Source organism: Methanobacterium spitsbergense, from assembly GCF_019931065.1.
Taxonomy (GTDB): Archaea; Methanobacteriota; Methanobacteria; order Methanobacteriales; family Methanobacteriaceae; genus Methanobacterium_B; species Methanobacterium_B spitsbergense.
The window spans coordinates 1-57,671 of the sequence record NZ_JAIOUQ010000013.1 but is presented as its reverse complement, the minus strand read 5'-3'; the positions used below and the strand labels follow the sequence as shown (position 1 = coordinate 57,671).

General features: G+C 32.1%; 62 protein-coding genes and 1 pseudogene (1 of these 63 running past the window's edge). 28 read left to right on the top strand and 35 right to left on the bottom strand.

The genetic code is table 11. The annotated features are described in order from the left end of the window. Both K8N75_RS10510 and K8N75_RS10505 read right to left on the bottom strand, forming a co-directional pair. Window positions 1-397: the 5' portion of an HXXEE domain-containing protein gene (locus K8N75_RS10510; protein ID WP_223792010.1), read on the bottom strand. The gene continues 182 nt to the left of window position 1, outside the view; only the first 397 of its 579 coding nucleotides appear in the window; the start codon lies at window positions 395-397; its stop codon lies beyond the left edge, outside the window. A 196-nt stretch (window positions 398-593) separates the two neighbouring features. Further along, window positions 594-752 carry a flavodoxin family protein gene (locus K8N75_RS10505; RefSeq protein ID WP_223792009.1) on the bottom strand — a complete coding sequence of 53 codons (159 nt, stop codon included), beginning with the start codon at window positions 750-752 and terminating at the stop codon, window positions 594-596. 438 nt (window positions 753-1,190) lie between these two features. Between K8N75_RS10505 and K8N75_RS10500 the strand changes: the two are divergent. Both K8N75_RS10500 and K8N75_RS10495 read left to right on the top strand, forming a co-directional pair. Further along, window positions 1,191-2,291, top strand: a pseudogene (locus K8N75_RS10500) (NAD(P)/FAD-dependent oxidoreductase); the annotation flags it as partial. Between the two features lie 165 nt (window positions 2,292-2,456). Next, window positions 2,457-3,287, top strand: a complete 831-nt coding sequence (locus K8N75_RS10495) for a methanogenesis marker 8 protein (RefSeq protein ID WP_223792007.1) — start codon at window positions 2,457-2,459, stop codon at window positions 3,285-3,287. A 77-nt stretch (window positions 3,288-3,364) separates the two neighbouring features. Here K8N75_RS10495 and K8N75_RS10490 read toward each other — a convergent pair whose 3' ends face one another. Both K8N75_RS10490 and K8N75_RS10485 read right to left on the bottom strand, forming a co-directional pair. Continuing rightward, on the bottom strand, window positions 3,365-3,937 hold the full coding sequence (locus K8N75_RS10490; RefSeq protein WP_223792157.1) for a PadR family transcriptional regulator: 573 nt from the start codon (window positions 3,935-3,937) through the stop codon (window positions 3,365-3,367). A gap of 348 nt (window positions 3,938-4,285) precedes the next feature. Next, window positions 4,286-6,721 (bottom strand): heavy metal translocating P-type ATPase, encoded by a 2,436-nt coding sequence (locus K8N75_RS10485; protein ID WP_223792006.1) that lies wholly within the window; start codon window positions 6,719-6,721, stop codon window positions 4,286-4,288. A gap of 215 nt (window positions 6,722-6,936) precedes the next feature. On the opposite strand from K8N75_RS10485, the gene K8N75_RS10480 reads away from it, so the two are divergent. Then, window positions 6,937-7,479, top strand: a complete 543-nt coding sequence (locus K8N75_RS10480; RefSeq protein WP_223792005.1) for a methyltransferase family protein — start codon at window positions 6,937-6,939, stop codon at window positions 7,477-7,479. Between the two features lie 312 nt (window positions 7,480-7,791). Then, the gene (cysK, locus tag K8N75_RS10475) at window positions 7,792-8,778 is read left to right on the top strand and encodes a cysteine synthase A (RefSeq protein ID WP_223792004.1); all 987 of its coding nucleotides are present in this window, start codon (window positions 7,792-7,794) and stop codon (window positions 8,776-8,778) included. A 152-nt stretch (window positions 8,779-8,930) separates the two neighbouring features. Here cysK and K8N75_RS10470 read toward each other — a convergent pair whose 3' ends face one another. After that, on the bottom strand, window positions 8,931-9,434 hold the full coding sequence (locus K8N75_RS10470; protein ID WP_223792003.1) for a hypothetical protein: 504 nt from the start codon (window positions 9,432-9,434) through the stop codon (window positions 8,931-8,933). Window positions 9,435-9,957: 523 nt separating this feature from the next. Between K8N75_RS10470 and K8N75_RS10465 the strand changes: the two genes are divergently transcribed. The 10 genes from K8N75_RS10465 (at window position 9,958) to K8N75_RS10420 (ending at window position 16,588) form a co-directional block, all read left to right on the top strand. Further along, window positions 9,958-10,218, top strand: coding sequence for a hypothetical protein (locus tag K8N75_RS10465; protein ID WP_223792002.1), 261 nt, complete (start codon window positions 9,958-9,960; stop codon window positions 10,216-10,218). A 213-nt stretch (window positions 10,219-10,431) separates the two neighbouring features. Beyond that, window positions 10,432-10,722: an ArsR/SmtB family transcription factor gene (locus K8N75_RS10460; protein ID WP_223792001.1), complete on the top strand. Its 291-nt coding sequence runs from the start codon at window positions 10,432-10,434 to the stop codon at window positions 10,720-10,722. Window positions 10,723-10,761: 39 nt separating this feature from the next. Beyond that, a complete protein-coding gene (locus tag K8N75_RS10455) occupies window positions 10,762-11,091 on the top strand; it encodes a DUF8036 family membrane protein (protein WP_223792000.1) in 330 nt (109 codons plus the stop codon). Between the two features lie 325 nt (window positions 11,092-11,416). Beyond that, a complete protein-coding gene (locus K8N75_RS10450; RefSeq protein WP_223791999.1) occupies window positions 11,417-11,995 on the top strand; it encodes an undecaprenyl-diphosphatase in 579 nt (192 codons plus the stop codon). Between the two features lie 19 nt (window positions 11,996-12,014). Next, the gene (locus K8N75_RS10445) at window positions 12,015-12,656 is read left to right on the top strand and encodes a DedA family protein (RefSeq protein WP_223791998.1); all 642 of its coding nucleotides are present in this window, start codon (window positions 12,015-12,017) and stop codon (window positions 12,654-12,656) included. 12 nt (window positions 12,657-12,668) lie between these two features. Continuing rightward, window positions 12,669-13,046, top strand: coding sequence for a hypothetical protein (locus tag K8N75_RS10440; protein ID WP_223791997.1), 378 nt, complete (start codon window positions 12,669-12,671; stop codon window positions 13,044-13,046). Window positions 13,047-13,109: 63 nt separating this feature from the next. After that, window positions 13,110-13,820 carry a DUF4012 domain-containing protein gene (locus tag K8N75_RS10435; RefSeq protein ID WP_223791996.1) on the top strand — a complete coding sequence of 237 codons (711 nt, stop codon included), beginning with the start codon at window positions 13,110-13,112 and terminating at the stop codon, window positions 13,818-13,820. 170 nt (window positions 13,821-13,990) lie between these two features. Next, on the top strand, window positions 13,991-14,773 hold the full coding sequence (locus K8N75_RS10430) for a hypothetical protein (RefSeq protein ID WP_223791995.1): 783 nt from the start codon (window positions 13,991-13,993) through the stop codon (window positions 14,771-14,773). A gap of 273 nt (window positions 14,774-15,046) precedes the next feature. Next, a complete protein-coding gene (locus tag K8N75_RS10425; protein ID WP_223791994.1) occupies window positions 15,047-15,298 on the top strand; it encodes a hypothetical protein in 252 nt (83 codons plus the stop codon). 87 nt (window positions 15,299-15,385) lie between these two features. Next, window positions 15,386-16,588: a cation:proton antiporter gene (locus tag K8N75_RS10420; protein WP_223791993.1), complete on the top strand. Its 1,203-nt coding sequence runs from the start codon at window positions 15,386-15,388 to the stop codon at window positions 16,586-16,588. Window positions 16,589-16,760: 172 nt separating this feature from the next. On the opposite strand, the gene K8N75_RS10415 is transcribed toward K8N75_RS10420, so the two are convergent. The 12 genes from K8N75_RS10415 to K8N75_RS10360 all read right to left on the bottom strand — a co-directional run bounded on the left by K8N75_RS10415 (window position 16,761) and on the right by K8N75_RS10360 (window position 28,494). Continuing rightward, entirely contained in the window at window positions 16,761-16,913 is a 153-nt protein-coding gene (locus K8N75_RS10415; protein ID WP_223791992.1) for a hypothetical protein, read from the bottom strand. A 696-nt stretch (window positions 16,914-17,609) separates the two neighbouring features. Next, complete coding sequence (locus tag K8N75_RS10410) at window positions 17,610-19,583, bottom strand: DUF4118 domain-containing protein (protein ID WP_223791991.1); 1,974 nt, start codon at window positions 19,581-19,583, stop codon at window positions 17,610-17,612. A gap of 77 nt (window positions 19,584-19,660) precedes the next feature. Beyond that, entirely contained in the window at window positions 19,661-20,233 is a 573-nt protein-coding gene (gene kdpC / locus K8N75_RS10405; RefSeq protein WP_223791990.1) for a potassium-transporting ATPase subunit KdpC, read from the bottom strand. Then, complete coding sequence (gene kdpB / locus K8N75_RS10400; protein ID WP_223791989.1) at window positions 20,234-22,282, bottom strand: potassium-transporting ATPase subunit KdpB; 2,049 nt, start codon at window positions 22,280-22,282, stop codon at window positions 20,234-20,236. Window positions 22,283-22,295: 13 nt separating this feature from the next. Further along, a complete protein-coding gene (gene kdpA / locus K8N75_RS10395; protein ID WP_223791988.1) occupies window positions 22,296-23,999 on the bottom strand; it encodes a potassium-transporting ATPase subunit KdpA in 1,704 nt (567 codons plus the stop codon). A 629-nt stretch (window positions 24,000-24,628) separates the two neighbouring features. Next, on the bottom strand, window positions 24,629-25,162 hold the full coding sequence (locus K8N75_RS10390; RefSeq protein ID WP_223791987.1) for a DUF2115 family protein: 534 nt from the start codon (window positions 25,160-25,162) through the stop codon (window positions 24,629-24,631). 66 nt (window positions 25,163-25,228) lie between these two features. Then, complete coding sequence (locus tag K8N75_RS10385) at window positions 25,229-25,840, bottom strand: (Fe-S)-binding protein (RefSeq protein ID WP_223791986.1); 612 nt, start codon at window positions 25,838-25,840, stop codon at window positions 25,229-25,231. Window positions 25,841-25,852: 12 nt separating this feature from the next. Next, window positions 25,853-26,206, bottom strand: a complete 354-nt coding sequence (locus K8N75_RS10380) for a DsrE family protein (RefSeq protein WP_223791985.1) — start codon at window positions 26,204-26,206, stop codon at window positions 25,853-25,855. Window position 26,207: 1 nt separating this feature from the next. Then, the gene (locus K8N75_RS10375) at window positions 26,208-26,555 is read right to left on the bottom strand and encodes a DsrE/DsrF/TusD sulfur relay family protein (protein ID WP_255590948.1); all 348 of its coding nucleotides are present in this window, start codon (window positions 26,553-26,555) and stop codon (window positions 26,208-26,210) included. A gap of 67 nt (window positions 26,556-26,622) precedes the next feature. After that, entirely contained in the window at window positions 26,623-26,943 is a 321-nt protein-coding gene (locus tag K8N75_RS10370) for a DsrH/TusB family sulfur metabolism protein (protein ID WP_223791984.1), read from the bottom strand. Window positions 26,944-27,035: 92 nt separating this feature from the next. Next, window positions 27,036-28,124, bottom strand: a complete 1,089-nt coding sequence (gene arsB / locus K8N75_RS10365) for an ACR3 family arsenite efflux transporter (RefSeq protein ID WP_338038040.1) — start codon at window positions 28,122-28,124, stop codon at window positions 27,036-27,038. Window positions 28,125-28,128: 4 nt separating this feature from the next. After that, on the bottom strand, window positions 28,129-28,494 hold the full coding sequence (locus K8N75_RS10360; protein ID WP_223791982.1) for an ArsR/SmtB family transcription factor: 366 nt from the start codon (window positions 28,492-28,494) through the stop codon (window positions 28,129-28,131). Window positions 28,495-28,784: 290 nt separating this feature from the next. Between K8N75_RS10360 and K8N75_RS10355 the strand changes: the two genes are divergently transcribed. Next, complete coding sequence (locus K8N75_RS10355; protein ID WP_223791981.1) at window positions 28,785-29,024, top strand: thioredoxin family protein; 240 nt, start codon at window positions 28,785-28,787, stop codon at window positions 29,022-29,024. Between the two features lie 302 nt (window positions 29,025-29,326). On the opposite strand, the gene K8N75_RS10350 is transcribed toward K8N75_RS10355, so the two are convergent. The 12 genes from K8N75_RS10350 to K8N75_RS10295 form a co-directional block, all read right to left on the bottom strand. Further along, a complete protein-coding gene (locus tag K8N75_RS10350) occupies window positions 29,327-30,310 on the bottom strand; it encodes a permease (RefSeq protein ID WP_223791980.1) in 984 nt (327 codons plus the stop codon). 79 nt (window positions 30,311-30,389) lie between these two features. Continuing rightward, on the bottom strand, window positions 30,390-30,584 hold the full coding sequence (locus K8N75_RS10345; RefSeq protein ID WP_223791979.1) for a hypothetical protein: 195 nt from the start codon (window positions 30,582-30,584) through the stop codon (window positions 30,390-30,392). Between the two features lie 173 nt (window positions 30,585-30,757). Then, window positions 30,758-31,147 (bottom strand): putative zinc-binding protein, encoded by a 390-nt coding sequence (locus tag K8N75_RS10340; protein WP_223791978.1) that lies wholly within the window; start codon window positions 31,145-31,147, stop codon window positions 30,758-30,760. A 70-nt stretch (window positions 31,148-31,217) separates the two neighbouring features. Continuing rightward, window positions 31,218-32,930, bottom strand: coding sequence for an arsenite methyltransferase (gene arsM, locus K8N75_RS10335; protein ID WP_223791977.1), 1,713 nt, complete (start codon window positions 32,928-32,930; stop codon window positions 31,218-31,220). A gap of 230 nt (window positions 32,931-33,160) precedes the next feature. Further along, complete coding sequence (locus tag K8N75_RS10330) at window positions 33,161-33,664, bottom strand: DUF308 domain-containing protein (protein WP_223791976.1); 504 nt, start codon at window positions 33,662-33,664, stop codon at window positions 33,161-33,163. 91 nt (window positions 33,665-33,755) lie between these two features. Beyond that, complete coding sequence (locus tag K8N75_RS10325) at window positions 33,756-34,175, bottom strand: hypothetical protein (RefSeq protein WP_223791975.1); 420 nt, start codon at window positions 34,173-34,175, stop codon at window positions 33,756-33,758. A gap of 257 nt (window positions 34,176-34,432) precedes the next feature. Next, window positions 34,433-36,337 carry an ATP-dependent protease LonB gene (gene lonB, locus K8N75_RS10320; protein WP_223791974.1) on the bottom strand — a complete coding sequence of 635 codons (1,905 nt, stop codon included), beginning with the start codon at window positions 36,335-36,337 and terminating at the stop codon, window positions 34,433-34,435. Window positions 36,338-36,377: 40 nt separating this feature from the next. Beyond that, entirely contained in the window at window positions 36,378-36,656 is a 279-nt protein-coding gene (locus K8N75_RS10315; RefSeq protein ID WP_223791973.1) for an NADPH-dependent FMN reductase family protein, read from the bottom strand. 88 nt (window positions 36,657-36,744) lie between these two features. Further along, on the bottom strand, window positions 36,745-37,035 hold the full coding sequence (locus K8N75_RS10310; protein WP_048190523.1) for an ArsR/SmtB family transcription factor: 291 nt from the start codon (window positions 37,033-37,035) through the stop codon (window positions 36,745-36,747). Between the two features lie 358 nt (window positions 37,036-37,393). Then, the gene (locus K8N75_RS10305; RefSeq protein WP_223791972.1) at window positions 37,394-37,747 is read right to left on the bottom strand and encodes a hypothetical protein; all 354 of its coding nucleotides are present in this window, start codon (window positions 37,745-37,747) and stop codon (window positions 37,394-37,396) included. Between the two features lie 89 nt (window positions 37,748-37,836). Beyond that, a complete protein-coding gene (locus K8N75_RS10300) occupies window positions 37,837-38,202 on the bottom strand; it encodes a DUF8036 family membrane protein (RefSeq protein WP_223791971.1) in 366 nt (121 codons plus the stop codon). A 31-nt stretch (window positions 38,203-38,233) separates the two neighbouring features. Next, on the bottom strand, window positions 38,234-38,518 hold the full coding sequence (locus K8N75_RS10295) for an ArsR/SmtB family transcription factor (protein ID WP_223791970.1): 285 nt from the start codon (window positions 38,516-38,518) through the stop codon (window positions 38,234-38,236). Window positions 38,519-38,850: 332 nt separating this feature from the next. On the opposite strand from K8N75_RS10295, the gene K8N75_RS10290 reads away from it, so the two are divergent. The 8 genes from K8N75_RS10290 to K8N75_RS10255 all read left to right on the top strand — a co-directional run bounded on the left by K8N75_RS10290 (window position 38,851) and on the right by K8N75_RS10255 (window position 46,769). Further along, entirely contained in the window at window positions 38,851-40,296 is a 1,446-nt protein-coding gene (locus K8N75_RS10290) for a bifunctional metallophosphatase/5'-nucleotidase (RefSeq protein ID WP_223791969.1), read from the top strand. Between the two features lie 233 nt (window positions 40,297-40,529). After that, a complete protein-coding gene (locus tag K8N75_RS10285) occupies window positions 40,530-43,328 on the top strand; it encodes a chitobiase/beta-hexosaminidase C-terminal domain-containing protein (RefSeq protein WP_223791968.1) in 2,799 nt (932 codons plus the stop codon). Between the two features lie 88 nt (window positions 43,329-43,416). After that, complete coding sequence (locus K8N75_RS10280; RefSeq protein ID WP_223791967.1) at window positions 43,417-43,998, top strand: FmdE family protein; 582 nt, start codon at window positions 43,417-43,419, stop codon at window positions 43,996-43,998. Window positions 43,999-44,007: 9 nt separating this feature from the next. Continuing rightward, complete coding sequence (locus K8N75_RS10275) at window positions 44,008-44,751, top strand: Rossmann-like domain-containing protein (RefSeq protein WP_223791966.1); 744 nt, start codon at window positions 44,008-44,010, stop codon at window positions 44,749-44,751. A gap of 5 nt (window positions 44,752-44,756) precedes the next feature. Then, complete coding sequence (locus K8N75_RS10270) at window positions 44,757-45,380, top strand: class I SAM-dependent methyltransferase (RefSeq protein ID WP_223791965.1); 624 nt, start codon at window positions 44,757-44,759, stop codon at window positions 45,378-45,380. 51 nt (window positions 45,381-45,431) lie between these two features. After that, on the top strand, window positions 45,432-46,058 hold the full coding sequence (locus K8N75_RS10265; protein WP_223791964.1) for an FmdE family protein: 627 nt from the start codon (window positions 45,432-45,434) through the stop codon (window positions 46,056-46,058). Next, the gene (locus K8N75_RS10260) at window positions 46,027-46,179 is read left to right on the top strand and encodes a hypothetical protein (RefSeq protein WP_223791963.1); all 153 of its coding nucleotides are present in this window, start codon (window positions 46,027-46,029) and stop codon (window positions 46,177-46,179) included. Before K8N75_RS10265 ends, K8N75_RS10260 begins: the two co-directional genes overlap by 32 nt. 299 nt (window positions 46,180-46,478) lie before the next feature. Beyond that, window positions 46,479-46,769, top strand: coding sequence for a hypothetical protein (locus tag K8N75_RS10255; protein ID WP_223791962.1), 291 nt, complete (start codon window positions 46,479-46,481; stop codon window positions 46,767-46,769). A 186-nt stretch (window positions 46,770-46,955) separates the two neighbouring features. On the opposite strand, the gene larC2 is transcribed toward K8N75_RS10255, so the two are convergent. The 3 genes from larC2 to K8N75_RS10240 are packed head-to-tail and all read right to left on the bottom strand — an operon-like array spanning window position 46,956 to window position 49,259. Further along, entirely contained in the window at window positions 46,956-47,459 is a 504-nt protein-coding gene (gene larC2, locus K8N75_RS10250) for a nickel pincer cofactor biosynthesis protein LarC2 (protein ID WP_223791961.1), read from the bottom strand. Window positions 47,460-47,478: 19 nt separating this feature from the next. Continuing rightward, entirely contained in the window at window positions 47,479-48,654 is a 1,176-nt protein-coding gene (locus tag K8N75_RS10245) for a hypothetical protein (RefSeq protein ID WP_223791960.1), read from the bottom strand. 59 nt (window positions 48,655-48,713) lie between these two features. Continuing rightward, complete coding sequence (locus tag K8N75_RS10240) at window positions 48,714-49,259, bottom strand: hypothetical protein (protein WP_223791959.1); 546 nt, start codon at window positions 49,257-49,259, stop codon at window positions 48,714-48,716. A gap of 485 nt (window positions 49,260-49,744) precedes the next feature. Here K8N75_RS10240 and K8N75_RS10235 point away from each other — a divergent pair, with 485 nt between their 5' ends. Continuing rightward, complete coding sequence (locus K8N75_RS10235; protein ID WP_223791958.1) at window positions 49,745-50,209, top strand: putative immunity protein; 465 nt, start codon at window positions 49,745-49,747, stop codon at window positions 50,207-50,209. A gap of 275 nt (window positions 50,210-50,484) precedes the next feature. Here K8N75_RS10235 and K8N75_RS10230 read toward each other — a convergent pair whose 3' ends face one another. After that, window positions 50,485-52,755, bottom strand: a complete 2,271-nt coding sequence (locus K8N75_RS10230; protein WP_223791957.1) for a phospholipase D-like domain-containing protein — start codon at window positions 52,753-52,755, stop codon at window positions 50,485-50,487. Window positions 52,756-52,836: 81 nt separating this feature from the next. After that, on the bottom strand, window positions 52,837-53,526 hold the full coding sequence (locus K8N75_RS10225) for a TMEM175 family protein (RefSeq protein WP_223791956.1): 690 nt from the start codon (window positions 53,524-53,526) through the stop codon (window positions 52,837-52,839). A 266-nt stretch (window positions 53,527-53,792) separates the two neighbouring features. Here K8N75_RS10225 and K8N75_RS10220 point away from each other — a divergent pair, with 266 nt between their 5' ends. After that, on the top strand, window positions 53,793-54,611 hold the full coding sequence (locus K8N75_RS10220) for a hypothetical protein (RefSeq protein WP_223791955.1): 819 nt from the start codon (window positions 53,793-53,795) through the stop codon (window positions 54,609-54,611). 113 nt (window positions 54,612-54,724) lie between these two features. Here the strand turns inward: K8N75_RS10220 and K8N75_RS10215 are convergent, their stop codons facing one another. Beyond that, window positions 54,725-55,147: a hypothetical protein gene (locus tag K8N75_RS10215; RefSeq protein WP_223791954.1), complete on the bottom strand. Its 423-nt coding sequence runs from the start codon at window positions 55,145-55,147 to the stop codon at window positions 54,725-54,727. Window positions 55,148-55,931: 784 nt separating this feature from the next. Here K8N75_RS10215 and K8N75_RS14135 point away from each other — a divergent pair. The 3 genes from K8N75_RS14135 (at window position 55,932) to K8N75_RS10205 (ending at window position 57,257) form a co-directional block, all read left to right on the top strand. Then, a complete protein-coding gene (locus K8N75_RS14135) occupies window positions 55,932-56,054 on the top strand; it encodes a hypothetical protein (protein ID WP_255590932.1) in 123 nt (40 codons plus the stop codon). Continuing rightward, window positions 56,038-56,241, top strand: a complete 204-nt coding sequence (locus K8N75_RS10210) for a hypothetical protein (protein WP_223791953.1) — start codon at window positions 56,038-56,040, stop codon at window positions 56,239-56,241. Before K8N75_RS14135 ends, K8N75_RS10210 begins: the two co-directional genes overlap by 17 nt. Window positions 56,242-56,630: 389 nt before the next feature. Further along, the gene (locus tag K8N75_RS10205; protein ID WP_223791952.1) at window positions 56,631-57,257 is read left to right on the top strand and encodes a type 1 glutamine amidotransferase family protein; all 627 of its coding nucleotides are present in this window, start codon (window positions 56,631-56,633) and stop codon (window positions 57,255-57,257) included. Window positions 57,258-57,671 lie beyond the last annotated feature (414 nt).

Genomic DNA, 57,671 nt, shown 5'->3' with positions numbered 1-57,671 from the left:
TATATTTACGTTTTACAATCACACCAATTACATGAGTTAAACTATTGAAAACTGCGAAAATAGGAATCCACAAACCAAATAACAGGTTATTAAATGATAATACTGCAAATATTGGCATTAAAATCCAAATAATCGGTACATTTATCCAGAAGATAATGATATCATTTAATGGATATTCTCCATTTTCAACATTAAAAATTTCCTTATTAACAAATCTTTTAAACCCACCGGGCCATGAATGCTCTTCAAATTGGTGTAATAAATAAATTGGAATTTGAATCCATATTAAAAACAAGATAATATTATCGGTTTTAACATATAATAAACTTATAATTGTGACTATTATTGAAAGAATAATACAGAGTTTAGCCCAATTTTTATATAGCCACTTCTTCATCATATTTCTCCTAATAAACCAAATAAATTCATCTTTATCTTATTATATATCCATTAATCTTATAATACTTGTAATACTAATTATACAAATCTATCTATCAATAATATAAATTAAAACAACCAGTTATTGGTTTTAATTCATTTATTTTGCAAATTTCACCCCCATATTGAAGGCTTCTTGCAGTCATGTGGAAATACTAGGAAAAACAACTGGTACAACCTTTAAAGTTAAGATCATAGAGGTTTATTATTTCTGTATCTGCATTTTGAGACAAAGCTCCTTCAGAGGCTTTTTTTAATAGAGTTGAAGTATTCCAAGTCTTTCTAGGACTTCCATTGATTAATAATATCTTCACTTTTTAACCACCTTACTATCTTTTTTTTGAGCTGTATTCGCATATTCCATAAATTAAATCAATATATCTTATAAATTTGCAATATTATTTATTTGATAAATCCTTTTTCAATATTACTAGTTATCAAATTATAATTAATGGGAACAAGTTAAATATTCAAACTCTTAATTTTTAGCAAGCATTATGTTCAGATTATACCATGATCCACTCACTTTTAATTAATTTTATTATGATCCCGATACAAATTAATCTTATTCAATAATATTTTAAGGACTTTTATATTCAAAGGGACCTATGAAAAAACATGTAATAATGTATTATTTATTCAAAAATATTATTCTTATTAAATATTGGAGAAGTTGATATATGAAGTACGATGTAGTTGTTGTAGGTGGAAGGTTAGGTGGCTCAACATAATCACTTTTTGCATCTAAAGGGGGTTTAGATGTGTTAATGATTGAAAAAAGACAGGAAATAGGAACTCCTGTACAGTGTGCCGAGGCAACCACTAATGAAACATTTAATATCCTTGAAATCGAACCATCTCCCAAATATTTATGTACCGATATAAAGGGCGTGGATTTCTATGCACCCAGTGGCAAGCACTTCCGAGTTAAGGGTAATAACATGTATGGGTTTATGGAAGGATATGTATTAGAGCGAAAAATCTTCGACAAACAGCTTGCAATAGAATCAGCTAAAGCTGGTACAGATATAATGGTAAAAACTACTGTTAAAGAACTTATAAGAAAAGATGGTAATGTTTGTGGAGTTGTTGCAAAGCATCTTGGAAAAACTGTTGAAATAAAAGCAGATATTGTAATAGCTGCAGATGGTCTTGAATCAAATATAGCAAGGATGGCTGGTCTTAAAACTGTTAATAAAACAGAAGATATAGCATCATGTGCACAGTATGAAATGGTTGGTATGGATATTGATCCTAATTATCTGCAAATACATCACGGAGCAAAAATAGCACCCGGAGGTTATTTATGGATATTCCCCAAGGGTGATGGAGTTGCAAATATTGGTTTAGGAGTAATAAATTCAAAGGAGACAGCTATCTACCATTTAAATAAGTTTATTAAAAAATTCGATGCAACACCTGTTGAACTCAATATTGGGGGAGTTCCGCTTGCAGGACCAATGGAAAAAACTTATTCATCGGGATTAATGATTGTTGGAGATGCAGCAGGACAAGTTGATCCAATGAATGGGGCAGGAATACAAAATACTGTGAAATGTGGTAGAATAGCCGGAGAAATAGCTGTAGAAGCCATAGAAAATGAAGATACATCCTCAAAATATCTTAAAAAATATGAAGATCAATGGAGAACAGCCATTGGAAAGACCTTGGAAACCTCTCTAAGATACCAGGAAATTTTTCAAAACCTCAAAGACGATGATTTCAATGTGCTAGCAGAATTTTTAGAAGGTAAAAACGTGGAATCCATATCAAAACTTTCGATACTCAAATTTTTAAAGAATTATCCTCATCTTATAACACTACTCTTCAATGTTTTCGTATTAAAACAATAAAATAACTCCCATATTATAAGTTTAAGCTCTAAATAAGATTATTAAGAAGTAAATATATAAAAATCTTGTAGTTATCCTAATTTATAATATCACGAATTAAAAACGATATTAATTTATTCTATGCTGTTCATATAAATATATAGTGAATTTCTAGGTGAATGTAAAATGGACGAACATGTTATTGAGGCCCTTGGAAAAACTAGGGTTAAAGTAAAGGAAGGGAAAGTTGTTGAGGTAGGAGAACCTAAAATTGATTACTGCCCAATATTTGACAAATATAGGGGAATAAAACAGTTTACACCCGAAAATATCAAAGAAAACATAGAGTTTCGTATAAAAGATTTTGGGATGTGCACAGAGGATAGAACCATACGAATGAAGGATTTTTTATCTTTCGGAGTTTCAGAAATACTAACAACTCTTATTGTGGAAAGAGAAATTGACAGTGTTGTAAGTGTGTGTGAAGGATGTGGAACAGTTATATTAACCGAACCCGAAATAGTTCAGGGAACAGGAGGTAGAGTTTCTGGACTTTTAAGTACATCTCCTTTATCTAATGTAATTAAAGAGATTGGAAGTGAAAATGTTCTCGATCCTGAAAATGTTTTAATTGACCAGATAAAAGGCATATTAAAAGCTATAGACATGGGCTACAAAAAAATTGCAGTTACCATTGTTTCTGCTTCTGATGCAACAAAGCTCAGGGAAATTGAAAGTGAAAATAAAGGCATCAAGATCTACATTTTTGCAGCACATTTGAGTCAAATCTCTAAAGAAGATGCAAAAACAATATTTAATAATGCAGATGTCGTAACTGGATGTGCATCCAAGTATATTAGAGAAATTGGAGGAGAAAAAAACTGTTTCAAGGCCGGAGCTTCAATACCAATATATGGTGTAACAGAGGCAGGTAAAAGATTTCTAAAACTGAGGATAGATAAAATTGGTGGTTTAAAGGAAAAAAAGCATGCAAAAATACCTAAACCATTAATTTAATCCTAATTTTTTATTTATATCTAATTTAATCTATGAAAATACTGTTAGTTTCTTTAGTTATTTTTAATTCAAAAAAATCACTGCATAAAATCTATAAATGAAGAATTCCATTGGTCTTCAGCTTTTATTTCGTCTATGAGTTCAGAAGTGATTTTTATTTCTGTCTTTATTCGTTCAATGTTGGATTTCTGCATCATTTTAAAGTTAAAAGGTAGTTTCAAACTGGATTTAGATACTCTTTCTGTAGCTTTAAATTTAATTCCTTCCAAACCCATAATCCTTTTTTCAAGTAATTTTATAGCCTCATCTTTATCCAAGATACAAATATGAAATAATGATGTTCCAAAATGAGTTGCCTGTACATTGAAAGATTCCAAACCTAATTCTAGTGAATCTTTAAGCGCTTTTTCACCTTTTTCAGTTAACGTGTATATGGTTTTTCTATTTCCTTCATCTTGAATTTCACCGGTAATGTAACCTTTTTTATGTAAATTTTTAATGGTTGTATATATAGAAGAAACATTCATAGGGAACCAATCCTGAATTCCCGGGCGTTCCATTAATTTGGTTATCTCATAAGGGTTTAAAGATTTTTTCCATAAGAGTCCGAGTACAAGATTAGAAAGTTTTGAGAGTATTTCAATCACCACCAATAAGTTTTATTTATAAGTTTTTTTCAAATATCATAAATAGTTTCATTATTTATTCCATTAGACCCCATTCGATAAATTACAGGTATTTTATATCATTAAACATATTCTCCATATCAGATTTTCACTGGAAAATGTTTTATAGCCCTTTCTATCTATAAAAACCCATCTCATATTTACTAATATATATTAGTACTTGTAGATATTAGTATTTAAATTTATATTTCTTTTGATATGTATTAGTAAAAATATATGTATAATGAAAATTTAAGCCACAAAAAATATTAAAATATGAATTACAACAAATTCGTGCATATAATTTTCAAAAAAATATTTTATTAATTCAATTTAGTGGTGTTTTGTTTGTTTTGCAGGAGGAACATATCCTTTTAAGAGTAATGAAAGGGTTAATACAGAAACTGAACTTAATGCCATTGCTAATCCTGCAAATTCCGGCCTGAATGTGATACCATAGAATGGATATAGTATTCCTGCTGCAACAGGTATTAGCACAACGTTGTAGGCAAATGCCCAGAATAAATTCTGTTTTATCTTGGACATAACTTTTTTACTCAATTGTATACTTGCAATAGCATCGTTAAGATCATCTTTTATTAGAACGATTTCACCGCTTTCTATAGCCACATCGGTACCGCTTCCTATTGCAATTCCAACATCTGATTGGGCAAGTGCTGGTGCATCGTTAATACCATCACCTACAAATGCAACTATCTCTCCTGCATCTTGAAGTCTTTTAACTTCATCAGATTTATCCTGTGGTAAAACTTCCGCAATTACATCATGAATTCCGGCCTGTTTTGCTATGGCCATGGCTGTTTTTTCATTGTCTCCTGTTATCATAACCACTTTGAGGTTCATTTTTCTAAGGCCTTCAATGGCTTTGCTGGCATTTTCCTTTAAAGTATCTGCTATTGCAATTATACCCGCTAATTCGTTATCAATCCCAATTAAAACTGCTGTTTTGCCGGCAATTCCAAATTCAGATATTATTTCATTATATTCATCAGATATCATGAATCCATTACCTTTTAACATAGCTTTGTTTCCTATAAGTACCCGTTTACCTTCAACTGTTGCTACTACTCCTTTTCCACCAACAGTATCAAAATTCTGACTTTCAACCAAAACTACATTTTCTGCCTGTGCTTTCCTGACCAATGCTTCTCCAAGCGGATGTTGGGAATTTCTTTCAACACTGGCAGCGAATTTTAATAATTCTTTATTATCAAATCCCATTGTAAATACATCAGTAACTTCGGGTTTACCCTTGGTGAGTGTTCCTGTTTTGTCAAATAGTATGGTGGTGAGTTTTTCTGATACTTCTAATGCTTCACCATTTTTAACTAAAATTCCAAAATCAGCCCCTCTACCAATACCAACGGTAACCGCTGTTGGTGATGCCAATCCCAGAGCACATGGACATGCAACAACCAGAATAGAAATCAGAACTGTGAGTGCAAATATAAGGGTTGTTCCAGAAACAAAATACCAGAATAGAAAGGCTGCAACTGCTATTGTCAGTACTGTTGGTATAAAATAACTTACCGCAGTATCTGCTATTCTCTGTACATCCGGTTTTGAACCCTGGGCATCTTCAACCAGTTTAATTATTTGAGAAAGTACTGTATCCTTACCTATTTTCATGGCTTTAAATCTTATTATACCATTTTGATTAATGGTTCCACCAACAACAGATTTACCCGTATCTTTTAAGACTGGAATCGGTTCTCCTGTTATTGCTGATTCATCAACATAACTTTCACCGCTTACCACTTCACCATCGGTGGGGATCTTTTCACCCGGCTTAACAACTACAAGATCATTCATTTGAACATCTTCAATTGGAATTTCTATTTCCTCATTATTTCGGAGAATTGTTGCTGTTTTTGCCTGTAATCCAACCAGTTTTTTTATGGCAGTTGAAGTCCTTCCTTTTGCTCTGGTTTCTAAATATCTTCCTAATGTAAGGAATCCTGTTAGTAAAAGTGCTGTATCATAAAATAAGAATTGTGGATTTAAAACAATACTAAATGTGCCTAAAACACTTGAACCATAGGCAACTCCCACTCCCATAGAGTACATGACATCCATATCCAAATGTCTGTTCTTTAATGATCGGAAACCAGCAGAGAATATTGGATAACTTACATAGATAAAGGGTATGATTGATACTATCAAACTGAATAGTGAGAATGAAATTGGTAGTGGCCATGTAACGAAGGTTAAAATTCCCAGTGGAATTCCAAAACCAAACGATACCAACATTCGCTTTCTTTTAATTTTAAGATCCTTCTCCCTTAATTCTTCTTCAAGATTCTCAGACTCTTTACCTTCAACACCCAGATATTGATAGCCCAGATCCTCAATTTCATTTTTCATATCAGTTATTGAAACCATTTGAGGATTATATGTGACATAGGCTTTTTCAGATGTGAGATTAACAGTCACATTGCTAATTCCATCAAGTTTACCTAGCACATCTTCTATGGCTTTTACACACATAACGCATGTCATTCCACCAATTTTAAGAATAACTTTTTCATTCACTACTCCATATCCTGCTTCTTCTACTGCATTTTCCAATTCAGCAAGTTTCAATTTTTCAGGATCATATTCAACAGTTGCCTTTTCGGTACCAATGTTAACATTAGCTTCATCTACACCCTCAAGACCTTTCAATGATTTTTCAACATTTAATGCACAAGATGCACAACTCATTCCAGAAACTTTGATCTCTGCCTTTTTTTTGGATTTTTCTGCCATTTATTTTCCCCATAATTGTTAACGTAACATGTTATTTGTTTTTCTTGACTAATAATTTTTATCTAATATTAGGGATGTAATAATAATTTTAGTATCAAAGATTAAATGTATAATCTACTCAATTTGAATTTGAATTTTAGGTTTACAGAAAAATAGATTAATAATGGGATTATGAATAATAGTTAAAGAGTTAATTCAATAAACGGTGCTTAAATATGATTGTTATAAGAAGCGATAAAGAAGATGCAAAGGGGAAGGTTGAAAAACGTAAAAGCCGATCATTTATACCGTTTATTAAACTTGTGTTAACATTTTTAGTTTTATTTATATTAATCCCCATAGGAATTACATTGTTACTTCATCTACCATGGTATTTGTCATTTATTTATCCTTATGGAATAATTATTGGAGTAATTTTAATAATAACAGCGGTATGGACCATATATAAAGGTATTAAAGATTTAAAATTAACATATTCTGCATCTGGATATGAAAACGAAGAAGAATTGGTAACTACAGGAATTTATGGATATACACGTAATCCCATGTATTTTGGAGCTACCATTTTGATTTTGGGATGGTTCTTGGTTTTACCATTCACATTCATTTTAATCAGTTCTGTTTTATTCCTGTTTTTATTCTATTTCACAGCAAAATCAGAAGAAAATCAATTATCCCAGAAATTCGGGAAAAAATACCTCTCATACAAGAGAAACGTACCATTATTTATCCCATATAAAAAATCATACAAAAAATAAGCCCAAATTGAAATTTATTGTTACCAAACAGTACTCAAAACTTGTATAGTATATTAATTGAGAATAAAAAAAATTGAAGCTAATATTTTTTTTAATCAAGATTGAATAATTTTTTAAATACCCTTTAGATGTTTTATATAATGTTAATTTTCTTTATTATATTATTAATTACGGATTAAAATTGAAAAGAGATTTCAAGAGTAATAAACTTGTATTAAGGGTTTTTACGGTTTAAAAGGAAATTTTATTAAGTAACAATAGACAATATAAGTATAGTAAAATATATTAATTTTAATATAAGAAGGTGGAAAAATGGTTAAAATACCTACATTAACAAGGGGAATTTTAAATAACATTACAGAAACAATTGGTAACACCCCCATAGTAAGGTTAAATAAATTAACAAAAGACTCAAAAGCTGATGTAGTAGTTAAACTTGAATCATTCAACCCCCTATCAAGTGTTAAGGACAGAATTGGAGTTGCAATGATAGAGGCAGGCGAAGAAGCCGGAGTAATTACTAAAGATAGTATACTCATCGAACCTACAAGTGGAAACACAGGAATTGGTCTTGCATTTGTTGCAGCACAAAGAGGATACAGGCTTATCCTGACCATGCCTGATACAATGTCAATTGAACGTAGAAAACTACTGACTCTGCTCGGAGCAGAGATTGTATTAACACCAGGTGTTGATGGAATGAAAGGAGCCATTGCAAGAGCAGACGAGCTTGTAACTGAAATGCCAAATGCTGTGATGTCGCAGCAATTTAAAAATGATGCCAATCCCAAGATACACAAGGAAACAACTGCACAGGAAATATGGAGAGATACAGAAGGAAAGGTAGATATATTTGTTTCAGGAGTTGGAACAGGCGGTACAATAACGGGAGTGGGCCAGGCACTTAAAGAACTCAATCCTGCAGTTAAAGCCATAGCTGTTGAACCTGCTACATCCCCTGTGCTGTCTGGTGGAAAACCTGGGCCTCATAAAATACAGGGTATAGGACCGGGTTTTGTGCCTGATGTGCTTGATACAAAAGTTATAGATGACATTATACAGGTTTCAGATGACAATGCAGCAAAAACTCTTTTAGCACTTGCAAGAGAAGAAGGAATACTTGCAGGTATATCTTCAGGCGCAGCAACCTATGCAGGACTTCAACTTGCCAAAAAAGAAGAAAACAAAGGAAAACTCATAGTTGTAATCCTACCCGATACAGGAGAGAGGTACCTTAGTATGAACTGGGTTTTTGAAGAAATATTCAAAACAGCAGAATTATTAGATTCCACGGACTAAGATAATAGATTATTGAATTATAATCTATTGGTAAATTAAATATGATAATAACCATTTTTCAAGATTACAATTTAAAATAAAAAAAAGGAAAAATTGGAATCTTTAAATGGCAAAAACAATGATTACAGCAAGATTAATCTAAGTGGAGACGTTTATTTAACCTGGAAACTATTAACTATCATTTGATACGTTTTATAAAATGATGTATCCTTTTGATCATTTATATTAGATTCAAAACTTGGAGATATGTCCATTTGACCTGTCCCAATATCTATAAATGTGGAATAACTAGTTATTGTCTCCCCATTTTTCCCAATACTTTTCGAAACTAAATCATATGCAGTTCTTCCACTAATTATTTTCTTGGTAGCATTCGTGTTGGGATCAAGATATTTAATGTTGTTATCACTGAGAATTGTATAATTTGAGTTAGAAGTATTATAATTTTTTATTAGCATACTAACCTCTATTGTTGACCCATCTTTTACGAAAATACCGTAAATTCCATGATCTTCAATTACCATATTTGAAGGATAATCAAAAGCAATAACACCATTATCAAAATGTTTGGTGGTCTGGGAAACCGAATCAGTACATCCAGATACCATTATTACAACTAATAACAATCCTATAATGCCTAAAAATATTTTTTTCATAAAATCACCATTTCAACATCCTTAACTACTCCAATAACAATTATGAAAAACCTTATTAAAAGAATAGAAGTTAAGAATTTTTTCCCAAAATTACACCCAATCTCATAATGTAATACTAGTTTCGTTTCTTACATAAGTTTTTGGAAATCACTTCCTTGAATTACAATAAATATTCATTACTCAATTTGAAAATGATTCCGCATTTTTAATACTATTCTCAATGAAAGGAACTAGAATAAAAATTGAAACATTGTATAGATATCATAAGATAACTCTGAACGAATTCTTTCCATTTGAACAAAAACTTAATACAAATTAACAATTTTATATATCAATCTCAATATATATCCATGCATGTTTGAGTATGAGTATAACCATTTTTCATTGCAACCAGAGATAATATTTTTGTATGTATTAAAATGATTTAATGCTTTAAAAAGTTAATCTAACCCATGAAATTTATGTTATGTTCAAAGAAAATTATTTAAATTTTGATGACCATATATAATAATGGTGATAAAAAATGGTAGAATTTATTGGACATATTGTTGGACATACGGGACAAGATAAGTCTACTATACTAATTTCAGATGTGACTATACCCTCTGATAAGTTAGATATAATTAAAGAGAAATTTTTAGAACACGAATATGTAACAAATGTTGAAATTCAAAGGAAAAATAGGGAAATTGATTTATCATTGAATCGTTCAATGGAAGAATGTCCTGATTGTCCTAAGATTTTAAAGGAATATTATAACTCCATAGTGGATGATATTAAATAATATTTTATTTTTCTTTTATTCTTAACTTCATAGATTTTTTACTTAATGTTTCAAATCTAATTGTATCAATTAAATAATTTTTTTTATATCTCGGATAAATCTATTATAATAATATATGGAATTTATACATAGGATATTAAGTCAATATTTAATTATAGCAATTACCATAAATCATTAGTTAAAGATTTCTTTAGTAAATTAGGGTTTGAGTCTATGGAACATTTGAAGAAACTACTCTGGTGGTTGATAACTGGTAAACGTGGTGGTATAAATCGTGCCAGGATAATTAAATTGCTTAAAGACAGACCTTATAATCCGAATCAACTTTCAAAGGAACTAGATTTATCTTATAAAACTGTTAGACATCATATTAAAATTTTAGAGGAAAATAATATTGTTAAACCCACTGGAGATGATTACAGTAAATTATATTTTCTTTCCGATGAAGTTGAGAATAACTATGAAATTTTTCAAGAGATCTGGGATAAATTTATAGAAAAATAAATAATTTTGTAAATACAAAATTTAGGCTAAGAGGTAAAAATGACGATAGAATTAGTATTTTTAAATAGGTTGATTATATCCGCAGCAATTTTAATTGGAATTGCTAATGTTGGATTATTATCAGCATTATTTTACTTTTATTGGACCAGTTACAATCAATTAAAATCTAAATTTACCACCGGATTGTTATACTTCGCATTAATTCTATTAATCCAAAACATTCTTGCAATAGTAGGTCTAGCCATATTTTTAGTTCTCGGTATTGAAATGCATGAATTAGGTGGTACAGTAGTTTACGCATTTCTGCTTTCTGTTACCACAGCACAATTAATTGCATTGACTATTCTATTTATAATAACATGGGACTAAATATTTTATAGATTTTTTTTCTATTTTTAAACGGTTCATAGATATAATAAATGATCAAATAACCTGAATATCAAACTTTTTTAATGATATTATTTTTTTTTTTTAGATATTTTAATTGATAGTTGGGTTGTGTATGGGTAATGATTGGGGTGTAACTTCGGCATAAATACTTTAATATAGCTTTTCATATTACAATTCACGAATCAATACCACTACATTATTTTAAATTCGTTTATATTATGGTTTTTATATCCGTAAAATCGAAGATGGATGCTGGAATATTATATAAAATCATAATATCATCTTAATATTTGGAGTTAATTTCATGATCGAACAAATAAATTTTGCAATATACCATTTAATAAACCAGTATGCTGGTTTAAATCCAATAATTGACAATTTGGCAATAATTACAGCTAAATATATGCCTGTAATAATCATCTTAGGCCTGGTTTATTTATGGTTTAAAAATGTAAACAGAAGTCGTGACATAGTACTTTTTGGTGTTTATGCAGCAATACTTGGACTTGCAATTAATTATATTATCGGACTAGTTTACTTTCATCCAAGACCGTTCATGATAAATCTTGGAACTCTTCTCTTCCAGTATCCTGCTGAAACATCATTCCCTTCTGATCATGCTACTTTGATGTTTTCATTGGCATTGATGTTGATATATTTCAAAGAAACAAGAGTGGCAGGTTTTATATTTTTAATATTAGGATTCATAGGAGCTTTTGCTAGAATTTTCAGCGGAGTACACTTCCCATTAGACATCTTGGGGTCGTTATTAGTTTCAATAATAAGTATAATTATTATTTTCCAATTTAAAGACAAATTTATTCCATTGAATACGGTAATCAAAGGGATTTATTATAAAATAAGGAGAATAGGAAGAAAATAAGAATTTTGGTGGTATTTTTATGATTAGCGTGGTAGAATTTGTAAGTAATTTTGCAATTAATTTAATTAGTAGCTTGGGTTATTGGGGTGTGTTAATTGGAATGACACTTGAAAGTGCTTGTATACCTATTCCCAGTGAAATTATAATGCCATTTAGTGGATTTGTTGTGTGGCAGGGTAACACCAATATGACATTAATTGGAATTACAATTGTTGGAGCATTTGGTAACCTTATAGGATCTTTAATTGCTTACTTCATAGGATTAAAGGGAGGAAGACCATTACTTACTAAATATGGTAAATATTTACGCATTACAGAGAGCAAACTTCAACTTGCAGATAGATGGTTTTTAAGATATGGTGGAGAGGCTGTTTTAATAAGCAGAGTTCTACCAGTCATACGTACATTCATATCACTACCTGCTGGAATTGCACAAATGGATTTGAAGAAGTTCGCTGTATACACATTCATTGGTTCATTACCATGGAGTTTTGTTTTAGGTTATATTGGAGTTCAACTGGGTCCGAATTGGGAAATTATCAAAGGATATTTCCATATACTCGATATAATAGTTGGAATAGGCGTATTAATAATCGTTGGATATTTGGTTTACAAATACATTGAAAAAAAATCTATCAAAAATAATTCAAAGGAAATATGAGTGTGATCTTTGATGAAAAGTAGATACAGCATATTATTGGCAACAGGAATTGTAATAGGATTTATATTTCTTGTAAATTTAGTTATCTTGAATAATCCTCCTCTTACAACAGATCTATTTTTATTTATTCTAATTGTAGGTGGATATATAGCAACTTACACCTCGAATATTGGAAAATCACGAATAGCACTAATCTCGGGCATGTGTGTGTCTGTAGTCCTAATTATCTATCAATTATTCGTTAACAAAACCTATAGCTCATCATTCGTTGATTTTATCTGTTTTTTAATAATTCCAGGTTTAATCATGGTAATTGGTGGTTTTATTGCAAAAATTACAAAAATACAAATGGATACTCTGTTGAATAATTTAAGTTTTATCAAATCATAATTTTAAGGGTTTAATTGAATAAATAATGAAAATTTAAAAAATAAAAGTTAGGTCGTGGTGGATATGATAAGAAAAAAATTAATTGTGTTAATAGTTATATTGGCACTGATAAGTGTGTCCACTGGTTACGTAATATATCAGTATGAACAGCCAGCTTCAACAAATGTTATGAAAGGAGATCATAATGTTCTTGTATTGTTGGCAGATACAAATGAAAAAAGGCCAGGAATTGGGGCTGTTGATATGGCTTATGCAATACATGTGACAGATGGTGATGTAAAGAATATTACACCAATTTATCCTGGTGGAATGGTTTCCTCCACATTACCAGAACCTGCAGCAGCCGGAGGAGATAAATTAAAACTTAATGATGCATTATGGAATAAAGATACAGCAGCTGATGCTGCAGATGCACAATCAATTGTCCAGGAAAATACAGGAATCAAAACCGATGCCGTTGTAATTTTAACACCCCCAGCTGTTGATGCGGTAGTAGCAACTGTTGGCCCAATTAATATTCCGGGTTATGGTACTATAACCAACAATAGTATCGATGTTATAAGGAATTTAACTGAGAAAAAAAATAGTACACTGACTAGAGGACAAGCAACCGATCTCATAATGAACCCCATATTAGAAGCGGCAAAGAATCCGACCAAAGCACCATCACTTTTCCAAACAGTAACACAACAGTATCTCTCAGGAAACATAGTGATCATACCAAATGACCTTATGACTCAATTCGCAATTTCCAAGGGGCTAAAATTAGTATAAAAAAAAATAATATGAGGCTTTATGGTAATGAATTTAAATTTTAAAGCCCGATTTTTTTTTATTTTAAAATATTTTCAACAACTAATCATTTTAAAGTTGTTTAACCATTAATTTAGATCTGATTCAATTAACATATTTTATTAAGATTGTTGTCAAAAGGTGAATAATTTATGAGTAAAAAGAAATGGTCTTTGATTGCTATAATACTGTTAGCTTTGATATTGGGCTATTCTTACATTAAAGTTTCAACTGGTCCAATAGATCCTATGGGAAGACTTGCATTTGTTAAACTGGCAAATCCAGATATGTATCCCGGCCACCCCCACTCTGAACTCCTTTCTAAAGAAGCTGAAAATAAAGGATCTCAAACTGCAATGGTATTACAGATGTATGGAGGTTCCAACTATCGTAGTTATCAAGAAGGAAATGTATACATTATAGAAGTGGCATTTATAGATACTCAGGGCATGGGTTCTATTAACCTTAGTCAGGTAAATTTCTTTGACTCGCTTAAAGTAGCCATATTTGGTGTTCCAGTTGGCAGATATAAATATATGTCAGATGGAACAGTCTATAACAACTATGATGAAATGATGTCACATGTTAATTCCCTTGCACGAGAACATGGTCAAAAAGGTCCCATTCCAATGGTTTTTAAAGGAACAGTACGGGAAGGAAACCCCATAATAACTCCTGGAGAAGGATTTCCACTTTACTTCCAAATATTAACTAAAACATATGGACTAATACCTGCTTATGTGTACACGCTCTCAGGATTGATATCTCCATATTTAAACAATCCATATAGAAATTTTGAATTAATACATGCATCAGATCTACAATATTATTATAATCATGGCCAATTAAATTTGGATTATAAAAAAGTAAACACAAATGTCAGCAAATATTATACACAGTTATATCAAAACAATACCGCATCATATGGAGGTTGAATTTTACCAATCAAAAACTAGAACGGATATTATATAACATATTTTTTAAATATGAAAAGAAAATTTAGTTCAATTATTCATAAATCCATATTATTTCTGCTAGTTTCAGAATATTCTAGAATTTTGGAAAAAATAAAGATATTATAATAAATTAAATACACAAAATTTTCCTTTTCTAGTTTAATCTGCAAAGATTAATCTTTTCAACTATAGGTTTGTTAAGATTATAAACCTCGAAATATATATTATATATACTGATTAGGAGGTAATTTAATGGTATTTGACGTTACAACTACTTTGAACTTAATTTTATCTTTAATAATTGTTATTTTGGGACTTTGGGTTTTTAAAATTAAAAAATATCTTTTAGCCCTATATATCTCCCTTGCATTCGCACTTTTTGCTTTTTCACACCTGGCAATACTCTTGGGAATTACAAGTACAAATATATTAATAATTACATTCAGATCGTTAGGATATTTGGTTATAATATTTGCCCTACTAATAGAAGCACTTAAAAAATAATATAGATGGAGTTACCAACTCTTTTGCTGATTAAAATAAAGAAATATTTTTATCCGAGAAAGATAATATTTTAACTGTTGAAGAATTATGATTGAACTATTATTCTTTCTAATACTGGTTTTTATTGTTGCTGTAATCTCCAGTAAAATTGATAAACTCCCAATCAGCGCTCAGATGATATTCATTTTTGCAGGAATCTTGGTTGGTTGGCTTGTTACAGGTTATATTGACGTTACAAAACCTCCAATATCTACAATAGTATTGTTGATAGCAGAAATAGCTCTGGTACTGGTACTCTTCACAGATGCATCACGTGTTGATTTGGGCGATATTAAATTAAACAGTTTAACAACGAGGTTACTGAGTATTGGACTCATTTTAACCATAGTTCTCGGAATTACTTCTGCTATTTTAATCTTCACCAATCTAACTTTTTGGGAAGCAGCAATAATAGGTGTTGTTTTAGCACCTACCGATGCTGCTTTAGGACAGATTGTAGTAAATAATAAAGCTATACCCAGTAGAATTCGTGAAACACTAGAAGTTGAGAGCGGATTAAACGATGGATTATCTGTGCCTTTCTTGCTGGTATTTATTGCAATAGGTTTAGCAGAAGAATCTTTTTCTCCAACAGGATATTTCATTCAGACAGCACTCGAACAGATAGGTTTAGGTGCATTGGTGGGTATATCGGTAGGATTGATCGGATCTGGAATCGTTATCAAATCCCGGGACAAAGGATGGATCACTCCAGAGTATCAGAGAATTGCATTTCTTGTTTTAGCCGTTCTTTCCTTTATTATAGCCGATGAGATCGGAGGTAGTGGTTTTATTGCTGCATTTGTTGGTGGTTTAGCAACAGGATATATTACCAGAGATGCAGGGAAAGTTATGATGGATTTTGCTGAAGCTGAAGGTCAATTTTTAAATCTTACAGTTTTCTTCCTATTAGGAATTATACTTGCAGGTTTGATTCCGTTTATTAGTTGGCAGATTATTGTCTATGCAATTTTGAGTTTGACTTTTATACGCATGTTACCTGTGGTCATATCTCTGATTGGTACTCATGTAAGTTGGGATTCTGTTTTATTTATGGGTTGGTTTGGTCCACGAGGACTGGCATCAATAGTTCTAGCCCTTATTGCTTTAGAAAGATTGGGTACTTTCCCCGGGCAAGATACATTTATTTTAGCAGTGTTTGTTACTGTATTTTTCAGTGTGGTTGCACATGGTGCAACTGCTTTACCATTATCCAAACTTTACATAAAAAGGAATAAATCTAAAAATTAAACCTAACATTGTATACAAATACGGTAGTTTTTATGGCCATTCCCTTGATCAACTAGATCTACATATAAATATTTGATTAGATTGACGTCAATGTGAATATAAAAGTTCCTTATTGTAATCGTTTAACATATATACATCGATTTTGAATAAAAAAAGGCATTATTATTATAATTCATCGATATCGGCTGCATTTTAACTCTCCTTTTAATTCTTCTAGTCGTTTTTCAACTATAACCAGATCCGAATTAGTAAGTAATTGATGCTTTTTATAGATTATTTCCAAGTTTCTTATCCTTGATTTAATATCCATTCTTGATTCTATCAATTTATTCACCACCTATTTCTATTTTCAAGTAAAATACTTTAATATAACAAAAACACAATTAAATATTTGTATAAATTACTAAAAATCAATGAAGATTATCAAAGAAAATGAGAGTTATAATGGACTTAGAGTTCATATAGTTCTCTCTGTGAAATTTTTTTATAAATCGGAGGCGAGCAGGGATATATACTTTTTACACAAAAAATAAAGTAATATACATTTTTATAAAACCAAAACAAAGCGAGATTTCCCTGCTCTATTATTGTAATTGTCGTACAACCTATATACAATTTATCATTTTTAATAATGAACTTTTTTCAGTAGATTTTAATTGCCCAAAAGAATCTCCAAAGAAAAAAATAGAAATCAATCTATGGATTAAAGATATAGCACCTAGCAATGACCTTAACAGTTTAATGACTTCTTTATTATCATTCAATTCTTTTAAATATTTTTTTTGAAATTCATTCCATTTAGCTGGATTGTTTTTAAACCAAGAATTAAAAATTATTACAAAATTTAACAAAAAAGTTACACTAATACCATTCAAACGAGGATAAACAGCACAACAGCGCTGTTGTATTGTTAAAATTACTTAATGAACCACCAAAACAAATTAGAACAGGAATTTCAAGAACTCATGGATGCTGAATCAAATATTACATCCATTATATGGAATTAAATTCCTGAATATAATTAACCTATTTTTAAATAATTTGCCAATGCTACTGAAACAATACTAGTATATGCTTCAAGAAGATGCTTCTGTTCATTTGTAATATCTGATTCATATGGTGCAACTCCTAAAACACCTAATTTTAAATCATGAGCATTTAATGGTAGGTAATACCATTTCGAAGATGCTAATGTATTTGTACCATATCCCGCAGATTTTTCATGCTCAAAAACCCAATTAGCCACCCCCAGATCGTCATCATCAAACTTAATGTTATCACCTTTACGTGATTCCACTTTTAGATTATTATTATCATCAGGAATGATCATTACAACATCATAACTGAATAATTCCCATATATAATTGGTAATTCTATTTAAAAAATCGTCTAAATTCTGAGAAACCAACAAATCTCTACTAAAATCATATAATGACGCTATAAACTCCTCTCGCTGCCTTGTATTTTCGACCTGTTTTTTTACGGTATCTCCAAGGAAACTGATTATAACACCCACTATAAATAGCACAGCAAAAGTAGGTATGAAACGTAAATCCGCAACACTAAAAGTTAAATATGGTGGGATAAAGAAAAAGTCAAAGAATGCTACTGCCATCAAAGATGCTAGGATACCTCCCTTTCGTCCAGCAATCAAACCGCTGACAACTATAGGAATTATAAATATCATTGGAATATTAATCGCTTCTAAAAATGGACTTAAAAAAAAGCATATAACAGTTGTGATAATTATGCTTAAAAAACTTACAGTAAAAGGTTTCAAATAACTTTTAAAGTCCAAATAATCTTGTCTATCTATTTTTTGGACATGATATCCATTCTCACGGCCTTCTCCCCCAATGACAAGAACCTGAATTGGACTACCTTTCCTAATAATTTCATTAACAACCGATCCACGTACCCATGCTTCGATACGAGACCTTTCTGAATGGCCTATAATAATTAAGCTGATGTTTTTTGATTTAGCAAATGAAACAATTTCTTCGGCTATGTTAATACCAGTCAATCTAAAAACTTTGCCCCCAAGTTCTTCAGCTAGTTGAAGATTTTTTTCAAGCTGTAAACTTTCCTCATATCCCATTTTAAATTTATAAGAAGGTTCTACATATACTCCGAGCCATTCTGCATTAAAATTGTCGGCATATCTATGAGCCAGGCGTATCATGTTTTCTGATGAAGTTCTGGAATTTATACAGACCATAATTGTGGTACTGGCATCCCAAGGTCCTGAAACGCCTTCTTTCTCAAGACGCTGTTTCATATTATAATCAACCCATCTTGTAGCATATCTAAGCCCTAACTCTCTAAGTGCCTCTAAATTTCTTTCTTTAAAGAATTTTAAGACTGCTTGTTGTACTTTTTCGGGTATGTAAACTTTTCCTTCTTCTAATCTTTGAAGTAGTTCTTCTGTTGGTAGATCTACAATTTCTATTTTATCTGCAATATCAACTACCCTATCTGGAACAGTTTCCCTTACTTCAACCCCTGTTATCTGAAAAATAATATCCTTCAAACTTTCTATATGCTGTACATTTAAGGTTGTGTAAACGTTTATACCGGCATCCAGTATTTCTTCAACGTCATGATATCTTTTGGTATGCATTGAACCTGGTACATTGGTGTGGGCTAGTTCATCTACCATCACAAATTTAGGATTTCTTTCCAATATTCCTCTAACATCAAGTTCCTTAAGTGAAATACCACTGTATTCTATCTTTTTTCGGGGTAAAACCTCCAACCCTTTCAGAAGTTCTTCAGTTTCAATCCTTCCATGTGTTTCAACAAGACCAACAACCATATCTTGCCCATTCTCTTTCAGGAAACGTGCTTCAGAGAGCATTCTGTATGTTTTACCAACCCCTGCAACGTATCCCAAAAATATCTTTAAATAACCTTTTTTACGTTCTTTAACCTTTTCTTCTTCTTTTATTCTCTTTAGAAGCTCATCAGGATCAGGTCTTTTATATTCTTCGGTCATTCTTCACCTACCAATTCTGAAAATATAAATAATTAAATCATTAATTTGTACCCTAAAAAAAAATTAAGGAATCCAATTTAATGGATTCCATCAAGTGCCATATTTAGTTTCAAGACATTTACAACTGGTTGTCCAATCCATGGAAACTGTGTTTCCTCTGTTTTTTGTATCAAATCTTTGATTGTAGATTCGCTTATGTTTCTTGTTTTAGCAATTCTTGGAACCTGGATTAAGGCGTCTTCAACGCTGATATATCTATCGAGCCCGCTTCCTGATGCCATTACCATATCTGAAGGAATTGTAGCATTGGCTGAAAGGCTATCATTTGTCTTGATCTCATTTATTGTTTTGTTTACCCTGTCAATCAATTTTTGGTTGGTTGGCCCATAATTGGAACCTCCTGAAGTGCTTGCATTATAGTCTATTGCTGATGGTCTGCCCTGAAAATACTGTGGAGCTTCAAAGCTTTGACCTATAAGTTCAGAGCCTACAACAGTTCCATTTAACTTTATCATTTGACCATTGGCTTGATAAGAAAAAGCTACTTGTGATATGCCTGTTATTACAAGTGGATATATTATTCCCAGAACCAATGCCAATGTTCCGAATATTATAAGGGCCCTTTTAAGCTCTTTAATCATTTCACCCATTTATGCCACCCCCAGTGCCGATATTAGCATGTCTATCAGTTTTATACCAATAAATGGTAGGGCTAGGCCACCTATACCATATATTAATATGTTCATTCCTAGTAGTTTTGTAACTGATGAAGATGGGCGGTATTTAACTCCTCGAAGTGCTAATGGAATTAGCAGCGGTATTATAATCGCATTGAAAATAACCGCTGCTAAAACCGCACTCATTGGTGTTGATAGATGCATTATGTTTAAGATGTTGAGTTGTGGGTAAGTTACTGCAAATATTGCTGGAATTATTGCGAAATATTTGGCTACATCGGTAGCTATACTGAAGGTGGTTAATGCACCTCTTGTAATTAATATTTCTTTGCCTATTTCTACTATATCCAGTAGTTTTGCTGGTGATGAATCTAAATCAACCATGTTAGCTGCTTCTCTTGCTGCTGCTGTACCAGCACTCATTGCAACTGCAACATCAGCCTGAGCTAGTGCCGGAGCATCATTGGTTCCATCACCTATCATGGCTACTAAACGTTGAGTTTCTCCACTCTGATATTTACGTATTAGTTCCAGTTTAGTTTCAGGCCGGGCTTCCGCTATAAAATCATCCACCCCTGCCTCTACAGCTATAGATGCTGCAGTTAAGGGATTGTCACCTGTTATCATAACAGATTTAATTCCCATTTGTCTAAGCTGTAATAAACGATTTTTAATACCTGTCTTGACAACATCTTTCAACCTAATAACACCGAATACCCCACTGCAATCTGCTACAACTAATGGTGTATCTCCATTTCTAGACACTTCCTCAACTATTTCTCTGACATCAGCTGGTATGTTACATTCATGGTTTTTAGCAAAGTCCTGTACGGAATCTGCTGCTCCTTTACGTACCTTATTAGTTCCGTAGTCTATTCCACTCATACGAGTTTCTGGTGTGAATGGTACAAAATCTGAATTTTCAGGAGCTCTTATATCTCTACCCCTCACTCCTAATTCTTTTTTAGCTAAAATTACAATACTTCTTCCTTCGGGTGTTTCATCAGCAAGGGAGGATAATAATGAAGCTTCGATCAGATCTTTTTTCTGTATACCGTCAACAGGAATGAATTCAGTTGCTTTTCTGCTTCCAAGTGTTATTGTCCCTGTTTTATCTAGTAAAACTGCGCTTACATCTCCTGCTGCTTCAACAGCTCTTCCACTTAATGCGATTACATTGTGCTGTAATAATCTGTCCATACCTGCAATACCAATAGCAGGTAAGAGTGCACCGATGGTTGTTGGCATAAGACAGACCAGAAGAGCTATTAAGATAGGTATGCTTATGGCAACACCCATATAGTTAGAGAATGCCATTAATGTGATGACTACCACTATGAAGAGTGCAGTTAATCCTATTAGAAGGATCTCTAAAGCTTTTTCATTGGGTGTTTTTTCTCTTTTAGCACTTTCAACCATATTAATCATGCTGTCAAGGAAGGTTTCTCCAGGATCTACTGTGATTCTAATCTTAATCTGGCCTGAAAGAAGTTTAGTACCTCCTGTGACACCACTTATATCTCCTCCAGATTCTCTTATTACTGGAGCTGATTCGCCTGTAATTGCGGATTCATCAACTAGACCAGTTCCATTTATTATGTCACCATCACTGGGTATGATTTCCCCATCTTTGACAATTACTATATCTTCCTTTCTTAGGGAGAGTGCTGGTACTTTTTCTGTTTCATTTTCGTTTATAATTTTGTTTGCGAATGCTTCGGTTCTAGTGTTTTTTAGTGATTGTGCACGTGCTTTTCCTCTTGCTTCAGCTAGTGATTCAGCAAAGTTGGAGAATATGACTGTAAACCATAGCCATATACTGATTTGGATGTTGAATAAAAAGTTTCCACCATAGACCAGGTTAATTAATGCTATTAATGTGGTAATAATTGCTCCTATTTCCACTATTAGCATTACTGGGTTTCTTAGGAGGACTATTGGATTAAGTCTTTTAACTGAACCTTTTAGTGCTTCGATAACTGATTTTGGTTCAAAAATGCTGGTTGATTGTTCGTTTGTCATGATTTAACCCCCCCTAAAAAGTTAGTCCTCCTTGTAGGAATAAATGTTCGAGTATTGGTCCGAGTGCGAACACTGGGAAGAATGTTAAAGCTCCCACGATTACTACTACACTCACAAGCATGAGGACGAAGAGTGCGTTGGTGCTTGGAAAGGTTGATGCGTCTGTTGCTACTCTTCCTTTTGCTGCTAAAGATCCGGCAATTGCTAAGGCAGGTATTATAACAACAAACCTGCCTATAAACATTGCAAGTCCTAATGTTAGATTGTAGAATACTGTGTTTGCACTTAAGCCTGCAAATGCTGATCCATTATTTGCAAATGCAGATGCATAAGCATAGAGTATTTCCGAGAGTCCATGTGCTGATGGATTATTAAGACCCACAAGTCCTTGTGGTAAAGATATGGCAATACTTGCAAATACAAGAATCAATCCTGCAGGTACTATAAGGGCTAATGTTGCCATTACCATTTCATAAGGTCCTAATTTCTTACCAAGGAATTCAGGTGTTCTGCCTATCATAAGTCCTGCTATGAACATGGTTAAAATGATATAGAAAATCATTCCAATGAGTCCAACACCTAATCCTCCGAATATAACTTCTCCTATACCTAAATTAAACATGTAAACTAGTCCCGTTAGGGGCATGGTGCTGTCATGCATGGAGTTTACTCCACCATTTGAAACATCTGTTGTTGCAACTCCCCAAAGAACTGATTCAGCAACACCAAATGTCAGTTCCTTACCTTCCATATTCCCGCCAGAAACACCGAATTTCTGAATTATTGGATTTGATTGGCTTTCAGCATAGTATGCTACTCCCATTCCTGCTACAAGGAGTATCATCATGGCTGCGAATATGGCCAGTCCTTGTCTGAAATTTCTTATAATATATCCAAATGCAAAAACTATGGATATTGGTATTAATAGAATTGCGAATGTTTCCAGTATGTTGGTTATACCATTTGGATTTTCAAATGGATGGGCTGAATTTGCACTGAAAAATCCACCTCCATTTGAACCGAGCATCTTAATTGCTTCCTGTGAAGCAACAGGACCGAGTGCAATGGTTTGATTAACCCCTTCCAGTGTATGGGCTGTGACATATGGACCAATAGTCTGAACTACACCCTGTGATGCCAGAATAAGGGCGAAAATAACTGCTAATGGTAAAAGAATATATAAAGCTGTTCTTGTTATGTCGACCCAGAAATTACCAATTGTAGCTGAGTTTTGACGTGTAAACCCTCTAATTAAAGCCAGGAGTGCTGCAATACCAACTGAAGCAGAAAGGAAGTTCTGGACTGTCATTCCTAGCATCTGTGTCAGATAGCTCATAGTTGTTTCACCGGCATATGATTGCCAGTTGGTATTTGTTGAAAAAGAAATTGCAGTATTTAATGCTGTGTCCCATCTTACACTTGGCATTTGTGCAGGATTCAGCGGTAAAAAGTTTTGTATTAATTGTAAAACAAAAATAAACGTTATCCCAATTATGTTGAATATAAGCAATGCATAAACATATCTTTTCCATGTCATCTCTTGATTTTCGTCAATGGAACATATACGGTAAATGAATTTTTCTAATGGTCGTATCACAGGTGTCATGAAGGTTTTTTTACCTGTCAAGATTTTTGACATGTATTTACCTATTGGTATGGCAGTGATAGTTAGTATTAACAGGAATAACATGATTAAAATTACATCTTCTAAAAGCATGTTAATCCCTCTAAATTGTAGTTATATCGATCTAAATCTGATTCTTCTTCAATTTCATCGTTCATCATCATATTAATCCACCTCAATTATATTTTATTAAAATACCTTCAACATTATAAAAATTCAAATTTTTGTATCAAGTACTTTCCTGGGAAGCCGGTTTTTTTTAAATTGGTTCACATGATGATCGAACTTTAGACTTCAAATATGGAAACTTCATATTTTAATCATTTCACTCCTCATTTTTCAATTTTTTACCCTTATATAACATTTTCCCCAATTTAACCCCCATTTATTCAATCATGGAAATCGGAAATTCTAATAAAAACTTCCGAAGGTATTATTTCTACATAAACCCTAAAATCTATATTCTATTTAATATTTAAATATTGTGAAGGAAACAAATCTTCCGACATGACATGTTTTTTAGTGATTAAAATTTTTAACCAAACTGGAGAAGCAAACTACAAAAATACTAAATTGAAAATACTATTGCAACTATACTTTGATTGTAATTAGCAACTTTGATAATTATAGGAGAAAATTAAAACCCAAGAAGAAATAACTTTACTAATCCCTTTTTTATTTTCATGAAAATAATTAATAGCAAATAATTTAACAATTTAATTTCACACTTCTTCATCCTGTACTGCTATACAGAAGGGACATAACGCTAGGGGATTATCATTATTGTTATCCTTAACAGGGCAAGTATATTTATCTCCATCTTTTTTAACAGTGAAACCCCCTGGAAATAGTGTTCCTACTTGATGGATGGGTTCATCTTTGATGAATGTGGTGTATAATGATATGATAGAATATATCCTGATGAAAGTAGTGTTTGTATCTTCCATGTCTTCCATCATTTTTTCCTGTTCTTCAAGAAGGTTAATGGCAGTATTTAGTTCATCCACCTCCAATAGACCATTATAGTTAAAATTATCATCTTTAACCTCTACAATACGTATCATAAATCCGGTTTCAGCTTTTATATACTCCTTCTTGTAACTGGTATGAATACAATTAGCTTCCTGTTGAATTTGAAGACTGCAGCTTATAATATCTTGAAGAGTAAATTTTTTAGCTTCTTCCTTAAGTACTATTAAAAGCTCATTTCTGGATGTCTGATCTTGAATGGTCAAACTCTTTATATTTCTTAGCACACTACAACCTCTATCTTTTAAATTTAATAAATGATTAATAATAAAAAAATGGATTTTAAGAATGACCTAATTTCCTGTCCATCCCAGGGATATCATCACTTGATCTCCTAAAAGTTCCTTTAATGAATCTAATTTTTCATGGTTTTCAGACTTTAATAGTGGTTTGCATTCATTTAGAGTGATATCACCCGAGAGAAGTTTCATTGAAAATGCCATACATGTGGCTATTCCACATTCTTCGCAATTTGTCTGAGGCAAGCAGTTATAAATGTTTAATGGGCCTATTTTGGATAGTTTTTCTGATAGATCATCTATAACTTCTCCATTTTCATGTTCAATGTAAGATTGGTTTATTTTTTCCATAAATTCTGTGATTATTTTTATACCTTCTTCTGGGTTTCTTGTGTTCATCATCATTATTTTTCCAGATGGGAAAAACGTTATAACCCTTTCATGTGTATTTATTGTTAAAATCTTTTTGTGTTTGATATAATTTACTTTTCCTGGTGGGAATTTGCCCGCAAATATTGGCATTACGTGATCTAATGTTGAATCTAGTTGCATTGCTAGTTTAATTCTGCCTTCTTCTGCCATACAGGGCATTATTTTAGTTATTGAAACACTTTTTACCAGCGAACCATCTTCAAAAATATCATATTTTAATTCTTCCATTTCCATTTTTATTACCTCTTAAATTTTAATTATGTGGTTTTTTGATTTTGAAAGATTGTAAAGACTTTTACCATTAATAAGTTCTGAAATTTCAATCAGATCTTCATATTTAATTCCTCTTTCAATTAATGAATCCAAATGAACGTATAAAGTTCCATTGGGGAATATTGAATAAAGTAATTCAGTTAATGATGGATATTGGATTGTTTTTTCTGCTATTTGATTTTTTATGGCCGAATAAACACCATCACCCATTAAAAGGACATCAGATTTTATTCCCTTATCCAAACTTGCAATTGCAATATAAACTCCGCTTAACGCATTTTCATGGCCGTAAGGAGCTTTATCTATAATAATTAATGAAGATAACATGTTAACTACCCAACAATACTACTTTACTATTTTCGTCCATCCATTCTGCAAGATCATAAACACTTGTTATTTCAACCTCTTCTAAGTAATCTGATTCGTCTAAGTATCCTCTTGCTGCTGCACATCTAATGCATGCTTTAATTTCACAACCATTTTTTATAAGTTCTTTAAAATTTTTGGAAATATTTGGTAATGTGCGGGGATCTTGATCTTTTCTAGGTAAATGTACACCATCCATGTACAGGAATATTTTGACTCCATATCCTATCTTTAGTGCAGTTTTTGCCATTTTATATCCAATATCTGCATATTGTGAAATATATGGACCATCTATTAGCACGATAACCATCATCTTTTGATTTGATAAATTTTTATTTATGGTGTCATTCATTTCTTTTGTCAACTCGTTCAAATTTTTAAAAACTTACAATCTGATTAGAATTTTCCATAATATCGATTATCATATCATCATATTGGGAAAACATGATAAATTCTTCATTTATCTCTTCATCTTCAATTCCTCTTGCTTTAAGATCATTCGAAGAAACATAAACCTTTGAATTTTTAAGAAGTACTTCTAAATCAGGATTAAAATAACTTTTTCGAGCACAATAAACTCCGCTTCCTAAAAGATAAATTGAGATTTGATCATTATTGATGTACAATTGAGAATAGTCTATAAAAGTTTTAAATCCCTGCTCTGACGGACTTTTTGTTAATATGAACCCAATATGCATATTATGGCCTCCGTAATTAAATATTAATAATTGTTTTCTTTTATTTTAAGGTCTTTGTGTGATAAATTTATTTAATTTTTGGATAAATTTGGTTATGATTCGTTATAATAGCGTTTTTGGAAATATAATGCTACATTAACTAGACTTATTAATACAGGAACTTCGATTAATGGTCCTATTACAGTTGCAAATGCTACTGCTGATCCTATTCCAAAAACTGCAATTGAAACGGCAATTGCTAATTCGAAGTTGTTACTGGCAGCTGTAAATGAGAGTGCAGAGGTTTTAGAGTAATCTGCACCTAATTTGTATCCCATTAAGAAAGTAGTGAAAAACATTATTACAAAGTATAATAACAGTGGAATGGCTATTATCACTACATCAAATGGTAATTGGACTATAATATTTCCTTTTAAGCTGAACATTACTATTATAGTAAATAATAGTGCTATGAGCGTTATGGGGTTGATTTTAGGTATGAATTTTTCATCATACCATTTAATACCTTTTCGTTTTACCAGGAAGTATCTAGTTAATATTCCTGCAATAAATGGAATTCCAAGATATATGAAAACACTTTCAGCTATTTGTAATATACTTATGTTTACAACACTTCCTTGTATCCCAAATAGTGGAGGTAGTACTGTGATGAATATCCATGCGTAGATGCTGTAGAAAAATACTTGAAAAACACTGTTAAATGCCACTAACCCTGCAGCATATTCACTATTTCCTTTTGCGAGTTGGTTCCAAACAATTACCATTGCAATACAACGAGCTAGTCCTATTAATATTAAACCAACCATGTACTCAGGATAAGCTCTTAAAAATACCACTGCGAGAATGAACATCAGTATAGGTCCTAATATCCAATTCTGGAATAATGATAAACCCAATATTTTAGTGTCCCTAAAAACTTCTCCCAATTTATCATATTTGACCTTGGCCAGAGGAGGGTACATCATTAAAATTAAACCAATAGCTATGGGAATGCTTGTAGTACCTACAGAAAATCTATTAATAAAAGATTCAACTCCTGGAATGAAGTATCCAATTGAAACTCCTAATACCATGGCTAAGAAAATCCAAAGAGTTAAAAATCTGTCTAGAAATCCAAGTTTGGGAGTATCACAAATTTGGTTGGTAATCTGACCACTAATATCATCCTTCAAAGATATCACCAAATTATTGCCGGGTTATTAAAAGTTCATCGATGCTGTCTAAAATTTTCATCTTTGATAGCCTGTAATGTGTCCAAACTCCTTCCTTACGCCATTTAAGTAAACCTGCATTTTTTAAGAGGTTCAGATGATGGGATACTGTTGGTTGAGGTTTGTCTAATGCTGCCATTATTTCACAGACGCATAGCTCATTACTTTTAGATAGAAGATAGACAATTTTTAGCCTGGTTGGGTCGGCTAGTGCTTTGATTATATCTGCATTTTTTTGCATTTCCTCTTCGCTAGGCATTTCAGATAGTATCTTTTCCAGATTCTCTATCTGGGCACAATTAGGTTTACCATCATCATTAATTTCACATGTTTTTTTCATGATAAATTATTACGACAATAATATATTTAAATATATGGATGTTAATAGATATTTTATAGAATATAATTGTAGAATCTAAATAAAATGATTATATCTTAAAAAAAGCATCAAAGGTAGATTCTTCTCAGATGAAAAATGTAAAAAATAATGACAAAGGACATCATTTGATGCTTTGAATAAACTAGGAACACCAAAGAAAAAATAGAAGAAAAATAAAATTCAAAGTAATATTAAATATTATATATTTCAGATAAGTCAAAACTTTAAAAGATTTTAGAAGGAGAAAAATCATGAAAATAATAATATATGGCACTGGTTGTAGCAAATGTAAAGCTGTTGAGAAGGCTGTAAAAGAAGTAGTCGACAAATTGGGGGCAGATGCTGAAATAGTCAAGATTGAAGAATTGGATAAAATACTGGAAGCAGGAATACTCTCAACTCCTGCATTAGCCATTGATAACGAAATAAAAGTAACAGGACGTATTCCCACATCAAGTGAGATAGAAAAATGGATAAAAGCTAAAATGTAAAAAAATAGCTTATAGAGAGATGATTTATAATGGTTGATACCAATGATCAAAATTTAAAATTTTTTATAAATATCACACTAGATCAGATATATAATGAGAAATTATTAAAAAAGATTGTTTCAATTATTTTGATCATAACTGCCATCATTTTCATTTTAGGAATTTTCATTGGATTATACACATCTACATATGGTATAATCCTTGAATTAATTATTATTTTAATATTTTTCTACTTTTTATGTTGGTTTATGGGTATCAGATGCAGATTATCTGGTTGTAAAAAAATAAAAAAATAATTTTTATTAAATTATTGCATTGAATAGATAACCAATTGTTACTATGGACACTGCTAATATTCCTATGAAAATGCCTAATAGTTTAGGTTTTAACACCTTTCTTAGTATGATCATCTCAGGGAAAGATAATGCAGTGACAGCCATCATAAATGCTAAAGCAGTTCCTATAGGAATTCCCTTCTCTATAAATACCGCAACCAATGGAATAATACCTGCAGCATTTGAATATAAAGGTACTCCTATTAAAACCGCTATTGGTACAGCTAATGGATTATTTGGACCTGCATACTTTAGAAGGAAATCAGCAGGCGCATATCCATGAATTATTGCACCAATACCTATAGCTATTACAACATAAGGACCTACTTTCTTCAATAGATCGACTGTATAATCTTTTGATGAAATGGCACGTTCTTTCGGTGTCTGTTTTTCCTCTTCTATTGTAATTCCTGCTTTCTCAGCTTCCTTTATTTTATTGATCATATCATAAACATAGCTCTCCACTTCGCCTTCTAATTTAAGCCTGCCAATAATTATACCTGCTACTATTGCTATTATTAATCCAGAAATAATATACAGTGCTGTAATCTGCCAGCCTAACATACCCCAAAGTAGTATAATAGCGATTTCATTTACCATGGGGGATGCTATTAAAAATGAGAATGTTACTCCAAGTGGCACTCCTGATTCTACAAATCCTATGAAGAGAGGTACAGCAGAACATGAACAAAATGGGGTGACAATTCCAATTAAAGCTGCTACAATATTTCCAAGATATTCATTTCTCTTTGCTAATACTTTCCTCACTTTAGTGGGTGATATATAACTTCTGAAGTAAGATATTAAAAATATTATAACTGTCAAAAGAATTAAAATTTTTATTGTATCATAAATGAAAAAATTAATTGCACTACCTAATGCTGATGCAGGATTTAAACCCATCAGTACAAAAGTAAGATAATTTACTAATTCTTGTAGAATATCCGCCATTATTTTATCCTCAAATCATTATTTTATATGATATTATTGATTCTTTTACTTTATGAATTTATATTAAGAAATAATATTACTATACTTCTTGCTTTTTTTGACAATCAGGACAGATATATATCTTTTTATCGGTTTTAAAAACCTTATCACAAATTTCACAAATAGCATCATTGAGATGACCTTGATTTTGTCCTATAATCCCATTTTTACATGAAATTGAACCTCTACTATGTGTGCTTTTCATAATTATTTTGATATTTCCTTTTTTAGCCATTTAATCATCTTTATAATAAGATCAGTTAAAATATATTATAATAATTTATATTTTTTCTGATCTAATTTTGGATATGCAGAACCACATACTGCTCTAAGATTTTTCTCCTTTCTTTCAACCAGAGCTATTTTACTCTCATTAAAATAATTTGTGCTATCATTAAAAGGTAGAGTTCATATTTCAAACTCTTTTAATTCCTTCTTAATTTTATTTTTCATATATTCAACGCAAATTTCTCCATTATCGTCTAATCTGGACACATCAGTGGGCTTTAAATCTTTTTTATTGAGTTCATCCATAACAATGATATTTTTTAGAGGTTTAACACCTTTTTGTTCCAGGATTTTTTGGGTGCAGTTGCCATCACAACCACTCAAAGCAATAATGGGATACTTTTTAATTAAATTTCGAAATCCATCTTTATCAGCAGAAGTAGCACCCATACAAATTGAGATGGTATTATCTGTTTCAGCAACCGTATCTGATGATGTTGCACGTGAAACTAATCCATAGGGACTCATTCCGCTACAAGCAGCAATAGAGATCTTATTTTTTCCTTTCATTTACAATCAACTCCATGAGAGTCATATTTATTCCTATTTTTTTAAATTCACTTTATTTGTAAAGGATTGATTATTTCTTTGATTTCAATTTAGCATTCATTTTATCAAATCTTTCTTTAATGTGAGTGTATTCTTTTTGATCAAATGGACATCCTTCAATACAGTATGTGCAGCCTTCACTACAACCTATACAAAGTTTTTGTATAAATTCGGTTTCTTTTTCTCCACAACAAACTTCCTTTTCTATTAATGCTTTTTCTGGACATGCTTTGATGCATTTACCACATTTTTCACAGTAATCGGTTATCCACGAATGTTCGTTACCATCTTTTAGTGGTAAGTTGGCTATGCTTACAAATATGGCTGAAATTTTTTGACGTGGACCTAATTCAGGAGTAATAAGAAGTCCACTTTGTCCTATCCATCCTAAACCTGCTTTTTGGCCAAGTTGAGAAAACTTAACAATACCCCCATAAGGGTGAGCAACTTCGGTTGCATAACCATGCTCTCTAAGATAGTCAGATATTTCATAACTCAGATTACCTAATTTTTCATAGGCAGAATCGTTAAGTTTTTGTGCTTCTGGTCCTGGAGTTGCTTCGATAATTTCTTTACCCATTTCCATAGTTAATACAATAGCATTAGGATATTGGATAAATTTATCTTTGATTAAAATTTCTGGAGTAATCTGTGCATATCCTATATCTTTAATACCAATTGAATGAGCATAATTTTCAAGTTCTTTAATAAAATCAGCATCAGCGACAACTTTTGGCTTATCTGGGTTGTTTACTACTGATTCATCAGGATATTCATTATCCAATCCACATCCACATCCACTATCTTCTTTTGGTTCATCAACCGATTTTGATTCACAACATCCTACTTCAACAGATTTATCGTCAGATTCTGATTCACAACATCTATCTTCTTTAGATTCTTTGGATCCATCATTACATGAGTCATTAACAGTTTCTGAAGTTTCTCCACACCCACATTTTTCACTTTCCTTATTCAACCTTCTGTAAGCTTTTATTTGAACACTTATTATTTTTCCAATTAGCCGTTCATCCATATTAGGTTCTGTGAAGATATGTTGGCTTACGATTTCTACATCCTTAAATCCTGCTTTATTAATAGTATCAATGTATTCTTGTTTTTCAAGCGCCCCTGCGATGCACCCGGCCCATGCTTTGAAATTCTTCCGTATTTCTGTAGGTATTTCTCCATCGGTTACAATATCTGAAACTAAAATCCGACCATCTGGTTTTAAAACCCTGTAAGCTTCTCTGTAAGCTTTCAATTTGTCGGGTGTGAGGTTTATGACACAGTTGCTTATTATCAAGTCTATGGAGTTGTCTTCAATAGGTAAATTTTCTATTTCACCCACTTTGAATTCAACATTTTCATAGCTGCCTTCTCTTGCATTTTTAACAGCAGTTTCTACCATTTCTGATGTCATGTCCACACCAATGACCTTCCCCATATCACCCACTTTATTAGCTGCTAGAAAAACATCTATTCCTCCGCCAGATCCAAGGTCCAATACCGTTTCTCCAGAATTAATTTCAGCCAGAGCTGTTGGGTTTCCACATCCCAATCCAAATACTGCATCTGAGGGTATGCTTTTGATCTCTTCTATGGTGTAACCTGCTGCTTGGGCCTGTTTAATGATCGAGTTTTCTTCTCCTCCACAGCAAGAACAACTATTAGAACTTTCTTCATTGGTTGCTATTTTTGAATAACGTTCCTTTACAAATTCCTTCACTTTTTTTTCTTCCATTTGAATCACAACATAAAATTATCCATACATCCAAATATGTGAATATATAGATAGTATGTTGTAATCCTATTTAAATCTATCCAAAAATAAGATATGACACTTGAATCAAGAATAATTAATAATAATTTAATTTTGTAAATTATCTTATTTTTTAGTTTATAAATTTTTTCAAAGAATTTTATCCATAATGGGAGATCCTACTTTTATATCTTCATGTATCTATTAAATTTTTATTTCCAGTCTTTGAGAAAATTAGGGCTGTGGCGTATCCTTATTCCTGTGGTTAAGATCCATAGTCCGACTAATATTCCTATAAGCCATAGGTATGTTACTAAGAATATTCCTACTAATAGGATTAATAAACCTATTATTATATCTTTAACTCCGCAGCGTTTGTCTCCGTTTTTTGATAGAATTCTTATAATACTTGTGATTATTAGGAAAAGAACAATTATCCAAATTATGAAACCAGCTAACTCTGTCATTAGTGGGAAATTGAATATGAACCCAATTCCTAAAATGAGTGAGATTATACCTAAGATTAAAAGGGGGATCCCTAAACTAGCACCGTCAATTTCACTAATTTCATATATTCCGTCCAATATAAGACCAATACCAAACATTGTGAGTAAGAATATAGAAATAAGTGAAACAGGAACTAAACTTAAGAGTGAGATAACTATTACAATTAGACCAAGAACAATCAATATCAATGCAACATCCATTTTTTGCATATCTTTTACCCCTATTCTTTTATCCATTAAACACTTAATTAAGACTTTTTTTAAGATACTGCAAATTTGCCATCTTACTTAATCTTTCGGTTTAATTTCCTGTTAATTTTGGTTTTCCTGTTATCAGAAGGTAAATTTCTACGATAATTGCAATAAAAATACCTATCATGGCAAGAATCAACAAAATACTAAAGGCCCAATTATAGAAAGAATTGTAAAAATTAAATGGGAATACTGTATAGACAAAATACACTGCTATAAATGCAAAAATGTTTAAAATTATTTTCATTACATGTTTAAACCTTTCAGGACTATACAAAAGGAGTATGAAATTTCCTATAATTGCAGCTATTACTGACAGATTTATAATCCATAGGACTTCATTAAAAGTATTTAAAACAAAATAAACATGCCAATTTAATAAATTATTTACAATATACAGAAAAATCAGGTTAAAAATTATTGCAGCTACATACTCTGATTTTTGTTCTCTTTTTCTATTTCTCTCCATATGAAAACACCTAATATGATTTTTCACAGTTTTTTATTAGCTGATTAACACAGAATATATTTGTATTCTATAATTTGTTATTTCATGTAGTTATTATTTTTTATAGAATAATTGAAATTGGAACGTATTTATAAAATATAGTTAGAAATCAATATTAACAGAATAATTTTTGATATTAAAAATAATTGAAAATAACAATGGAAATACTTCAAAAAAAATAAGTAAAAATCTTATATTAATATAAGATTTTAAGTTCATTAATGAATCGTTGGTTTAGTTGGTTTTGGAATAATGCCTTTTGGGACTTTGTCTGTGATTTTTTTCATCTTTGTGACTAATCCTTCTTTGCCACTTCCTAAAAGTGCATTTTCCAGGACATCGCTCATGTTTCGAACTGGAATAATTTCGATCTTATCTTTGTAACGTTCCTCAATAAGAACATCATCCATGTTTGATTCAGGAATAATAACCTTTTTCATACCTGCCTCAGCTGCTGCTTCAATTTTTCCAGTAACACCGCCAACAGGCATAACATCACCTCTAACACTCAATGATCCGGTTAATGCTACTGTCTGATCAACTGGAACGTTTTCAAGGGCAGATATAACTGCAGTTGCAATAGATACACTTGCACTGTCACCTTCAATCCCTTCGTATGATTGTAAGAATTGTATGTGAATGTCGTGATTTGAAATATCGGTACCTGTGTTCTTTTTAATCAATGCACTGACGTTTTGAACTGCTTCTTTAGCAATCTCTCCAAGTTTACCTGTGGCAATTATCTTTCCTTCATCTTTACTTTGAGCAGGAGCTGCTTCTGCAGCTATTGGTAGTAATATACCGCTTCTGTCCCCAATAATAGCTAGGCCATTCACTATTCCAACTTTGCTGCCCTCAGATTTGAAGACACTGTAAGTTTTTCTTTGATCTATGTATCTGTCTGCTATCTGTTGTTCCAGTGTTCTGGCAAGTTTTTTGGCACTTATAACATGTGCCAGTGTTACACTGTCAGCACCTTCACCTGTAGCTATGTCACCTGCAGCCCTTACAAGACCACCAAGATCTCTCAATTTAAGAGTTAATTCATCTTTTTTACCGGACCTTCTCTGTGCTTCATGAATTATTTCTTCAACCGCTTCTCTGCTGAAATGTGGTATTCTACCATCTTTTTTAACTTCTTGGGCTATGAACTGAACCAATTTGTTCCTATTTTCCAAGTTGTCATCCATAGAATCTTTCATGAACACTTCGTAACCATAACCTCTTATCCTTGAACGTAGTGCTATATGCATTCCTTTAAGCACCTGAAGATTTCCAGACGCAACAAGAACAAAATCACATGGCACTTCGTCTGAACGTACCATTGCTCCACTGCTTGATTCGCTTTGTCCGGTTATGGAGTATTTTTTCTCCTGCATAGCTGTTAATAGCTCTTGCTGGGTTTTCATCTGCATGCTACCTATTTCATCAACATACAGTACTCCCTTGTTGGATTTATGTATCATTCCTGCTTCTACACGTTCATGGGCAGGAGTTCCGAGTCCACCTGACTGGTAAGGGTCATGCCTTACATCACCCAGGAGTGCTCCTGCATGGGCACCTGTTGCGTCAACAAATGGTGCTGTGTTTTTGCTATCGTTGTTCACTAAGAGTTTTGGAACCATGACATTATTTTTGGGTTTCATCTGCATTATTACAAGTAGAACTATTCCTGCAGCTATAATAGCTGCCAGGTACTGTTGTAATAAAAATCCAATTACTATGATGGCTCCAATTATGGCCATCATTAAAATATTCTTCCTTTCTCCTTGAGACTTTGCCTTAACCCTGTAAGTCATTACAACTTTCTTACCCTCACCTGCAGGCATAGCACCAATAAGGGGATTATTGTTATCCTCCATGTTAGGATAAACTAGTATATCCTGAAGTTCTTCGGGTGGTAATAATTCTGCCATTCCCTTAGCTAGCATTGATTTACCTATTCCCGGTTCTCCTATTAAAAGAACATTTCGCCTTTGTTTTGCAGCTTTTATTACTGTTTCTACTGCCTCTTCTTGACCTATGATCTGATCTATAATCCTCTCAGGTACTTCTATATCTCCAGAAGATTTATAACTCTTGAAATCAAGTTTTTCTTTAAATGAACTGTTTAAATTTGTCATAATTTTGAAATCTCCAAATATTCTATTGGCTAAAATTTATTTAAGCATCTAATAAGTGTTTCCGATATGAACTTGTTGATAATATAAAAACTTTTTTGTTTCCAACCTTATCTAACTCTTCAATAAATTTACTTAACAACTTATGAGGTTTAAACCAATATAATTGTGAATCTAATCCTATTATATCATATCCCTTCATTTCATAGGGATTAAAATCTTTTAAATCCAACAATTCTGCTTCCAGAGAATTAGCCACTATTACAGCCATTTCTTTAGTGTTTCCCTGATATATTGGCTTGTTAATTACTGCAGTTTCCATTTTTTTTTTACCTGCTTACTTTTTTTCATTATGGTTTACTTTTTTTTACAAATTTTTGAATTATAAATATTATAAATAATTAAGATTTTTATTGTAGCTTTAAAAGTTCATTTACTTCGTTAACTATTTCTTCATTAACTCTGGCAACTAAATATTTACCTTTTCTTTCAGTAAAAATTAATTCAGCGTTGGTTAATTCTTTAAGATGATGAGAAATTGTAGGTGCTCCTATATTAAATGATTCAGCAATTTCACTTATTAAACATTCACAGTTTGTTTTATAACTTGTTTCATGCTTTTTAACTATTTGTAAATATAATTCTAATCTATTAGGGTTTGATAGAGCTTTAAATATTTTGGCCATTTCTTTTGTTTCCATTGACTACTCCATGATTAAAATTCTATAATTCGATAAATATCAAAGTAATAATATAGTGTTGTGGAAATTCTATATAAATGTTTTGTTTAGGACAATCCATGATACATTGAAAATTATTAATTAATATTCGAAATAAAAAAAATATTGATACTAAATTTTAAAAGAATATTAGGTTATTATCAAGGAAAAAACTCCCATAAATATTTTAAATTATCATTTAAACTTCATAACTTCATTTATTAAGAAGATGTTTAATTGATAAGGAGATTATGTTAAAAATAGTTTAAATAGGGATTAATTCCCTATTTAAAGCTTTATTTCGTATATTAGGTGTTTTCACCAGGGTTATATCGGAGGTTCAGTTTTTCTGACCGTTCTGATATTTGTACTGGTTACTAATACTTGGTTTAACTGTATTTTCTAAACCATACTGGTACTTGTGCTGTGTACTGGTATCTGTACCTGTTTTGGCATTATCTTGTCCATTTTGGTACTTGTGCTGGTCTCCGTCACAGGATACACCGTTTGTACATGCTGTGCCATCTTTTTGACATGTCTGATTTTTGTCTTGGGTATGTGCTTTAGTTTGATCACATGTACCTGTCTGATTCTGAACTTGAGCTGTAGTGTTATTTGCTGTTTGATTCAATGCAAATGCAGGCACAATACTGATGATCAACACCATGGCACAAATTAGGGCTGCTTTTTTCACAATTTTCACCTCCATTTTCTTGGGTGACTAAAGATTGTCTTAGAGCATATAAATGAATATTCCGAGTTTTCACCCAGATTTGTACCAGATCATTCCCAAGTAACCCAGATAAGGATTGAAAGTGCAAAAAATTCTATTATATTTAAAAAGAAGATTGGAGTACCCATGCCTGGACCTCTAAAACTTTGATATGTTAGAAGAAATCCAGTAAATAGTAGGTTTTGTAGAAGTAGTAAGAGGGCAAAAGCTAGAAGTCCGAAGGTAAATTTCGATTTGAAATCTCTATAACTTCCAATGTACATGTATAATAAGATGATTAAGAGGCATATGTTTCCAATTCCTATGATAATATCAATTGTGATAATTTGGGAGTTTGCTAGTTGCATTCCTAGACCTTTTCCTAATCCCTCTCCCGTTCCATTTCCTCCCTGATATCCTTGTCCTCCTACTTGCATTTCAATCACCTCAACCATCGAATATATTTTTTTATTTTTTCATTTTACTTTGAATTTCAAGGAATATGGGGTAATTTTCTTCCATACGATTCGTTAAAAATATCATTTCCCCATATTTTTTCTCGCCACTAGAATTAACAAGAATATTGTGGTCTTTCAAGATCTTGATATGATGTTGAATAGTTTTATAATCCAGATCAAGTTCTAAAGAAAGTTGATTAACATTGTAAGGCCTATCATGAAGAGCTTCAATTATTCTAGCCCTATTAGTCCCACCTCTACTTCCAGCTATCAAATACCACAGAATCCGCTTCATGAAAATCATTAATTATTATGTTCTAAGTTAGATATGAGTTTATCCAAATCAAACCATCTCAAAATCTATTATAAATGTCATTTTTTTTAGATTAAAAACTTAAAGGTATATTTCCTATTATCTGAGGGTTCTATTTAAATATTATTCGTTTTTATCCAATTAAAATAAAAATTTCATTAATATAAAATTATAATTATATAAAATAGGCAGTATTAAATGAAAAAATTATACATCATAAATAATGTTATCTTTATGGAGTTATCGATATTTTCTAACTTAATTTGTAGAAAAAATAATTAGAGATGAGTGAGATAGTATTATGGGGAATGTAAATGTTAGAGGAAAATTTAACTATTCTACAAATGAATGATAGCCATGCTTATCTCGATATTCATCAAGAATTATTCTGGGATGGTGATCATGCTAAATATAAGTTAGCAGGTGGTTACGCAAGAATTGCTACCATATTTAATCAAATTAGAGCTGAAAATCCCAATAAGACATTAGTTTTTGATTGTGGAGATACCATTCACGGTACTTATGCTGCAGTGAAAACCAAAGGCGAAGCATTAATCCCTATTTTGAATTATTTGGATTTCGACGCCATGACAGCACACTGGGAATTTGCATATGGTCCTGAACATTTAAAAAAACTAACAAAAAAATTGAATTATCCCCTGTTAGCTATTAACTGTTATAATGAGTCCAATAATGAGCTTTTATTTGAACCATGGATAATTAAAGAAATAGGTAAACTGAAGATAGGAATTATTGGTATTGCAGCAACTATAGTCGATAAAGTCATGCCATCAAACTTCAGCAAAGGAATATACTTCACCATGGGTAATGAAGAATTACCATACTATATAAAAAAATTACGAAATGATGAAAAAGTAGATCTAATTGTAGTTATCTCACATTTAGGATTTCCACAGGAAATGAAATTAGCCATGGATGTTGATGGTATTGATATATTATTAAGTTCACATACACATAATCGACTTTACAAACCTGCTATTGTGAATAATACCATCTTAATACAATCAGGATGTCACGGTTCTTTTATTGGAAGGCTAGATCTAAGTATCTCACAAGGAAAAATAGTAAAATTCAAACACAGGCTTATCACTGTAGCTGAAGATATCCAACCAGATCCTGATGCTAATAATATTATAAATCAAATATTAAATCCTTATAGAGATATATTAAGTCAAGTTATGGGTTATACTAAGACAGGTCTTAATCGGAATACTGTGTTGGAATCAACAATGGATAACTTTCTTTTAAAAAGTCTCTTGGAAGAAACAAATGCCCAACTAGCATTTTCTAATGGATGGAGATATGGTGCACCTGTTCCGCCGGGAAAAATTACCCTAAATGATCTTTACAATATAATTCCAGTAAATCCTCCTGTTTCAACAGTTGAATTGACAGGCCAAGAAATTTGGATAATGATGGAAGAAAATTTGGAACATCTATTTTCTAATGATCCATATAACCAGATGGGAGGTTATTTGAAGCGATGCATGGGTATTAATATCTATTTCAAAGTAGAAAATCCCAAGGGATATCGTATCCAAGAACTATTTGTTGAAGGAAAAAAAATAAAAATGGATCAAATATACAAGGCGGTTTATGTTACCAGTCAAGGAGTACCTTCTAAATATGGTAAAAAAAAGAACCAATTAGACGTGCACGCAGTAAAAGTATTGCAAAATTATTTGTCTAACAATCCAATCATTAAAACAGAAATCCAAGGCACTATGACAGTTGTATAAAGACTATTCATATAGAGATACATTTCTTATTTTGATATAATTATTTGAATAAAATTGGCTAGTTATAAATATTTTCAGTTCGTTAATTTCATATATTAGCTAGTTTTATCTAATTTTAGCTTAATAATAACCAATTAACATATTTTTTGTTAATCGATATGTTTAAATATACATATGGAATAGAGAATATCATGATAAGAATGAACTTATCATAAAATTTGGAGGAAAAAAATATGATTAAAATGGGAGTAAGAAATATGAATAAAATAAGAGGAGGTGAAAATGTGCAAAAACTAATTATGCTACTTTTAGTAACGTTTTTGTTCGCAGTAGCATCGATAGGAGCATCTTCTGCAGCAACTCACGTAAATACAGGTAGCGCTCAATATCACATTGGTCAAGACGTGGCTCAGCAAGCATTGGCAGACAAAGGCACTGGAGGCCTCAAGTTAGATACTTCAAATAGAAATTTGCTGATTACAACAGCCAGTACATCTAAGTTAAACGGTAAAACCACTGAAGATAGTGTACAGGCCATTGTTGATTCAACCACTAAACTTAATGGTAAAAAACAGATCACCTATGGTAGTGGAAATCTCCTTATCATAAATGATCCAAATGGACAATTATGGTATACGCTTGTATCTGATAGTAGCAGCGGTTTGATGGCCAAAAAGTTTTCGGTAAGCCAATCTGGAACAATAACATCTAGTAAAACTGTTAATATTGGTACAACCCAGAGTAGTAAAGATTTACAAAAGTCCATAACTGCTTTAGGAAGTAATGGATTTGCTATAGCTAACATAGCCAACTTATGGAAAGCAGGGGCACCTGCAGATCTAATGGCCATGACATTCACCAATAAAAACATCAATCAGGGAACCATTGCCAACTATGCCGAGACTAAAAGCTTTGCATTAAAATATACCAATCCTACCGGCGGAATGATTGGATCAAATTACATTATTACCACCGCAGGTGGTCTGGACGATGACTCACCAATTTATGGAGCATTTGGATTTAACGACATGGTTTTTTCAACAAGTGGCAGTCCCGCAGGTGAAACAGCTTTCATTAACTACAACACAGCAAATTCTGGAGTATTAGCTTTAATGAAAGGAAATGATTTAACCAGTTCATTTGGAACAGTGCAAAAAGGAACATTAAGCGAAATCAATTTCAACCTTTGGTTATTAAACAAACTCAATACCAATCCACAAGAGCTCTACAGTGTCCTAGCATTCAAAAACGTGAATCCAAATAACATCAAATACTTATGGTATGATACATCCCTTGGTTACGGACATGGAATCGATACAAGCTACATAAACAGTTTGACCAACGTAGCAGGAGGATGGACTCAAATAGCTAATGTCGTTCCCATCACAGATTATGATACAATGAACGCTTTAGGCCAAGATGCTTTCAACTATGCCTACACCCAACATCTGTTCACCGCAGAAGATTTGGCTAACGGTCGTGTTGCTGTAAGCTTAGCACCTTACTACACGAATCATCTAGGAACTATATCTTTAGTAGGATTCATAGATGGAATAGTCCAAGCAGCTAACAGAGCATTAACTGCAGCTGGTTACAGCAATGCAGAAGGGTTTACAATTGACAATATATTAACCATCAGAAATCCGTGGATGTGGTCTGACAAAATACCAGCAATATTCTTAGCTACTACTCAGAACAGTATAGAAGCCTATGCCCAACATTCTGGTGAAAATCGAGCAATTGATTATATAGTACTGAACGGTGTGAAATCAACCTACACGTATGACAGTGTCACTGGCACTTACAATACTGCCCGTGCTAGTCTAGATATGAGTCCAGTAAATTTAAAAAATGGAATTTTAAGTAGTGGTTTCATTATACCTGCACCAGCAGGATTACTATACGCTTGGTCAGCTGGAGCTCCATTCAGTTACCTAAGAACCATAGCTCGCGTTGGATGCATCTGTTCCACCAAAGAATATGATCTTGCAATGAATTTAATGGGACAATACCCCCTAGGTCCAAACGAATATTATATACTAACTGTTCTGACAGCTTTCGGTGAAACTAACAGACAAATATCAGGTAGAACAACTGCATGGGGCGTTTCCCCAGGACAGGGTACCTACTATTCCGTAGGACAGACAAGTAACTCTGCTTACCAGCTTATAGTAACTATCTGGAATGATGTCACCCAAACAGGTAGATCAATACTGATAGCATATGACACCAATAGCATCACAAACGCAATAGCAAACGATGGTTACACAAGTGCCCTATATGCTCAAGAAGCTGATATGTTCTGGCATTTGGACAAAGTGTGGAATAATGGACCTGAAGCAGGAGTGATTACGAATGCAATTAGTACAGCAGTCACCCTAAACAACATGAATCAAGATTTTGTAAATACTTTGAATAGCGCAGGTACAGACCCAATAAATTATTTATTGAATTATAATGTGCCAAACATATCTGTAGATACTCAGTCGGGACTTTATAACACGGATCAAACTGTAACAATAACCACTGAACCTGGAAGTACCATCTACTATACAACCGATGGAACTACACCAACTACCCAAAGTACAGTCTACACAGGACCTATAACAATCAGTAAAACAACAACCCTACAATACATAGCTGTCCAAGGTATTAACTTCTCTTCAGTCGAGTCACAAACCTACACCATAGACAAAACAACTCTTGTAACTCCAATAACCCCTGTAACACCAATAACTCCAATAACTCCAATAACACCAGTAACCCCTGTTACTCCAATAACACCAGTAAAGATTTTAGGAACTTTAGGATCAACTATAGCAAATGGATTCCAACAAGCAACAACAGAGGGGATAAACCAAATACAAACCTCAACAATCCCCACAACAACGGAAAAAACAACAAACAATGGATCAGGAAATCCTATTGGAATAATCTTAGGAGCAATCTTCCTAGCCCTAATAGCCATATTAGTGTATCTTGGAAGATACCGGATAATGTCCACATTAACGGCAGGAGGAACAGGAAAATAACCCCATTTTCCCTTTTTTTCTTTTTTATTATTAAAATGGATTTTTAATTTATTATTAAATTCACCAAAAAACTTTAGAGGTAAGAAATATGAGCGATTTCAATATATTACTGGAGAAAGGAAGAAATTTCCATGGAGAAATATGTCCAGGGATAGTTATAGGAACCAGAATTGCAATGGTAGGAATGAGAGAATTAGGTATGGACCCCATGGAAAGAAATCGAGATCTAATGGTCTATGTAGAAATAGACCGCTGCATGGCCGACGCAGTTCAAGCTGTAACTGGGATCAGTATGGGGCATCGTACCCTTAAATATAAAGATTATGGCAAATTTGCAGCAACTTTCTTGGATTTATCCACTGGCAAAGCTGTGCGAGTTTCGACTGTTGAAGGACCTCGTGAACCACCACAATCTGATGATAAAACAAAAAATGCAAAACCAGATATGAAAGGGATGGTAGAAAAGCTTTCCAAAGTCAAAGAAGAAGAATTATTAGTAATTGAAGAAGTTAAAGTAGACATAGGTAAACATGATGTTCCAGGCTTCCCTAAATATAGAGCATATTGTGAAGAGTGTGGAGACAGGGTTTTAGACAAGCGAGAAGTTATCATTGATGGAAAAACACTTTGTAAAGCTTGTGCTGAAAGTCCTTACTACCAGAAAATATAAGTGGATAATATGAAACTAATCAACGACTTAATAGAATCAGGAAATGAAAATAACTCCCCAGTAAAAGATGTGAGAGTTGGAGTATCATGGACGTGTGTTAATGGAAAATACGGTGGAGTGTCCAAAACATATGGCATCCCGGTGGTTCATGGGAATTATACCAAAGATATGGGAGATTTGACCAATAAATCAACTTTAGAACTAGCAGAATATGTTAGATCATGGAATTTAGTTGAGGCCAGTATTGGTTTGGCAGCTATAAACTCCCTTATAAAACCAAAGGGGAAAAAGGATATCAATGCTCAAGATATCATCATAGAGGAAAGTAAAAATAAAAAAGTTACCATGATAGGAAAATTCCCTAAAACCAACGAAATAAGATCCGTTGCTAAAGAATTATGGGTACTAGAATCGGATCCAACACTCCTGAATCCAAAAGAAGGAATAGTAACAGAAGCAGCTGCAGAATACATTTTTCCTGGCAGCGATATAATCGTTATAACTGGTTCTACCATTATAAACAAAGGATTGGAACGTTATCTTAAATTAGCAAAACAAGAAGATGCTTACACAATTATTATGGGACCAAGTACCCCCATGAGTGATGTTCTGTTTGATTATGGTGCAGACATGCTGGCCGGAGTTGAAATATTGGATCCAGAGGCTGTACTTAGAAAGATCAGCCAGAGTGGAGGTATGATCAACACCCGTGTTTGCAAAGGTGAGATCGGATTTAGAGTACTAGAAGGTTAACTAATATGGAATTAAACCCCCATGATTTGGATTTAAAAGTTAAAAATATATATTCACCAACATATCCCATTATAGCCAATCAGATTACCAAAAAATTTGGAATTAATAAAGGAATATGTATTGATATAGGAACTGGTCCAGCACCACTCTCAATTGCCCTTGCAAAAATCACCAGCCTCAAGATATATGCCATGGACATATCAGAGGAAATGTGTCAAATAGCAGAACAAAACATCACTACAGAATGCTTGAAAAACAGGATCTTTCCCATTAATGGTGACGTACTCAACATGCCATTTGAAAATGGATTCGCGAATTTAGTGATAAGTAGAGGCTCTATGTTCTTTTGGAAAGATTTATCATCCGGATTTAAAGAAATATTTAGGGTTTTAAAACCTGATGGAGGAGGTTATATTGGTGGTGGATTTGGAAGTGGTGAATTAAAAGAAAAAATAAAAAACAAATTTAAGGAAATAAATGAAGATTCATCTGAAAATTTTTACAAGAGTCCACCCAAAATTAGTATAAATACATTAAAATTAGCAGTAGATAATGCAGGAATTAAAGATTATTCTTTGATAAACAATGATTCCGGTTTGTGGGTTATAATACACAAAAAAAGGGATTAAATTAAGATAAAAATAAAATAACCAATGAATTTATTTTTAGGTGATTAAAAAATGGACGAAATATTAAAAAAAATAGATGATCCTGAACTTTTAGCCCAAATAAAAAAGATAGTTCCTTTTCATGGTCATCTGAGCACAGGAGCCTTCATCGGATTGCAGATGCTAAACATAACCAGTCAATTACTAAACATAGAGAATGGAGATCGGGTTTTCGTGACATGTGAAACCCTTAATTGCCTGCCGGATCCATTCCAAATACTATGTGGATGCACCATCGGAAACAAAGGACTTAAAATCAATAATTACGATAAGATGACCGTAACCATAAATAAAAGAGGCAAGCCCGGGCAAACGCATGTTAAAGGCATTCGAATATTCTTAGATCCTGCAAGAACCATTAACTATCCCATATTCCATGCATGGTATATGAACGAGAGAAAAGTCTCCCATGAAGAAGCTATTCTAGAACTTATAAAAGCCGATGATGATGTTTACACTTGGGAATTTGTTGATGTGGAAGTTCATGAGAAAAAGAAGAAAAATGTAATAATATGTGAGATATGCGGAGAATCATTTGTTTCATGGGACAATAAATCGATATGCATACCTTGTTCAAATAAAAAAAATAATTTTATGAGTGATAAACATGGAAAAACAGATAACAATGAAGCTGCCTGAAGATATGTACAGCGATCTTAAAAAATTATCAGCGCAAAAAGATAACATTCCTCTTGGAAATCTTATTAGAAGGGCTATTGATGATTATTTGAGAAAAAACAGGCTGAAAGGGAATTTGTAAAGTCTTGTTAAAATATTTTTTAATTTTAATTTATTTTGATAGTATCTATATATTTTGAATTTCCATATTAAATAATGAAGAAATATATGAATGCAAAATTTATAGATAATACTTTCACCGAAAGTTATCTTAATAACCTTATTAAAACTCACATTCAGTATTATATAATTGATCTGTTGGTTACAAATGGTATTATGATTTTAAAAACAATTATAAAATACGTCCTAATTAAAATGATTTCCAATAAATCATATATGAAGATTAATATTAAAAATTTAAATAAAAATTTACTAATTTAGGTGAAAAAATTGGCAGATATAGTAGTTATTGTATCTATCATATCCAGTATTACTTCAATTATACTGGCAATATTTGCAATATTATTCTCAATGAGGGTGGAAAAAAGACTTAAAAAGAATTATTTAAGGTTAAAATATATCATGGATAATAACCATGAACGGACTAAGGAAGTTTTGGCAAACATGGACCATGAAGCAGAAGACATAAAGACAACAATCTATAAATCACAAACAGAACTCCAAGAGGCACTAAAAAATATCGTCGATGACTTTGATATTTCTGAAAAATAAGTGTAAGAATCGAATTCAAAAAAGAATAGATTTTATCCAGATAAATGCTTCTAAAAAAACCATTAATCAGTATTTACCATCTTAAAAATAAAAAAAAAATAAGAAATTAAATCTTACATTCAATTGAAAAACTCGATATATCCCTATTTAGGGTTATTTGAATTTTTATGTATAAAAACGCTTTTTTTAATCAACTTTTATCACTATCTCTTTATCAAAAAGTATTTTTTTATACGCTTCTGCTTCTATTAATGTCTTTAATTTAGAGAGAGGAATTATTATTCCATGATCCTCTAAATTATTTGCCATAGTTTTGATGTCTTCATACTCTGCTTTTAATGATATTATCTGATTATCTTTGTTTTTAAGATATTTCACTTGCACCTTTGATTCATATTGTTCATTTTTTGCTTTAATTGTTACATTTCTAGATATTATCTCGAATGGGAGCATAGTATGCTCAGTACTTAAAGTTTTTATTCCTAATGTACCTAATTCTAAAGCTAGTAAAGATGATACATCTTCAAATGATTTTTTATTGACATCAACAAGGAAGATATATTCCATTCTTCCTTTTTTTGTGATAGCATTTAGAACATGTACATTTTTAGCACCTGTTTCAATGGTTTTTTCGATGATATATGGCAGACCTTCGGCTGGCAAATCATCCACTGTAATCATTAATAACATATTTTTTACACCAAAAGCATTAAAGTTCTGACATTATTTTTATTGCACGTTTACTCACTTCTTCAGCTCGTTGAATTCCTCCAGGTATCGCAGATGATATATATGCATCTGCTACAACTTTTCTAGCGATTTCCCGTGGTGTTAATTCTTTGTTCATCAACGTTGCAACTGCTGCAGGTACTATGATGTTTATGATGGTATGACCACTAAGCTGTAATTCCACAACCGGTACAGCTCCTAATGGAATTGCTTCGAGTAACTCTTTCTTATTATTCATAACAGCATCTGGTATCACTTTATGAGATAACCCTTCGAATACAATTTTTTCCCCATCAATTGTAACTTCTACTGTTGCATCGGTATCAAAACCACAATATTTTTCAAGGAAATCTGTTTTCTTCCTTCTGGCACATCCTTGATAGCTGGTGACATTTATTTTTATATCCTTACCCATCATTCCACTGAATAAAGCACTACATGCTGTTTCTACATTATTTAACTTCTCATCATCAAGCATTCGCACAATTTCAGTGATATCTTTTCCCTCATTTAATTTATCATAAGTAAACTTCGCCCTGTCATATACTGCTTTAGCAACTGCACCATCTGTAGCTAATATCATTGCTTTAGTTACTGGTCCCCTTTTTACTTGTTCAGATTTTCGAGATATGGTATTGGTAGCCACTTTAGCTACTTCTGGTTCAAGCCAGAATTTTTCTTTAATTTCCTTTATCCTATCAGCTGCTTTTTCGATATCACCATCGCTACTTATCAGTACCTTCATTGCCAGTACAGCATCTGCTGTCATATGTCCTAATGGTGGTTGTAGCGGCCCTCCAGAGAATCCGGCACCTATTGCTAGTGACTCTTCAAATGCAGAAAGCATTTCCTCAAATGCCATCATACCTATTACTGTGGGTCCACCAATATCCTTTAATATAACACCCAGATCACCTACCAATGTAGCTGTATCATATTCTTCATCAGTTCCTCTGATATGTAACTTTTCAGGTAATCCTGATGCTTCAACAGCTCCTAGTCCTGCAATTTGTGCACTGTTAACCTTAAAGAACTCACCGTAACTTTCTCCCACCTCAGAATCAGGATGTACAATTTCTAAAATAGCTGCAACACCAAATATTGCTGCAGTAATGGGGCTTGGAGGCATACCAACATTTGCATATGCTTTTAACATACCTTTTGTACCTGCTGCTGCACCATTTTTTGCAATTTCAGGGAATGCAATATCTTCCCCTAAAGCACCATGCCCATTAACGGCCCTCCACCAACACCCAATGGTATAATACTTCCATTAATTTGTGTGAGTTTACCATCAAAGATGTCATCATATATTGCCTTCACTGCAGCATATCCTGATATTTTGTTATTTACCTTTGCAGTTGGAATAGCCAATACCCCACAGCGATCCACACCTGCAATCATTCTTGCCATGGCCCCTAATTTTCGGTTACCCGCTGGTACTCCTGCTTGGGCGTTGGTACCTGCAAGATAACATAGGGTTGCACTTAATAAAGCCGCGTTTGCAGGATCAGCTCCTGCTAGTTCTGCTGAATTAATAGCCTTTTTTAGTACATCATCAATTGGTAATTGCTGAACATTATGATCTGTGAGTCTTATTTCCGTTCCCCTCAAAACTTCTTCAGCAATAGAGTTGGCTGCACAAATTGCAGCAATATTTAACATACCATGTCCTTTTGTTAGGGCTTCTATCCTGTCATTCGTCATCATATCTACATCTGATGTTGAAGCCATAATAGCTGCTAATATTTCTTTCTCCATTAGAAATCACCTCTATATATTATAATTGGTATATACGGTAAATTAATTTAACGAATTTAAAATTAAAATCATAAATATAAATTATTATCCTGTTCTATATGATAGATAATAATCTTTAAGCAAATATTCACAAGTTATGGGGTAGATAAGGCAAATTATATATACATAATTCAATTTACAAACTTTTGATTCAGAAAAGTTCTATTAAAAGTAACTAGCTCATTGGAGCTTCTGTTTTAGTGTCAACAATCCTCAAAACCCTAAAGTAGCAAATATAAAAAAATTTAACAGATTTTTTTTTTGGAAATAATTATTGATATAAATGTGAAGTATTACAATTTTTTTTATAATCCCCGCACCAGATTATATATTAAAGTGAAATTGAAAATGTTAAGTTCAGGATATTAGTAGGTTGATATTACTAGAATACAGTAAAACAGTAACAAATATATGATGAATGTTTTAGGACATGGAGAAAAACAAGAATGCGAGATAAACGATTTATTGCTGAACATCGAGGCGGCCCCTTAAAAAAAGAACAGCACTATCAATTAATTCAATGGGCATGTGACTGCTCAGAACATGTATTGCATCTATACGGTGAAAAAGTAGATGAACGACTAGTAAATGCACTTAATACAGCTCAAGAGTGGAAACTGGGAAATTCATCAGTTGGCCATGCAAGAAAAGCTTCATTAAGTGCAATTGCAGTGGCAAATGAATCATCATATACTAGTACTATTGCCGTGGCAAGATCTGTTGGACATGCTGTTGCAACGGCCCATATGGCAGACCATTCGTTAGGAGCTGCTTGGTACGCTTTGAAAGCAGTAAAAAATGAGGGGAAATCAGTAGATGATGAAATAAAATGGCAAAATGAACAACTGCCATTAGAAATTAAAGACTTGGTCCTTACTGCAAGGAAAGCAAAAAAATTTGAAATAATTTAATTACATTTACAATTCCCTGCTTTAAGAAAGTATTTAGCGAGTTATCATTACTCCAACTTTAGTTGTTCATGCAATAATTTTTTTTACATTTGAACAATTATCACAAAGTTGTATATTCACACTTTTAAATAAAGACGAGCATTTTCCCTCCAAATAAAAATATAATTATAATAGAAAATAGCTCTGTTTTGTTTATTAGTATAAATTCCAATTAAGACATCCTTTATATATTTTAATTATTCCTGAAATTTTTTTCGATATCTTAATATTCACTGTTAAATATTAAATCTTGCTTTTAGTCTCCTGTATTGTTCTACAAGATCTTTAATTTGCTCTTTAGGATTATTTTTAGTACTGTAGGGCAATATTCCTCCATGGAGGATAATTTCTTCTTTTTCTAATTGACTAATGTTCTCGTAACCTTTGTCTTTCCATAAATCTAGCCAACCTTCTTGAGGACGCTCCAGGTTAGAGATATCCATTCCTAAATGTTCACTCCATAATATTTTTCTAAAGTTTTCAATATTATCTGATTGAGGGAAGTCCATATCATACATTATGGCATTCATTTCCATGTTACGATGATTCGCAGATAATTCACTACTTCCAAACTCCTCTGCATAACTTAAAGATGATCCATCCAGATTAGATGTACCTATTGTTGCCCATTTATCATCTACTATGGCAACTTTACTGTGGATGTAACAGTTTCGCAGTTTATTTTTTCCATTTTGGAATTTGCCGGACCATTTGGCAAAAACTCCAATTTGAGGGTGTTCAATGGTTAATTTTTGTAGATCAAGACCCATTATTTCGAAGCCGTAATGCTGCCAGCTTCGATATGTGGGAACATCTGGAACTTCGTTTATTATCATGATTATCTGTAAATCTGGTTTAAGTTCAAGAACTTTTTTTAAAGCCCCGATGATGTATTTATTGGTAAAATACTGGTTTTCAAGGTATATGAAATCTTCTGCATTGGTAATGGCTTTTCTGTAAGCTTCTAGTACTCCTGTTTCTCCTCTTTTGCTTATTGATTGGGGAGTAATTGATCTTACAATTTGTAAGGACTCATTTTCAACTCTTAAAAGTGGATTAAAATCAGGTAGTTTTTCAGAAGTGTTAACATTGATTATTTCTTTATTTAAAGATTTATTTTCGCTTAACTTATTTTCACCTTTAAAATCCGTGTCTGAAAGATAATTCCACAACTCAATGAAAAACTCTTCTAAGTGATGAATTACTGGACCTTCAAAGTATGTTGAAACATCATGATATGGTCCTTCGTTCTTTTCCAATCGTCTTGGTTCATTAATATCATGTTTACTGGTGTCCCAGTAACTTTGAGTGAATGGGGATCCAATTATAAATGCTTTCTTGCCATCTGCAACCAGAACCTTGGCATGCATGGAGTAAGGGCCTTTGGCAGGGTATCTTCTTACATCAACATCACTCTCTTTATAATAGTCATATAACTCATCGTAATTGTCAGGGACCACCCTATTTTCATTTATAATAATTTTAACATCTGCACCTCTTTTTTGGGCTTCTAATAGTTTATATGTCAGCGAATCGTCGGCTTCATATTTAGATGGATCCTCTGTTGATGTAAAGAATTTTGGTATGAATTCCGGGTAAAATTCAAACTGGGTTAAATAAATGTAAGACTTTGCTTCATCCACCACTTCAACCATCTTTTCCCAGGCTTGATGATTGTCAATTAATATTTCAAAATTATTGTTGGAAGTGATTCGGGATGGTGAATCGCTGTTTAATGTAACCTGCCATCCCTCAATCTCGGCACGGTTAATAATTATATCATCTATTTTTTCAAAAGTACTGTTTATGTTCTTGTGAACTTCTGTCTCTCTAATCTCAAATACTCCCAATTTATCTTTAACTATTATTTTTATATCTGGTTCTTTGTCTAAGATTTCTCTGTAACTTTCTTGAGGGTAAATGATACTGTAATATCCATTTTCATCGGTCACTGCAGATCCTAAATAATCATCCCTAAGAGATAATAAAGGTTTGAATCTATCCGTTATGAAATCCTTGGAATTACCTAAAATTCCTTCATCAGAGATTATATTTTTATTTTTAATAAAAGATTTAACCTTAAATTCAACCAAATCCAGGACATTTAATTCTAACTTCCCATAATCTTCATCTTCTGCTATTACAGTTAGTCCTTCTATAGGATTTCCTTTTTCATCTGTTATTCGCCCATTAACTCCAATATTTCCTTTATCAAATTTTATAATGCCAAAATCAATAATTTCTTCTTGAATACCTCTAGAAACATCCATTATCTTCTTTTCATCTATGAAAAATTCTATTTTTATTTTATTATTCTTATCATCAATGAATTTAGAGTTTAGAGGGAAATTGATTTCAAATTTACCATTTTCATCTGTTACCTCTTCTCCCAGTAATGGATCATCATCAAAAATTGAAGAATAATCTGCAATGGCCTTTAATTGGATGTTATATATTGGGTTTTCTTTATCATCTACCAGTTGTCCTGACACCAAACATTTTTCCATAGATATACACCTTTTTTAATTGAGGATATTTGAATGAAATTATTTAGTTATAAAATTAAATTATTCCAACTTTTAATTGATTTATTTTTCGCTCTTTCTTTTGATAAGAATGGGAGAAATAAACATAATTAACAGGATGAATAAATATGCCACATTACTAAATAATGGCGTGAAAAAAGCAATCCCTATGGCGATAAGCGAAGCGATTGGAAAGGATGAATTTCTGTATTTTATAATTGTAATTGTTCTGGAAGTTATATCCTTTCTGAGAAGATATTTATGTTTTAGAATATATATCCAGTTTAAATACAATATTAAGCCTGAAATGAGCATATCAAAATGGAAACACAAAACTCCTATTGTAGTGTCACTGTATTCGATCCAAATTGATGTAACCAATGGTACAAGTACAATAAAAGATAAAAATGCTATATTAAGCCACCATAGTTGCTGATCCGCGTATTCTAAATTTCTAAACTGTCTACTATGATTATTGAGTAGCATACCTAATAGAAAAAAAGCCAGGAAATATCCTAGAAATTTGATCCATATACTGCCCAAATAATTAAAAATAGCTATATTTGAATGAGGTAACACTGGAACTATAAATTCCAAAACCAATATTGTGATCGCAATAGCAAAAACACCATCTACAAATGCTTCCAGTCGATTTTTATCCCTAATATCAAGTTCAAATTGACTTTTAAGAACCTTGTCTTGTTCAACACGATTTTTAAGATCTTCATCTACTTCAGATGATTTCTGAGACATGCATAATAATATTATATAGAAAATATTTATAATTTATGATTTAACCCCTCCCTAAAGACTGAAACACACTATGAAATAGAAAAAACAAAGAAATTAATGAAATTATTAATCCTCCTAAGTATTAACAAAAATTCTAAATAGAAAGAATAACATATTATGGGGTATGGAATATTTATCATAAATAATAGAATCTGCTTTTTACATTATTATTTAAATTAGTAATTTATCCAATCTTATTAAGTTATTTAAAGAATTTTGGTGGAAAAATGAGAAAAGGTATAATAATTGTTGTTGCAATATTTGCAGTTATAGTCATTATTATACTTTATTCATATATCGAGGTTTCAAATGGACCTATACAACCATTAGGAAGACTTTCATTTGTTAAAATTGAAAATCCCGATATGTACCCTGATCATCCACATTCTCAACTTTTAGCAGAATATGCCGAAGAAAGAGGATCCAAGTGCGCTTTGGTAGTACATTTTGCAGGAAGTAGTAATTATCGTAGCTATTGGCAAAACACCAGCGATAATGGCACTAACAAAAGTGTGTATATTATTGAGGCGTCTTATATTGACACACAGGGTCTTGGCTCTGTAAATCTAAGCCAGATTAATAAATCAGATTCTTTAAATTTGGCTTTGCACGGTGTTCCAGCGGGAAGATATAAATATCTCTCTGATGGAGTTGTTTACAATTCTTATGATGATTTAATGACCCATGTTTACACACTGGCCCGGGAAAATGGACAAAACGGCTCCATCCCCATGGTATGGCATGGAAGTGTACGAGGGGATAATCCAAATCTAAATCCTGGATGTGGATTACCACTATATTTTGAAATATTAACAAATACGTATGGAATCATCCCTGCTTATGTATACACAGTTTATGGGTTGATTTTCCCCTATCTAAATGATCCATTTAAAAATTTTGAGTTATCCAATTATAAAACTCTAGAACAATTATACGTTCAAGGTGAATTAAACTTTGACTACACAGATATAACCACAGGTCAATTCCAAAATAAGACTAACAACATAACTGCAAATATAACCAAGAATTTACCTAGTTTTGAATAATTCTCTAATTAAAAAAGTAAGGATAATTCCTTTTGATTTCAACATTTAACAAGTACTCCAGCTCTCCTTTCTCAATTATAGTATTTCAAATTGTAGATAAATATTATAAAAATTTAAGGAGTTTCGATTTGGGTTATTGTTCCATTATCTAACAATTTCCCGCTTTGGGCATCAACTTTTGCACCGCCGATACCATTTTTATAATTTGTACTGTTAGGATTAAGGTCATATGCATTTACTAAATAATAGGGGTGCTGACCATTTTGGACTAATTTAGTTGAATAACTCGTATAATCATAATATGGCACTTTTTTATGAACGACATTTATAGCTTTCTCAGAACTAATATACTCAGTTTGAGGATTAATCTGCTCATTTAAATTATTAATAGCATTATTTGTAGAAGAATTAACTTGATTTATTGTGGCAACATTATCAGTTATAAAATGATCTTGTAAGAGTCCAATTGCTCCAACTCCCAGTACTGTATACAATAAAACTACAGCTACAAAAAATATCTTCACTGTACTATCCATTAATCCGCCTCCAAAATAAATTATAAGAAAACTCTTTATTAAATTTTATTAAATAATTTTCATAAATAATAAATCTGTGAAAATTAATCACAAAACTCTAGTTTGCAATAAGTATTTTCAAATTTTCAATATTTTATATTTCTAAATATCTAATCCTTTTTTGTATTTTAATCAATTTGAACTTTATGAGTGAAATATTGAAGGTTCAATTTTTAGATAAGAGGATTATTTAAAAAAAAATTCTCCTAAATTATAAATTTAATAATAATCGAATCATATTTATTAATTTGAGGAACTTTGGTTTTTTTTTCGATGTTCAAAATTTATGATTATTTATCAAAAAAATGAAATATCATGAAATCATCATAAATGAACTGGGACATCTATACCATACATACTAAATATAGGTATTTCGAAGATTTTCTAATTTTTATGATAGAATGGAAATTTTTTTAAAAATAATTATGACTTTCTAAAAGAATGTTGAGTTCGTTGATCATAATAATGAATCAAATTGTATGCATCGATAAAGATCCATTGTGAATAGACCTTGAAACGATATTTGTGGATAGTTATTTTTAGTACTGTATAGTTTTTATGAAAATTCTTCTATTCTAGCAAATTTGAACTTTTTTATTTACACTCTAATATGCAGAAATCAGAAAATTCTAAATCTTTTAGCTAATATAATATAATTAAGAATATTTGGATGTGAAAGTTATGAAAAAACCAAATCTCAATAAACAAAAGCGAGATCCAAGTACAGCTAAAGGGGAGGGGGAAAGTGTTGTGCTTGGGAATATTGCCGAGATGTCGGAAAAGGATCGTGCCAATGGGTGAACGGCTTCATATTATCATCACCAACCCTTGTGCCGAGACTCTGGTACGGAATGCCACCATATTCTAAGGATGGCAAAGTTATTTGTTTCTTCCAACCTGCACAAAAATTCAAAACTAGATATGCGACTTTAGGATTCAGTGACAAAGCAAACTTGGATGAAGGCCAAATGTGGCCTACCTCCTACACATTGAAAGAGTTGACTGCCACCGAAGAAAAGAAGATCTTAGCACTCGTGAAGAAAGCTGTGAGCTGAGGATATGCAAATACTGTTAAATTATAAGATTATTGACCATAATAATTCTGTTATAAGATTACAGAATCTATTTTATTTATACAATTCTGTACCCATATCACATAAAATATATTTTGGTATGTGAGCAGAAAATTGAACTTCGTAATATAATGGTAATGTTGATCACATGATCGTAATATATTAAAACAGAGCTTTAAATTTAAATAATTTTAATTCTTAAACACCCAATTGTTCATGGTTTTAAGTATATTTAGACTATATATCTCTGTTTTCAGTAAAAAACAGTTAAAATTAATTTCTAAGACTAAGTAAATTGCTATTTAATTTTTTCAACAATTTATACTCAGAAAACCATAAAATTATAAACATTAAATGCTTAAAGAAATTTTATGAAAGTATACATATACATATTAAACACCTTAGCAGATTGGGAAATCAGTTATTTGACAGCAGAACTAAACAGTGGCAGATATTTGGATAAAACAAAACCTTCAGTTGAACTTATAAAAATTGGGAACACTACCGAACCTATAAAAACAATGGGCGGTATTATAATTACTCCAGATGAGAGTATTGATAATATTCGGTTTAAGGAAGATGATTTACTTATTTTACCTGGAGCAGATACATGGATGGAAGAGGAAAATAAAAAAATAATAGATATTGTTTCCGGTATTATAAATGAAAAAGTAATTATTGCAGCAATTTGCGGAGCTACAGTCGCCCTGGCAAATAAAGGAATATTAAACAATAGAAAACATGCCAGTAATGATATAGAATTTTTAAAAATGTTTTGTCCTGAATACACCGGAGAAAATTTCTATTTAAATCAACCAGCAGTTACAGACGACAATTTAATAACAGCCAGCGGTATTACCCCATTAGAGTTTTCATATGAAGTATTAAAAAGAATAAATGTAATGAAAGCTGAAACACTGGAAGCATGGTATCAGTTGTATAAAACTAATGAATCAAAGTATTTTTATACCCTAATGGAATCCCTTAAAGAAGCATAGAGAAATTTTATTCTTTAAATAAATTTATCGCTATAAAAATATATTATGACTCACAAGATCGTAATATGGATTTTTTTATAAGTTATTGTATGTTGGTAGTTTCAGTTATTAGATTTTGAAAAATTTGTTGAAATTTTGTAATTTTTGTCTAATTGAACTTCGTTATATAAGGCTATAACGAAGTTCATCAACTATTTTTTAAATTTCTTAAAAAAGCTAATCATACCCCAATTAATTAAAAAAAACTTTTAAAGGATTATTCAAGATCTTATAAAATTTATCGAAAAATGTTGTAATACTAAAATCGAAATTTAGTCTGATTTTTATAATTTGATATTTTCGGGGCTGTCAAGTTGTTGGGGGGTTGTTGATGTTTTCCGTGTTTTGTTGTCCATTTTTGCATTTTGAGTGCTA

Excerpts from the sequence above, each read along its gene's own strand:
- K8N75_RS10495 (WP_223792007.1), top strand. The coding sequence starts at position 2,457 with ATGGACGAACATGTTATTGAGGCCCTTGGAAAAACTAGGGTTAAAGTA.
- K8N75_RS10485 (WP_223792006.1), bottom strand. The coding sequence starts at position 6,721 with ATGGCAGAAAAATCCAAAAAAAAGGCAGAGATCAAAGTTTCTGGAATG.
- K8N75_RS10480 (WP_223792005.1), top strand. The coding sequence starts at position 6,937 with ATGATTGTTATAAGAAGCGATAAAGAAGATGCAAAGGGGAAGGTTGAA.
- cysK (WP_223792004.1), top strand. The coding sequence starts at position 7,792 with ATGGTTAAAATACCTACATTAACAAGGGGAATTTTAAATAACATTACA.
- K8N75_RS10470 (WP_223792003.1), bottom strand. The coding sequence starts at position 9,434 with ATGAAAAAAATATTTTTAGGCATTATAGGATTGTTATTAGTTGTAATA.
- K8N75_RS10465 (WP_223792002.1), top strand. The coding sequence starts at position 9,958 with ATGGTAGAATTTATTGGACATATTGTTGGACATACGGGACAAGATAAG.
- K8N75_RS10460 (WP_223792001.1), top strand. The coding sequence starts at position 10,432 with ATGGAACATTTGAAGAAACTACTCTGGTGGTTGATAACTGGTAAACGT.
- K8N75_RS10455 (WP_223792000.1), top strand. The coding sequence starts at position 10,762 with ATGACGATAGAATTAGTATTTTTAAATAGGTTGATTATATCCGCAGCA.
- K8N75_RS10450 (WP_223791999.1), top strand. The coding sequence starts at position 11,417 with ATGATCGAACAAATAAATTTTGCAATATACCATTTAATAAACCAGTAT.
- K8N75_RS10445 (WP_223791998.1), top strand. The coding sequence starts at position 12,015 with ATGATTAGCGTGGTAGAATTTGTAAGTAATTTTGCAATTAATTTAATT.
- K8N75_RS10440 (WP_223791997.1), top strand. The coding sequence starts at position 12,669 with ATGAAAAGTAGATACAGCATATTATTGGCAACAGGAATTGTAATAGGA.
- K8N75_RS10435 (WP_223791996.1), top strand. The coding sequence starts at position 13,110 with ATGATAAGAAAAAAATTAATTGTGTTAATAGTTATATTGGCACTGATA.
- K8N75_RS10430 (WP_223791995.1), top strand. The coding sequence starts at position 13,991 with ATGAGTAAAAAGAAATGGTCTTTGATTGCTATAATACTGTTAGCTTTG.
- K8N75_RS10425 (WP_223791994.1), top strand. The coding sequence starts at position 15,047 with ATGGTATTTGACGTTACAACTACTTTGAACTTAATTTTATCTTTAATA.
- K8N75_RS10420 (WP_223791993.1), top strand. The coding sequence starts at position 15,386 with ATGATTGAACTATTATTCTTTCTAATACTGGTTTTTATTGTTGCTGTA.
- K8N75_RS10410 (WP_223791991.1), bottom strand. The coding sequence starts at position 19,583 with ATGACCGAAGAATATAAAAGACCTGATCCTGATGAGCTTCTAAAGAGA.
- kdpC (WP_223791990.1), bottom strand. The coding sequence starts at position 20,233 with ATGGGTGAAATGATTAAAGAGCTTAAAAGGGCCCTTATAATATTCGGA.
- kdpB (WP_223791989.1), bottom strand. The coding sequence starts at position 22,282 with ATGACAAACGAACAATCAACCAGCATTTTTGAACCAAAATCAGTTATC.
- kdpA (WP_223791988.1), bottom strand. The coding sequence starts at position 23,999 with ATGCTTTTAGAAGATGTAATTTTAATCATGTTATTCCTGTTAATACTA.
- K8N75_RS10385 (WP_223791986.1), bottom strand. The coding sequence starts at position 25,840 with ATGGAAATGGAAGAATTAAAATATGATATTTTTGAAGATGGTTCGCTG.
- K8N75_RS10380 (WP_223791985.1), bottom strand. The coding sequence starts at position 26,206 with ATGTTATCTTCATTAATTATTATAGATAAAGCTCCTTACGGCCATGAA.
- K8N75_RS10375 (WP_255590948.1), bottom strand. The coding sequence starts at position 26,555 with ATGGTTATCGTGCTAATAGATGGTCCATATATTTCACAATATGCAGAT.
- K8N75_RS10370 (WP_223791984.1), bottom strand. The coding sequence starts at position 26,943 with ATGCATATTGGGTTCATATTAACAAAAAGTCCGTCAGAGCAGGGATTT.
- K8N75_RS10360 (WP_223791982.1), bottom strand. The coding sequence starts at position 28,494 with ATGAAAAAAACATGTGAAATTAATGATGATGGTAAACCTAATTGTGCC.
- K8N75_RS10355 (WP_223791981.1), top strand. The coding sequence starts at position 28,785 with ATGAAAATAATAATATATGGCACTGGTTGTAGCAAATGTAAAGCTGTT.
- K8N75_RS10350 (WP_223791980.1), bottom strand. The coding sequence starts at position 30,310 with ATGGCGGATATTCTACAAGAATTAGTAAATTATCTTACTTTTGTACTG.
- K8N75_RS10345 (WP_223791979.1), bottom strand. The coding sequence starts at position 30,584 with ATGGCTAAAAAAGGAAATATCAAAATAATTATGAAAAGCACACATAGT.
- K8N75_RS10340 (WP_223791978.1), bottom strand. The coding sequence starts at position 31,147 with ATGAAAGGAAAAAATAAGATCTCTATTGCTGCTTGTAGCGGAATGAGT.
- arsM (WP_223791977.1), bottom strand. The coding sequence starts at position 32,930 with ATGGAAGAAAAAAAAGTGAAGGAATTTGTAAAGGAACGTTATTCAAAA.
- K8N75_RS10330 (WP_223791976.1), bottom strand. The coding sequence starts at position 33,664 with ATGCAAAAAATGGATGTTGCATTGATATTGATTGTTCTTGGTCTAATT.
- K8N75_RS10325 (WP_223791975.1), bottom strand. The coding sequence starts at position 34,175 with ATGGAGAGAAATAGAAAAAGAGAACAAAAATCAGAGTATGTAGCTGCA.
- lonB (WP_223791974.1), bottom strand. The coding sequence starts at position 36,337 with ATGACAAATTTAAACAGTTCATTTAAAGAAAAACTTGATTTCAAGAGT.
- K8N75_RS10315 (WP_223791973.1), bottom strand. The coding sequence starts at position 36,656 with ATGGAAACTGCAGTAATTAACAAGCCAATATATCAGGGAAACACTAAA.
- K8N75_RS10310 (WP_048190523.1), bottom strand. The coding sequence starts at position 37,035 with ATGGAAACAAAAGAAATGGCCAAAATATTTAAAGCTCTATCAAACCCT.
- K8N75_RS10300 (WP_223791971.1), bottom strand. The coding sequence starts at position 38,202 with ATGCAAGTAGGAGGACAAGGATATCAGGGAGGAAATGGAACGGGAGAG.
- K8N75_RS10295 (WP_223791970.1), bottom strand. The coding sequence starts at position 38,518 with ATGAAGCGGATTCTGTGGTATTTGATAGCTGGAAGTAGAGGTGGGACT.
- K8N75_RS10290 (WP_223791969.1), top strand. The coding sequence starts at position 38,851 with ATGTTAGAGGAAAATTTAACTATTCTACAAATGAATGATAGCCATGCT.
- K8N75_RS10285 (WP_223791968.1), top strand. The coding sequence starts at position 40,530 with ATGATTAAAATGGGAGTAAGAAATATGAATAAAATAAGAGGAGGTGAA.
- K8N75_RS10280 (WP_223791967.1), top strand. The coding sequence starts at position 43,417 with ATGAGCGATTTCAATATATTACTGGAGAAAGGAAGAAATTTCCATGGA.
- K8N75_RS10275 (WP_223791966.1), top strand. The coding sequence starts at position 44,008 with ATGAAACTAATCAACGACTTAATAGAATCAGGAAATGAAAATAACTCC.
- K8N75_RS10270 (WP_223791965.1), top strand. The coding sequence starts at position 44,757 with ATGGAATTAAACCCCCATGATTTGGATTTAAAAGTTAAAAATATATAT.
- K8N75_RS10265 (WP_223791964.1), top strand. The coding sequence starts at position 45,432 with ATGGACGAAATATTAAAAAAAATAGATGATCCTGAACTTTTAGCCCAA.
- K8N75_RS10260 (WP_223791963.1), top strand. The coding sequence starts at position 46,027 with ATGGAAAAACAGATAACAATGAAGCTGCCTGAAGATATGTACAGCGAT.
- larC2 (WP_223791961.1), bottom strand. The coding sequence starts at position 47,459 with ATGTTATTAATGATTACAGTGGATGATTTGCCAGCCGAAGGTCTGCCA.
- K8N75_RS10245 (WP_223791960.1), bottom strand. The coding sequence starts at position 48,654 with ATGTTAAAAGCATATGCAAATGTTGGTATGCCTCCAAGCCCCATTACT.
- K8N75_RS10240 (WP_223791959.1), bottom strand. The coding sequence starts at position 49,259 with ATGGAGAAAGAAATATTAGCAGCTATTATGGCTTCAACATCAGATGTA.
- K8N75_RS10235 (WP_223791958.1), top strand. The coding sequence starts at position 49,745 with ATGCGAGATAAACGATTTATTGCTGAACATCGAGGCGGCCCCTTAAAA.
- K8N75_RS10230 (WP_223791957.1), bottom strand. The coding sequence starts at position 52,755 with ATGGAAAAATGTTTGGTGTCAGGACAACTGGTAGATGATAAAGAAAAC.
- K8N75_RS10225 (WP_223791956.1), bottom strand. The coding sequence starts at position 53,526 with ATGTCTCAGAAATCATCTGAAGTAGATGAAGATCTTAAAAATCGTGTT.
- K8N75_RS10220 (WP_223791955.1), top strand. The coding sequence starts at position 53,793 with ATGAGAAAAGGTATAATAATTGTTGTTGCAATATTTGCAGTTATAGTC.
- K8N75_RS10215 (WP_223791954.1), bottom strand. The coding sequence starts at position 55,147 with ATGGATAGTACAGTGAAGATATTTTTTGTAGCTGTAGTTTTATTGTAT.
- K8N75_RS10210 (WP_223791953.1), top strand. The coding sequence starts at position 56,038 with ATGCCACCATATTCTAAGGATGGCAAAGTTATTTGTTTCTTCCAACCT.
- K8N75_RS10205 (WP_223791952.1), top strand. The coding sequence starts at position 56,631 with ATGAAAGTATACATATACATATTAAACACCTTAGCAGATTGGGAAATC.